Origin of the sequence: Flavobacterium sp. GSA192 (assembly GCF_006386525.1) — a bacterium.
Taxonomy (GTDB): domain Bacteria; phylum Bacteroidota; class Bacteroidia; order Flavobacteriales; family Flavobacteriaceae; genus Flavobacterium; species Flavobacterium commune.
The window spans coordinates 173,014-230,684 of record NZ_VAHC01000005.1 but is presented as its reverse complement, the minus strand read 5'-3'; the positions used below and the strand labels follow the sequence as shown (position 1 = coordinate 230,684).

54 protein-coding genes and 1 other RNA gene (2 of these 55 only partly in view) are annotated in these 57,671 nt (G+C 33.6%); 36 read left to right on the top strand and 19 right to left on the bottom strand.

The window, feature by feature from the left end:
- Both FDM27_RS11955 and FDM27_RS11950 read left to right on the top strand, forming a co-directional pair.
- Positions 1-403 carry the 3' portion of a T9SS C-terminal target domain-containing protein gene (locus FDM27_RS11955; RefSeq protein WP_140486753.1) on the top strand. 593 nt of this gene lie to the left of the window's left edge, so the window shows 403 of its 996 coding nt (coding positions 594-996); the start codon falls outside the window, past its left edge; the stop codon is at positions 401-403.
- Between the two features lie 46 nt (positions 404-449).
- Entirely contained in the window at positions 450-2,312 is a 1,863-nt protein-coding gene (locus FDM27_RS11950; RefSeq protein ID WP_140486751.1) for an ABC-F family ATP-binding cassette domain-containing protein, read from the top strand.
- Positions 2,313-2,382: 70 nt separating this feature from the next.
- Here FDM27_RS11950 and FDM27_RS11945 read toward each other — a convergent pair whose 3' ends face one another.
- Positions 2,383-2,607, bottom strand: a complete 225-nt coding sequence (locus FDM27_RS11945; protein WP_140486749.1) for a CDGSH iron-sulfur domain-containing protein — start codon at positions 2,605-2,607, stop codon at positions 2,383-2,385.
- Between the two features lie 250 nt (positions 2,608-2,857).
- Here FDM27_RS11945 and FDM27_RS11940 point away from each other — a divergent pair, with 250 nt between their 5' ends.
- Positions 2,858-3,484, top strand: a complete 627-nt coding sequence (locus FDM27_RS11940; RefSeq protein WP_071183461.1) for a carbonic anhydrase — start codon at positions 2,858-2,860, stop codon at positions 3,482-3,484.
- Between the two features lie 84 nt (positions 3,485-3,568).
- Here FDM27_RS11940 and katG read toward each other — a convergent pair whose 3' ends face one another.
- Positions 3,569-5,842 (bottom strand): catalase/peroxidase HPI, encoded by a 2,274-nt coding sequence (katG, locus tag FDM27_RS11935; protein ID WP_071183462.1) that lies wholly within the window; start codon positions 5,840-5,842, stop codon positions 3,569-3,571.
- 340 nt (positions 5,843-6,182) lie between these two features.
- On the opposite strand from katG, the gene FDM27_RS11930 reads away from it, so the two are divergent.
- The 6 genes from FDM27_RS11930 (at position 6,183) to FDM27_RS11905 (ending at position 14,620) form a co-directional block, all read left to right on the top strand.
- Positions 6,183-7,961 (top strand): AMP-dependent synthetase/ligase, encoded by a 1,779-nt coding sequence (locus FDM27_RS11930; RefSeq protein ID WP_140486747.1) that lies wholly within the window; start codon positions 6,183-6,185, stop codon positions 7,959-7,961.
- 242 nt (positions 7,962-8,203) lie between these two features.
- A complete protein-coding gene (locus tag FDM27_RS11925; RefSeq protein WP_140486745.1) occupies positions 8,204-8,674 on the top strand; it encodes a MarR family winged helix-turn-helix transcriptional regulator in 471 nt (156 codons plus the stop codon).
- A gap of 38 nt (positions 8,675-8,712) precedes the next feature.
- Positions 8,713-11,103 carry a 3-hydroxyacyl-CoA dehydrogenase/enoyl-CoA hydratase family protein gene (locus tag FDM27_RS11920; protein ID WP_140486743.1) on the top strand — a complete coding sequence of 797 codons (2,391 nt, stop codon included), beginning with the start codon at positions 8,713-8,715 and terminating at the stop codon, positions 11,101-11,103.
- A 38-nt stretch (positions 11,104-11,141) separates the two neighbouring features.
- The gene (locus tag FDM27_RS11915) at positions 11,142-11,498 is read left to right on the top strand and encodes a four helix bundle protein (RefSeq protein ID WP_140486741.1); all 357 of its coding nucleotides are present in this window, start codon (positions 11,142-11,144) and stop codon (positions 11,496-11,498) included.
- A 55-nt stretch (positions 11,499-11,553) separates the two neighbouring features.
- Positions 11,554-12,735, top strand: coding sequence for an acetyl-CoA C-acyltransferase (locus FDM27_RS11910; RefSeq protein ID WP_140486739.1), 1,182 nt, complete (start codon positions 11,554-11,556; stop codon positions 12,733-12,735).
- 79 nt (positions 12,736-12,814) lie between these two features.
- A complete protein-coding gene (locus FDM27_RS11905) occupies positions 12,815-14,620 on the top strand; it encodes an acyl-CoA dehydrogenase family protein (protein ID WP_140486737.1) in 1,806 nt (601 codons plus the stop codon).
- 65 nt (positions 14,621-14,685) lie between these two features.
- Here FDM27_RS11905 and FDM27_RS11900 read toward each other — a convergent pair whose 3' ends face one another.
- A complete protein-coding gene (locus tag FDM27_RS11900) occupies positions 14,686-15,207 on the bottom strand; it encodes a DUF4251 domain-containing protein (RefSeq protein WP_071183468.1) in 522 nt (173 codons plus the stop codon).
- A 159-nt stretch (positions 15,208-15,366) separates the two neighbouring features.
- On the opposite strand from FDM27_RS11900, the gene FDM27_RS11895 reads away from it, so the two are divergent.
- The 3 genes from FDM27_RS11895 (at position 15,367) to FDM27_RS11885 (ending at position 17,811) form a co-directional block, all read left to right on the top strand.
- On the top strand, positions 15,367-15,891 hold the full coding sequence (locus FDM27_RS11895; protein ID WP_140486735.1) for a hypothetical protein: 525 nt from the start codon (positions 15,367-15,369) through the stop codon (positions 15,889-15,891).
- 71 nt (positions 15,892-15,962) lie between these two features.
- Positions 15,963-16,490 (top strand): superoxide dismutase family protein, encoded by a 528-nt coding sequence (locus tag FDM27_RS11890; RefSeq protein WP_140486733.1) that lies wholly within the window; start codon positions 15,963-15,965, stop codon positions 16,488-16,490.
- A gap of 121 nt (positions 16,491-16,611) precedes the next feature.
- Entirely contained in the window at positions 16,612-17,811 is a 1,200-nt protein-coding gene (locus FDM27_RS11885) for an LETM1-related biofilm-associated protein (protein WP_071183471.1), read from the top strand.
- A gap of 29 nt (positions 17,812-17,840) precedes the next feature.
- Here FDM27_RS11885 and can read toward each other — a convergent pair whose 3' ends face one another.
- The 3 genes from can to FDM27_RS11870 form a co-directional block, all read right to left on the bottom strand.
- Positions 17,841-18,476 carry a carbonate dehydratase gene (can, locus tag FDM27_RS11880; RefSeq protein WP_071183472.1) on the bottom strand — a complete coding sequence of 212 codons (636 nt, stop codon included), beginning with the start codon at positions 18,474-18,476 and terminating at the stop codon, positions 17,841-17,843.
- A gap of 63 nt (positions 18,477-18,539) precedes the next feature.
- Positions 18,540-20,177, bottom strand: coding sequence for a SulP family inorganic anion transporter (locus FDM27_RS11875; RefSeq protein ID WP_140486730.1), 1,638 nt, complete (start codon positions 20,175-20,177; stop codon positions 18,540-18,542).
- 75 nt (positions 20,178-20,252) lie between these two features.
- Entirely contained in the window at positions 20,253-20,537 is a 285-nt protein-coding gene (locus tag FDM27_RS11870) for a hypothetical protein (protein WP_071183474.1), read from the bottom strand.
- Between the two features lie 239 nt (positions 20,538-20,776).
- Between FDM27_RS11870 and FDM27_RS11865 the strand changes: the two genes are divergently transcribed.
- Positions 20,777-21,718, top strand: a complete 942-nt coding sequence (locus FDM27_RS11865; protein WP_071183475.1) for a LysR substrate-binding domain-containing protein — start codon at positions 20,777-20,779, stop codon at positions 21,716-21,718.
- Between the two features lie 30 nt (positions 21,719-21,748).
- Here the strand turns inward: FDM27_RS11865 and FDM27_RS11860 are convergent, their stop codons facing one another.
- From FDM27_RS11860 to mnmD, 3 genes are all read right to left on the bottom strand, one after another.
- A complete protein-coding gene (locus FDM27_RS11860) occupies positions 21,749-21,949 on the bottom strand; it encodes a hypothetical protein (protein WP_071183476.1) in 201 nt (66 codons plus the stop codon).
- Between the two features lie 233 nt (positions 21,950-22,182).
- Complete coding sequence (locus FDM27_RS11855) at positions 22,183-22,380, bottom strand: hypothetical protein (RefSeq protein WP_071183477.1); 198 nt, start codon at positions 22,378-22,380, stop codon at positions 22,183-22,185.
- 138 nt (positions 22,381-22,518) lie between these two features.
- On the bottom strand, positions 22,519-23,178 hold the full coding sequence (gene mnmD, locus FDM27_RS11850) for a tRNA (5-methylaminomethyl-2-thiouridine)(34)-methyltransferase MnmD (protein WP_140486728.1): 660 nt from the start codon (positions 23,176-23,178) through the stop codon (positions 22,519-22,521).
- Between the two features lie 298 nt (positions 23,179-23,476).
- Between mnmD and FDM27_RS11845 the strand changes: the two genes are divergently transcribed.
- Positions 23,477-24,544, top strand: a complete 1,068-nt coding sequence (locus FDM27_RS11845; protein WP_071183479.1) for a branched-chain amino acid aminotransferase — start codon at positions 23,477-23,479, stop codon at positions 24,542-24,544.
- Positions 24,545-24,674: 130 nt separating this feature from the next.
- On the opposite strand, the gene FDM27_RS11840 is transcribed toward FDM27_RS11845, so the two are convergent.
- Positions 24,675-25,064, bottom strand: a complete 390-nt coding sequence (locus FDM27_RS11840; RefSeq protein ID WP_140486726.1) for a nucleoside triphosphate pyrophosphohydrolase family protein — start codon at positions 25,062-25,064, stop codon at positions 24,675-24,677.
- Between the two features lie 80 nt (positions 25,065-25,144).
- Between FDM27_RS11840 and FDM27_RS16205 the strand changes: the two genes are divergently transcribed.
- The 11 genes from FDM27_RS16205 to FDM27_RS11785 all read left to right on the top strand — a co-directional run bounded on the left by FDM27_RS16205 (position 25,145) and on the right by FDM27_RS11785 (position 36,122).
- Positions 25,145-25,333 carry a hypothetical protein gene (locus FDM27_RS16205; protein ID WP_071183481.1) on the top strand — a complete coding sequence of 63 codons (189 nt, stop codon included), beginning with the start codon at positions 25,145-25,147 and terminating at the stop codon, positions 25,331-25,333.
- A gap of 258 nt (positions 25,334-25,591) precedes the next feature.
- Positions 25,592-26,704 (top strand): SRPBCC family protein, encoded by a 1,113-nt coding sequence (locus FDM27_RS11830; RefSeq protein WP_071183482.1) that lies wholly within the window; start codon positions 25,592-25,594, stop codon positions 26,702-26,704.
- Positions 26,705-26,765: 61 nt separating this feature from the next.
- On the top strand, positions 26,766-27,308 hold the full coding sequence (locus FDM27_RS11825; RefSeq protein WP_140486724.1) for an RNA polymerase sigma factor: 543 nt from the start codon (positions 26,766-26,768) through the stop codon (positions 27,306-27,308).
- A 33-nt stretch (positions 27,309-27,341) separates the two neighbouring features.
- Positions 27,342-27,761 carry a hypothetical protein gene (locus tag FDM27_RS11820; protein WP_140486722.1) on the top strand — a complete coding sequence of 140 codons (420 nt, stop codon included), beginning with the start codon at positions 27,342-27,344 and terminating at the stop codon, positions 27,759-27,761.
- Positions 27,762-27,780: 19 nt separating this feature from the next.
- Positions 27,781-28,233 (top strand): sensor of ECF-type sigma factor, encoded by a 453-nt coding sequence (locus FDM27_RS11815; RefSeq protein ID WP_140486720.1) that lies wholly within the window; start codon positions 27,781-27,783, stop codon positions 28,231-28,233.
- A 180-nt stretch (positions 28,234-28,413) separates the two neighbouring features.
- On the top strand, positions 28,414-29,811 hold the full coding sequence (locus FDM27_RS11810; RefSeq protein WP_140486718.1) for a hypothetical protein: 1,398 nt from the start codon (positions 28,414-28,416) through the stop codon (positions 29,809-29,811).
- Positions 29,812-29,929: 118 nt separating this feature from the next.
- A complete protein-coding gene (locus tag FDM27_RS11805) occupies positions 29,930-31,906 on the top strand; it encodes a KUP/HAK/KT family potassium transporter (RefSeq protein WP_140486967.1) in 1,977 nt (658 codons plus the stop codon).
- 247 nt (positions 31,907-32,153) lie between these two features.
- On the top strand, positions 32,154-32,828 hold the full coding sequence (locus FDM27_RS11800) for a TIGR02117 family protein (protein ID WP_140486715.1): 675 nt from the start codon (positions 32,154-32,156) through the stop codon (positions 32,826-32,828).
- Positions 32,829-32,935: 107 nt separating this feature from the next.
- Positions 32,936-33,883 (top strand): homocysteine S-methyltransferase family protein, encoded by a 948-nt coding sequence (locus FDM27_RS11795; RefSeq protein ID WP_140486713.1) that lies wholly within the window; start codon positions 32,936-32,938, stop codon positions 33,881-33,883.
- Positions 33,884-34,311: 428 nt separating this feature from the next.
- Positions 34,312-34,725, top strand: coding sequence for a hypothetical protein (locus FDM27_RS11790; protein WP_140486711.1), 414 nt, complete (start codon positions 34,312-34,314; stop codon positions 34,723-34,725).
- 479 nt (positions 34,726-35,204) lie between these two features.
- Positions 35,205-36,122 carry a 6-phosphogluconolactonase gene (locus FDM27_RS11785; RefSeq protein ID WP_140486709.1) on the top strand — a complete coding sequence of 306 codons (918 nt, stop codon included), beginning with the start codon at positions 35,205-35,207 and terminating at the stop codon, positions 36,120-36,122.
- 410 nt (positions 36,123-36,532) lie between these two features.
- Here FDM27_RS11785 and carB read toward each other — a convergent pair whose 3' ends face one another.
- Both carB and rpmH read right to left on the bottom strand, forming a co-directional pair.
- A complete protein-coding gene (gene carB / locus FDM27_RS11780) occupies positions 36,533-39,388 on the bottom strand; it encodes a carbamoyl-phosphate synthase large subunit (RefSeq protein WP_071183490.1) in 2,856 nt (951 codons plus the stop codon).
- Positions 39,389-39,550: 162 nt separating this feature from the next.
- Positions 39,551-39,712: a 50S ribosomal protein L34 gene (rpmH, locus tag FDM27_RS11775; protein ID WP_008464848.1), complete on the bottom strand. Its 162-nt coding sequence runs from the start codon at positions 39,710-39,712 to the stop codon at positions 39,551-39,553.
- 167 nt (positions 39,713-39,879) lie between these two features.
- On the opposite strand from rpmH, the gene FDM27_RS11770 reads away from it, so the two are divergent.
- Positions 39,880-40,395, top strand: a complete 516-nt coding sequence (locus FDM27_RS11770) for a hypothetical protein (RefSeq protein ID WP_071183491.1) — start codon at positions 39,880-39,882, stop codon at positions 40,393-40,395.
- 115 nt (positions 40,396-40,510) lie between these two features.
- Here the strand turns inward: FDM27_RS11770 and FDM27_RS11765 are convergent, their stop codons facing one another.
- Positions 40,511-41,203 carry an alpha/beta hydrolase gene (locus tag FDM27_RS11765; protein ID WP_140486694.1) on the bottom strand — a complete coding sequence of 231 codons (693 nt, stop codon included), beginning with the start codon at positions 41,201-41,203 and terminating at the stop codon, positions 40,511-40,513.
- A 260-nt stretch (positions 41,204-41,463) separates the two neighbouring features.
- Between FDM27_RS11765 and FDM27_RS11760 the strand changes: the two genes are divergently transcribed.
- A complete protein-coding gene (locus FDM27_RS11760; protein WP_255510523.1) occupies positions 41,464-41,766 on the top strand; it encodes a GNAT family N-acetyltransferase in 303 nt (100 codons plus the stop codon).
- A 60-nt stretch (positions 41,767-41,826) separates the two neighbouring features.
- Here FDM27_RS11760 and FDM27_RS11755 read toward each other — a convergent pair whose 3' ends face one another.
- From FDM27_RS11755 to FDM27_RS11745, 3 genes are all read right to left on the bottom strand, one after another.
- Positions 41,827-43,461 (bottom strand): ABC-F family ATP-binding cassette domain-containing protein, encoded by a 1,635-nt coding sequence (locus FDM27_RS11755; protein WP_140486692.1) that lies wholly within the window; start codon positions 43,459-43,461, stop codon positions 41,827-41,829.
- A 192-nt stretch (positions 43,462-43,653) separates the two neighbouring features.
- The gene (locus tag FDM27_RS11750; RefSeq protein WP_140486690.1) at positions 43,654-44,829 is read right to left on the bottom strand and encodes a GlmU family protein; all 1,176 of its coding nucleotides are present in this window, start codon (positions 44,827-44,829) and stop codon (positions 43,654-43,656) included.
- A 126-nt stretch (positions 44,830-44,955) separates the two neighbouring features.
- Positions 44,956-45,207, bottom strand: a complete 252-nt coding sequence (locus tag FDM27_RS11745) for a type B 50S ribosomal protein L31 (protein ID WP_026714974.1) — start codon at positions 45,205-45,207, stop codon at positions 44,956-44,958.
- 236 nt (positions 45,208-45,443) lie between these two features.
- Here FDM27_RS11745 and FDM27_RS11740 point away from each other — a divergent pair, with 236 nt between their 5' ends.
- From FDM27_RS11740 to FDM27_RS11720, 5 genes are all read left to right on the top strand, one after another.
- The gene (locus FDM27_RS11740) at positions 45,444-45,977 is read left to right on the top strand and encodes a DUF4199 domain-containing protein (RefSeq protein ID WP_071183495.1); all 534 of its coding nucleotides are present in this window, start codon (positions 45,444-45,446) and stop codon (positions 45,975-45,977) included.
- A gap of 6 nt (positions 45,978-45,983) precedes the next feature.
- Positions 45,984-46,943: a glycosyltransferase family 2 protein gene (locus FDM27_RS11735; RefSeq protein WP_140486688.1), complete on the top strand. Its 960-nt coding sequence runs from the start codon at positions 45,984-45,986 to the stop codon at positions 46,941-46,943.
- Between the two features lie 52 nt (positions 46,944-46,995).
- Complete coding sequence (locus FDM27_RS11730) at positions 46,996-48,723, top strand: phospho-sugar mutase (protein ID WP_140486686.1); 1,728 nt, start codon at positions 46,996-46,998, stop codon at positions 48,721-48,723.
- A 77-nt stretch (positions 48,724-48,800) separates the two neighbouring features.
- Positions 48,801-50,630, top strand: a complete 1,830-nt coding sequence (locus tag FDM27_RS11725; RefSeq protein WP_140486684.1) for an ABC transporter ATP-binding protein — start codon at positions 48,801-48,803, stop codon at positions 50,628-50,630.
- Between the two features lie 80 nt (positions 50,631-50,710).
- The gene (locus FDM27_RS11720; RefSeq protein ID WP_071183498.1) at positions 50,711-51,412 is read left to right on the top strand and encodes a DUF2971 domain-containing protein; all 702 of its coding nucleotides are present in this window, start codon (positions 50,711-50,713) and stop codon (positions 51,410-51,412) included.
- Positions 51,413-51,418: 6 nt separating this feature from the next.
- Here FDM27_RS11720 and FDM27_RS11715 read toward each other — a convergent pair whose 3' ends face one another.
- From FDM27_RS11715 to FDM27_RS11705, 3 genes are all read right to left on the bottom strand, one after another.
- On the bottom strand, positions 51,419-52,141 hold the full coding sequence (locus FDM27_RS11715) for a hypothetical protein (protein WP_071183499.1): 723 nt from the start codon (positions 52,139-52,141) through the stop codon (positions 51,419-51,421).
- A gap of 116 nt (positions 52,142-52,257) precedes the next feature.
- Positions 52,258-54,726 (bottom strand): TonB-dependent receptor, encoded by a 2,469-nt coding sequence (locus FDM27_RS11710; protein WP_181161668.1) that lies wholly within the window; start codon positions 54,724-54,726, stop codon positions 52,258-52,260.
- Between the two features lie 8 nt (positions 54,727-54,734).
- Positions 54,735-56,429, bottom strand: a complete 1,695-nt coding sequence (locus tag FDM27_RS11705; RefSeq protein WP_140486682.1) for a M23 family metallopeptidase — start codon at positions 56,427-56,429, stop codon at positions 54,735-54,737.
- Positions 56,430-56,606: 177 nt separating this feature from the next.
- On the opposite strand from FDM27_RS11705, the gene FDM27_RS11700 reads away from it, so the two are divergent.
- From FDM27_RS11700 to rny, 4 genes are all read left to right on the top strand, one after another.
- A complete protein-coding gene (locus tag FDM27_RS11700) occupies positions 56,607-56,897 on the top strand; it encodes a hypothetical protein (RefSeq protein ID WP_071183501.1) in 291 nt (96 codons plus the stop codon).
- A gap of 8 nt (positions 56,898-56,905) precedes the next feature.
- On the top strand, positions 56,906-57,193 hold the full coding sequence (locus tag FDM27_RS11695) for a cell division protein ZapA (protein WP_071183502.1): 288 nt from the start codon (positions 56,906-56,908) through the stop codon (positions 57,191-57,193).
- A gap of 56 nt (positions 57,194-57,249) precedes the next feature.
- Positions 57,250-57,356: non-coding RNA, 6S RNA (ssrS, locus tag FDM27_RS11690), on the top strand.
- 52 nt (positions 57,357-57,408) lie between these two features.
- Positions 57,409-57,671, top strand: the beginning of a protein-coding gene (gene rny, locus FDM27_RS11685; protein WP_071183503.1) for a ribonuclease Y. The gene runs 1,300 nt beyond the window's last position; only the first 263 of its 1,563 coding nucleotides appear in the window; the start codon lies at positions 57,409-57,411; its stop codon lies off the right edge, out of view.

Below are 57,671 nucleotides of genomic sequence, written 5' to 3'. Positions count from 1 at the left end.
CAATATTTATGTATTGCCTAAAACTCCTGGAAAACATATTGCTCAATACAAAGAAACTCTCAACGTGAGAGGATTGGTTACTGGCGCAACCTACTTAGAAGATAAAAAACTAATTACACTTTGCGGTTATTCTAAAAAAGGAAAACCCTTTTTGTATCTTTTATATGATTTTAAGGATTCGGATTTTTTATCCGGAAACAAACGAAAAATACTTTTAAAAATCCCCTTTCATCAAATAGAAGGCATCGCTACATTTGATGGTATTCATTATTATCTGACTAACGAGCATTTACAGCTAAAACCAATCCTAAACGTTCCTCAAAAACTGCACGAAATCAATTTAAGTCCATTTTTGAATTCGTTTCTTCAAAATCAAAAGCCGCAGCCTAAAGCAATAAACTAGTAGCAAATCAATGAAATAGTTTACTTTTGCCAAAAAAATTACAACTGTGAATTATTTATCTGTCGAAAATATATCCAAATCTTTTGGAGAAAGAACTCTTTTTGAAAACATTTCTTTTGGAATCAACAAAGACCAAAAAATTGCCTTTATAGCCAAAAACGGCTCTGGAAAAACCACAATCATGAGCATTATCAATGGTTTAGACGAACCTGATACGGGACAAGTGGTTTTAAGAAAAGGAATCAGAATGGCATTTCTATCGCAGGATAATAATTTACAAGACGAGTTAACTATTGAAGAAAGCATTTTTGCCTCAGATAATGAAACCTTAAAAGTAATTGAACAATACGAAAAAGCATTGGAAAATCCGGAAGACGAAGAAGCTTATCAAAAAGCTTTTGACGCTATGGACCAGCACAATGCCTGGGATTTTGAAACCCAATACAAACAAATTTTGTTTAAATTAAAACTGGAAGATTTTAAACTTAAGGTAAAAAATCTTTCCGGAGGACAAAAAAAGCGTCTGTCATTAGCAATTATCTTAATCAATCGCCCTGATTTACTGATTCTAGACGAACCTACCAATCACTTAGATTTAGAAATGATTGAATGGTTAGAATCGTATTTCGCCAAAGAAAATATCACTTTGTTTATGGTTACGCACGACCGTTTTTTCTTAGAACGTGTTTGTAATGAAATTTTAGAATTAGACAACGGTAAATTATACCAGTACAAAGGAAATTACTCTTATTATTTAGAAAAAAAAGAAGAGCGCATTGCTTCTGAAAACGCCAGTATTGATAAAGCCCAAAACTTATTTGTAAAAGAATTAGAATGGATGCGTCGTCAACCAAAAGCGAGAACAACCAAGTCTAAATCGCGTCAGGATGATTTTTACATCATCAAAGAAAAAGCACAAAGTCGCCGTAAGGAAAACAAAGTAGAACTTGAAATCAACATGGAACGCATGGGAAGTAAGATTATCGAGCTTCACAAAATTTCGAAAAAATTTAAAGACCGTGTTATTTTAGACAACTTCAGTTTCGATTTTCAACGTGGCGAACGCATTGGGATTATTGGTAAAAATGGAACCGGAAAATCGACTTTTCTGAATTTATTAACGGGAACTTTACCGCTGGATTCAGGAAGAGTAGTTAAAGGCGATACCATCAAAATAGGATATTACACTCAAAGTGGTATCAATCCTAAAGCCGGACAACGTGTTATTGACATTATCAAAGAATACGGAGAATTTATTCCGTTAGCAAAAGGACGAATCATTTCGGCTTCCCAATTGTTAGAGCGTTTCCTTTTTGACGCTAAAAAACAATATGATTTTGTAGATAAATTAAGTGGTGGCGAATTGAAACGTTTGTATTTATGTACCGTTTTGATTCAGAATCCGAACTTCTTGATTCTCGATGAACCGACGAACGATTTGGATATCGTGACTTTGAATGTATTGGAGAGTTTCCTTTTAGATTACCCTGGTTGTTTATTAGTAGTTTCGCACGACCGTTATTTTATGGATAAAATTGTGGATCACTTATTTATCTTTAGAGGTCAGGGTGTGGTCGAAAATTTCCCCGGTAACTATTCTGATTTCAGAGCTTATGAAGACAGTGCTGATGTAGCCCAAAAAGAAGAAAACAAGGCAGAAAAGAAAGATTGGAAACAAAAAAATCCAACTAATAATCTGTCTTTTAACGAGCAAAAAGAATATCAAAAAATCGAACACGAAATCAAAGATTTAGAAATCGAAAAAACTAAAATCGAACAATTATTCTCAGAAGGGAAAATTGCTGATGCAGACATCGAGAAAAAAGCAAAAGAACTGGAAAACATCATCAATAAGATAGAAACCAAAGAAGAACGATGGTTTGAGCTTTCTGCTAAAATTGAAGGATAAAATTCTTTTCTAGTCTTAAAAACAAAAAAGCTGCATTATGAAATACAGCTTTTTTGTATAATGTAAAATTTTATTTTTTCATTGGTGGCAAATCAAATGCCTTAGGTTCATGTGTAAAATTATTACGGTGCGAACCATCACAAAAAGGTTTGTTAGAAGATAATCCACAACGGCAAAGTCCTAAAGCTGTTCTTCCTTCTAATCCGTAAACGTTTCCATCACAGTCCATAATTTCGAAATCACCTTCAATTTTTATTGAACCATTATTATTGATTATTAATTTTGTCTTACTCATATAGCTTTTTTTTTGAGTTCAAAGATTGCAAAATATATCCTGAAAGCTCAAACTATAATCCTGTTTTTAGAATATAAAAAGCTAATTTATATTGAATATATTTTAATTCAATTATAATTGTTGCTACCTACTACTAAAGACCCAGCTTTTCATACAGCAATATAAAAAGATGGGACTTTTTTGTGAGATTACAAGAGTCTTCTTTTTTTACATTACAATTACACCTTATATTTGAAAAAAAATACAAAACATGGACATCAAACAAATTTTTGAAAACAACAAAAAGTGGATTGCGAAACAACTGCAAGCAGATGAAACTTATTTTGACAAATTAGGTGCCGGACAAGCTCCTGAAATTCTTTATATTGGTTGTTCAGATAGTCGTGTAACCGCCGAAGAAGTAATGGGTTTACAACCGGGTGAGGTTTTTGTTCACCGAAACATTGCTAATATGGTTCCTAATACCGACTTGAACTCAATGTCGGTTATCAATTATGCGGTAAGCCATTTAAAAGTAAATCACATTGTAATTTGTGGCCATTATGGTTGTGGTGGTGTATTGGCAGCAATGCAACAATCTGATTTAGGAATTCTAAACCCTTGGTTGAGAAACATTAGAGATGTGTATCGTATCCACCAACAAGAATTAGACGCTATTACTAACGAATCCGAGAAATACAAAAGATTAGTTGAATTAAATGTACAGGAGCAATGTATTAATGTGATTAAAACAGCCGAAGTTCAAAAAGCAAATAGCGAAAGAAACCTAAAAGTGTATGGTTGGATTTTTGACATTCATTCCGGAAAATTAATCGACTTAGAAATTAATTTTGACGAAATTTTGAAAGATATTACTAAAATTTACAAAATAGCATAAGCACAAACACATTATTAGAAATCAAAAATCCCGCATCGTTTCAAAATAGCGATACGGGATTTTGTCTTTTACAAAAATTAATAACTAAAGTAAATCAAAACGGTCTAAATTCATGACTTTGTTCCAGGCAGCCACAAAATCTTTCACAAATTTATTATGAGCATCAGCACTTGCATATACTTCAGCAATAGCTCTCAACTCAGAGTTAGAACCAAATACTAAATCCACACGAGTTCCAGTCCATTTTGGCTGACCCGTTTTACGGTCTGTTCCAATATAAATTTCTTTACTTTCATCCATTGCTTTCCAGGCTGTTCCCATATCTAATAAATTAACAAAGAAATCTGTTGTTAAATATCCTGGACGATTTGTTAGCACACCATTTTTAGAACCATCAAAATTAGTATCTAAAACTCTCAATCCACCAATTAAAACAGTGAGTTCAGGAGCTGTTAAGGTTAACAATTGTGCTTTATCAATTAATAATTCTTCTGTCGAAACTGCACTTTTGTTTTTTCTGTAATTTCTAAATCCATCAGCAACAGGTTCTAAATACCCTACCGATTCAACATCTGTTTGTTCTTGAGTAGCATCTGTACGACCAGCTGTAAATGGTACCGTTACATTTGTTCCTGCAGCAGCAGCAGCTTTTTCTACAGCCACATTACCCGCTAATACAATTAAATCCGCAATAGATACTTTCTTAGATACATTTGCAGTATTAAATTTACTTTGAATATTTTCTAAAGCCGTTAAAACTTTATTTAGTTGAACCGGATTATTTACTGTCCAATTTTTTTGTGGTTCTAATCGAATGCGAGCACCGTTTGCACCACCACGTTTATCAGAACCTCTAAAAGTAGATGCCGAAGCCCAGGCTGTAGTCACTAATTCTGAAACTGAAAATCCTAATCCGGAAATTTGGGATTTTAAAATCTCTATATCATTAGCATTTATTAATTCATGATCTACTGCTGGAACAGGATCTTGCCATGTAAACACTTCTTGAGGAACATCTGGGCCTAAATATCGCGAAAGAGGCCCCATATCACGGTGTGTTAATTTGAACCAGGCTTTTGCGAAAGCATCCGCAAATTGATCTGGATTTTCGCGAAATCTTTTTGATATTTTTGCGTATTCAGGATCAAACCGTAAAGATAAATCGGTTGTCAGCATCGTTGGTTGATGCATTTTGTTTGGATCGTGTGCATCTGGAGTAATCGCACCAACATTTGTTGCCACCCATTGATGGGCACCAGCAGGACTTTTTGTTAATTCCCAATCGAAATCTAATAAGTATTCGAAATATAAGTTGGTCCATTCTGTTGGTTTACTGGTCCAGGTAACTTCGAGACCTGAACTGATGGTATCCCCACCTTTCCCTGATCCATAACTATTATTCCACCCAAAACCCTGCTCTTCAATTCCCGAAGCTTCAGGTTCTTTACCCACATGTTCTGTAGAAGCTGCTCCGTGAGCTTTACCAAAGGTATGCCCACCGGCAATTAATGCCACCGTTTCCTCATCATTCATTGCCATACGGGCAAAAGTATCTCTAATATCATGAGCTGCTAAAACCGGATCCGGATTTCCGTCTGGTCCTTCTGGATTTACATAAATTAATCCCATTTGAACAGCAGCCAAAGGATTTTCTAAACTACGAGAATGAACTTTTCCATCTGCATCATCATCCGAAGCAACAACCCCATCTCCATCTACTCCATGAGAACCATGTGCATAGCGGATATCTCCACCTAACCAGACTTTTTCAGACCCCCAATATACATCCATATCCGGTTCCCAAACATCAGCACGTCCACCAGCAAAACCCAATGTTTTGAATCCCATAGATTCTAAAGCAACATTTCCGGTAAGGATCATTAAATCAGCCCAGGAAATCTTATTACCATATTTTTGTTTTATTGGCCAAATCAAACGACGTGCCTTATCTAAAGATACATTATCCGGCCATGAATTTAATGGAGCAAAACGCTGCTGTCCTGAACCCGCACCACCACGCCCGTCCTGTACACGATAGGTACCGGCACTATGCCATGCCATACGAATAAAAAATGGCCCATAATGTCCAAAATCTGCTGGCCACCAATCCTGAGAATCAGTCATTAAAGCATGAAGATCTTTTTTCACAGCTTCTAAATCCAATGAATTGAATGCTGCTACATAATCAAATTCTTCATCCATTGGATTAGATTTTGATGAATGCTGACGCAAAATATCAACTTTTAACTGATTAGGCCACCAATTATGGTTTTGTGTTCCCTTACCTGCACTTTGCTTTGGAGCACTTCCTGAAAATGGACATTTACTCGCACCGTTTGAATTGTTTGTGTTTTCCATAATTATTTATTTTTTTATTTTTTAAAAGTTGCAATGCTAATTTAGCGATGATTAATTTATTGAAATATGTTTTTCGATAGATAAAAACTATACACAAATACCCAATAACCATCTCTAAAAAAGAACCCTTAAATTAGTAAAAAATAATACACAAAAATGAACTCCTCAATATCAAATAGTTAAAAACACATAAATAAACTCATCAACTAAAAATTAGTCAATTAAAGAAACTGTTATTTTCAGCATATTAAATTAAACTTAACACATTTATTTTAGACTTTAAACAACAAAACTTCGATTATTTTTTTATATTTTGCATTAGGATTCCAAAACGATAACCATGACCTCAATCACCCGAATTTTTGATTTTCCGTACCATCAACAAGATGAGTTTACTTCAATTCCTGACGCTTTAGCTTCAAAGCAAAACGGTGTGTGGGAAAAGATTTCGACACAAGAATATATTACCAAAGCCAATAGTATTTCCAGAGCACTATTGCGAATGGGGATAAAAAAAGACGATAAAATTGCCATCATTTCTTCTAATAACAGGCCCGAATGGCATATTGTTGATATTGGTGTTTTGCAAACCGGTGCACAAACAGTCCCTATCTATCCTACTATTTCTGAACAGGATTACCAATATATCCTGAATCATAGCGAGGCTAGTTATTGCTTTGTTTCTGACGAAGAACTATTCAAAAAAATAAACTCTGTTAAAAACAAATTACCCCATCTTAAGGAAATTTACAGTTTTAATACTATTGTCAATTGCAAAAATTGGAATGAATTAACAGTACTTGGCGAAGACGAAAGCAATCAAGAGGAAGTAGAAGCTCGAAAAAACAGTATCAAAACCGAAGATTTAGCAACTATTATTTATACTTCGGGTACAACCGGAAATCCTAAAGGAGTGATGCTTTCGCACCAAAATATTGTATCGAATGTTTTAGGCAGTGCTCCCAGAATTCCTTTCAAAGCAGGAGCGAGTCGTGCATTGAGCTTTTTACCTATTTGCCATATTTTCGAAAGAATGGTTTTGTATTTATACCAATATTATGGCGTATCGATCTATTTTGGAGAATCCATAGAAAAAATTGGCGAAAACATTAAAGAAGTACAACCTAACGTAATTACTGCTGTTCCTAGATTAATCGAAAAAGTATATGATAAAATTTATGCTAAAGGAGCCGAACTAAGCGGAATTAAAAGAAAATTATTCTTCTGGGCTATCGATTTAGGATTGCGATACGAACCTTATGGAGCGAATGGATTTTGGTACGAATTCCAACTTAAAATTGCCCGAAAACTCATTTTCAGCAAATGGCAGGAAGGCCTTGGTGGCAGGCTTGAAGTAATGGTTTCAGGTAGTGCCGCTTTACAAACCCGATTATCCCGAATTTTTGCGGCAGCAGGAATTCCTGTTATGGAAGGCTATGGACTAACCGAAACTTCTCCAGTAATTGCCGTAAACGATATGAGAAATTTTGGTTTCCGAATTGGAACTGTTGGAAAAGTAATCGATAATGTAGAAGTAAAAATTGCCGAAGACGGAGAAATTCTTTGCAAAGGTCCTAATGTAATGATGGGCTACTACAAAAACGAAACGCTAACTAACGAAGTTATCACAGATGGTTATTTCCATACAGGAGACATTGGAAATATGGATCAGGATGGTTTCTTAAAAATCACCGACCGTAAAAAAGAAATGTTCAAAACTTCGGGAGGAAAATACATTGCGCCTCAGCTTATTGAAAACACCATGAAACAATCCCGTTTTATAGAACAAATTATGGTTATTGGCGAAGGCCAAAAAATGCCAGGGGCTTTTATCCAACCTAATTTTGACTTTGTATACGACTGGGCAGTGAAAAACAAAATTGATCTTGAAAAAACAAATCAGGCAATTGTTTCTAACGAAAAAGTTATTGCCCGCATCCAACAGGAAGTAGATACCATCAACACTAAATTTGGTCACTGGGAACAAATCAAACGTTTTGAACTCACTCCTAATGTTTGGTCTATTGATGGCGGTGAATTGACTCCAACACTCAAATTAAAACGCAAAAACATACTGGAAAAATATCAGGATTTATACCAAAAGATATATAGTTTTTAGAAAATCCTATTCATTTCTGCAATACATAATAAGAGCTTGTTTCATAAATTCGAAACAAGCTCTTTTTTTAACTTCAATTATTTTTTTAACAAAAAAACAACTGTTTTTTATTATGCACGCATACTATTTTTTATTACATTTGAAACAACAGCTCTGCTAATATCATAATTTTTATTTTAAAATAAAACGATTATGGTAAAAAATAGATTTCCTTTTTAAGAGAAACTTAATAAGCTTGCCACATGAAAAACAAAACAATAGATTACATCTTAAGAGCAACTTGGCAGACCGTTTCCAGAATGTACAATGAAGAAGCTGCTAAATATGGTGCCACAATGGCAACTGGATTTGCATTATTAAGTATCGACAAAGAAAAAGGAACACCATCGACAGCTTTAGGTCCTAAAATGGGAATGGAAGCCACCAGCCTGACGCGCACTTTGAAATCGATGGAAGAAAAAGGATTAATCATTAAAAAGAAAAATCCCAATGACGGTCGGGGTGTATTAATTTACCTGACCGATTATGGTAAAGAAAAAAGAGCCTTATCAAAAAGCACTGTCATTCAGTTTAACGATAGCATCAAAAAACACATCTCTGATGAAAAATGGGATAACTTTATAGAAGTCGCTGAAACCATCAACAGATTAATACAAGAGAAAGAAATATTTAACCAATCTGAAAACGAAATCGCTAAATCGAAAAAAGATTAACAGCATTATCTTCAGATAAAAATAAATAATAACAAAGTATGAAACGCACAATTAAAAAAGTTGCCGTAATTGGTTCAGGAATCATGGGTTCAGGGATTGCTTGTCATTTTGCCAACATTGGTGTCGAAGTATTGCTTTTGGATATTATCCCAAAAGAGCTTACTGAAATTGAAAGTGAAAAAGGACTCACTCTGGAAAGTAAGGCTGTTAGAAATCGAATTGTTAATGAACATTTAGCTAATTCGCTAAAATCAAAACCATCGCCTATTTACAGTCAGAAATTTGCCAGCAGAATCACCACAGGTAACACAACCGATGATATGGCAAAAATCACTTCTGTAGATTGGATTATCGAGGTTGTGGTGGAACGTTTGGACATCAAAAAATTGGTTTTCGAACAAATCGATCAATACAGAACTGCAGGTACTTTAGTGACATCCAATACTTCAGGTATTCCTATTCATTTTATGAGTGAAGGCAGAAGTGAAGATTTTCAGAAACACTTCTGCGGAACTCACTTTTTTAACCCTGCGCGTTACTTAAAATTATTCGAAATTATTCCAGGACCAAAAACTTCAACTGAAGTATTGGATTTTTTGAATAATTACGGAGAAAAATTCCTGGGAAAAACTTCGGTTGTAGCCAAAGACACTCCTGCTTTTATTGGAAATCGCATTGGAGTTTTCGGAATCCAAAGTTTGTTTCATTTGGTCAAAGAAATGAATTTGACTATTGAAGAAGTAGACAAATTAACAGGACCTGTTATTGGACGACCTAAATCAGCTACTTTTAGAACGGTTGATGTGGTAGGTTTAGATACTTTGGTGCATGTTGCCAATGGAATTTATGAAAACTGCCCAAATGATGAAGCTCATAAGTTATTTAAACTCCCAGAATTCATCACTAAAATGGTCGAGAACAAATGGTTTGGAAGTAAAACAGCACAAGGTTTTTACAAAAAAGTAGACAAAGATATTCTTTCATTAGATTTAAATACCTTGGAATATCGCGCTGCCAAAAAAGCTTCGTTTGCCACTTTAGAACTCACAAAAACTATCGAAAAACCTATTGATCGTTTTAAAGTTTTAATAAAAGGTCAAGACAAAGCAGGAGAATTTTACAGAAAAAGCTTCTCTGCCTTATTTGCTTATGTTTCCAATAGAGTTCCTGAAATCTCGGACGAATTATACAAAATTGACGATGCGATGAAAGCGGGTTTTGGCTGGGAAAATGGTCCATTCGAAATTTGGGATGCTATAGGAGTTTTAAAAGGATTCGAACTAATAAAAGCCGAAGGACACACTCCTGCTGCATGGGTAAATGAGATGTTGGCTTCGGGAAACAGTAGTTTTTATACTGTAAAAGAAGGCGCTACTTATTTCTACGATATTACAACAAAATCACAAACTAAAGTTCCCGGACAAGACGCCTTTATCATTCTGAATAATATTCGCGAAAGCAAAAAAGTCTGGAGCAACAGTGGCGCTATCATTGAAGATTTGGGTGACGGAATTTTGAATATTGAATTCAAATCAAAAATGAATACCATTGGCGGTGATGTATTGCAAGCAATCAATAAAGGAATTGATTTAGCCGAAAAAGAATATTCAGGATTAGTTATTGGAAATCAAGCTGCTAATTTTTCAGTGGGTGCCAATATCGGAATGATATTCATGATGGCGGTAGAACAGGAATATGACGAATTGAATATGGCCATCAAAATGTTTCAGGACACCATGATGCGTGTTCGCTACTCTTCTATTCCGGTAGTTGTTGCACCGCACGGAATGACTTTTGGTGGCGGTTGCGAAATGAGCCTTCATGCCGACAAAGTGGTTGCAGCTGCTGAAACTTATATGGGATTGGTGGAATTTGGTGTTGGTGTCATTCCCGGAGGTGGTGGTTCAAAAGAAATGACTTTACGTGCTTCTGATTTGTTTAGAAAAAACGATGTTGAACTCAATACATTACAGGAATATTTCTTGACCATTGCCATGGCAAAAGTATCGACTTCAGGATATGAAGCCTTTGATACCGGTTTATTACAACACGGAAAGGATATTATTGTAGTGAACAAAGACCGTCAAATTGCTGAAGCTAAAAAACACGCACTGTTAATGGCAGAAGCTGGCTATACCCAACCGATTCGTCGAAATGATATTAAAGTATTAGGAAAACAGGCTCTGGGTATGTTCTTAGTGGGAACCGACCAAATGCTTGCTGGAAAATACATCTCAGAACACGATAAAAAAATTGCAAACAAACTGGCTTATGTTATGGCTGGTGGCGATTTATCCGAACCGACATTGGTATCCGAACAGTATCTATTAGATTTAGAAAGAGAAGCTTTTTTGTCTCTTTGTACTGAAAGAAAAACATTGGAACGCATTCAATATATGTTAAAAGCGGGGAAACCATTGAGGAATTAAGATTTGAGTATTAAGTATCAAGACAAAAAAGAATTACCATGCATCAATTTGAAAAATTAAAGATTTGGCAAAAAGCAATAGACATTACTGTAGATGTTTATAAAGTCACTTCAGAATTACCCATTGATGAAAGATTCAACTTAACACATCAAATTAAAAAATGTGCCGTTTCTATTCCTTCAAATATTGCTGAAGGATCAGGAAGAAATTCAAACAATGAATTTGCCCATTTCTTAGGAATTGCAAATGGTTCAACTTACGAATTAATTACTCAATTAATAATTTCAAAACGTCTAGAATTAATAGATGAAGAAAAAGTTTCACCTATAATAAATGAATTAGTAGAAATCAGCAATATGAATTTTGCACTTCAAAAATCTCTAAAAAAACAATAATGACATTGATTGGTAGTCTTAATACTTAATACTACAATCTTAATACTTTTTATCCATGAAAACAGCCTATATAGTAAAAGCATACAGAACAGCAGTTGGAAAAGCCCCAAAAGGTGTATTCCGTTTCAAACGTCCTGATGAATTGGCAGCAGAAACCATTCAGCATATGATGAATGAATTGCCTGATTTCGACAAAAAACGCATTGATGATGTCATGGTAGGAAATGCGATGCCAGAAGCCGAACAAGGATTGAATTTTGGACGATTAATCTCTTTAATGGGATTAGAAATTAATGATGTTCCAGGCGTAACAGTTAATAGATATTGTGCTTCAGGTATAGAAACTATCGGAATGGCAACTGCCCGAATTCAATCAGGAATGGCGGATTGTATTATTGCTGGTGGCGCCGAAAGTATGAGTTTTATTCCAATGGGTGGTTATCGACCAACACCAGATTATGCCGTTGCCAAAGCAGGTCACGAAGATTATTATTGGGGAATGGGACTAACAGCCGAAGCCGTTGCTAAACAATTCAATATCTCCAGAGAAGATCAGGATTTATTTGGTTATCATTCGCATCAAAAAGCATTGAAAGCACAGGCTGAAGGCAAATTTGATAACCAAATTGTTCCTATTACTATCGAACAAACTTTTGTTAATGCTGATGGCAAAAAAGAAACAAAATCTTATGTCGTCAATAAAGACGAAGGACCGAGAGCTGATACTTCGCTAGAGGCATTAGCGAAATTAAAACCCGTTTTTGCCGCTGATGGAAGTGTTACAGCAGGAACTTCATCTCAAATGAGTGATGGGGCTGCCTTTGTTTTAATCATGAGTGAAGAACTCGTTAAAGAATTAAACCTAACACCTATAGCGCGATTGGTAAACTACGCATCAGCTGGAGTAGAACCAAGAATTATGGGAATTGGTCCAGTAAAAGCCATTCCAAAAGCATTAAAACAAGCGGGATTACACTTGAAAGACATTGATTTAATTGAATTAAACGAAGCTTTTGCTTCTCAATCCTTGGCTGTAATTAGAGAATTGGGGCTGAATCCTGATATTGTAAATGTCAACGGAGGTGCCATTGCATTAGGACATCCTCTAGGTTGTACGGGAGCCAAATTATCCGTTCAGTTATTCGACGAAATGAAACGCCGTGGCAATAAATATGGGATGGTAACTATGTGCGTAGGAACAGGACAAGGAGCTGCGGGGATTTACGAAATATTATAGACAAAAGTATTCTTTCTTTCATCCAAATAACAAGATTTAGAATAATCAATAAATTAAAAACATACAAAAAATATAGACTATGGCAGATACAATCGAAAAAAATGTGACTCGTGGTGGTCAGTTTTTAGTTAAAGAAACAAAATGCGAAGACATTTTTATTCCGGAAGATTTCTCTGAAGAACAAAGAATGATGCGCGACATGGTCAAAGAATTTGTTGACAAAGAACTTTGGCCTAACAAAGATCGCTTTGAAAAAAGAGACTTTGCATTTACTGTTGAATGTATGCACAAAGCCGCTGAACTGGGACTTTTGAGCATTTCTGTTCCGGAAGCCTATGGCGGAATGGGAATGGGATTTGTCGATACGGTTTTAGTTTGCGATTACATTTCAGGGGCAACTGGATCCTTTTCAAGTGCTTTTGGGGCGCATACCGGAATTGGAACATTGCCAATCACCTTATACGGAACAGAAGAACAAAAACAAAAATATGTTCCAAAACTGGCTTCCGGTGAGTGGTTTGGCGCTTATTGCCTTACCGAACCCGGAGCTGGAAGTGATGCTAATTCAGGAAAAACAAAGGCTGTTTTATCTGAAGATGGTACACATTACAAAATCACAGGACAAAAAATGTGGATTACCAATGCCGGATTTTGTTCGCTTTTTATTGTTTTTGCCCGAATTGAAGATGATAAAAACATTACCGGTTTCATTGTCGAAAACAATCCTGAAAACGGAATTTCCACCAATGAAGAAGAGCATAAATTAGGAATTCGTGCTTCATCAACAAGACAGGTATTCTTTAACGAAACCAAAGTTCCTGTAGAAAATATGCTTTCTGAAAGAGGAAATGGTTTCAAAATCGCTATGAACGCGCTGAATGTTGGACGTATTAAATTGGCGGCAGCCTGTTTGGATTCACAACGAAGAATCATTACTGGATCTGCTAAATATTCGAATGAAAGAATCCAATTTAATGTTCCTATTTCTAAATTTGGCGCCATTCGATACAAATTAGCCGAAATGGCAACCAGCTGTTATGCCGGTGAAAGCGCTGTCTACAGAGCTGCCAAAAGTATAGAAGAACGAATTTCCATTCGCGAAAGCGAAGGCGCTCCACATCAGGAAGCCGAATTAAAAGGCGTGGAAGAATTTGCCATAGAATGTGCTATTCTAAAAGTAGCCGTTTCTGAAGATATCCAAAATTGTTCTGACGAAGGAATTCAAATATTTGGAGGAATGGGATTCTCAGAAGATACCCCAATGGAAAGTGCCTGGCGTGATGCGAGAATTACCCGAATTTACGAAGGAACCAACGAAATCAACCGAATGCTTTCAGTAGGAATGCTGATTAAAAAGGCCATGAAAGGTCATGTTGATTTATTAGGTCCGGCTTCAAAAGTACAGGAAGACTTAATGGGCATTCCGTCATTTGAAACTCCTGATTATTCTGAATTATTTTCTGAAGAGAAAGAAATGATCAGCAAATTGAAAAAAGCCTTCTTGATGGTAGCCGGTGGTGCTGTCCAAAAATACGGCCCTGATTTAGACGAACACCAACAATTATTGATCGCTTCCGCAGATATTCTAATCGAAATTTACATGGCTGAATCTTGTATTCTGAGAACTGAAAAATTGGCAAAAAAAGAAGGTGAAGCCAATATCAAAGAACAAATTGCGATGGCAAAATTGTATTTATATAAAGCCGTAGATATTGTCACACAAAAAGGAAAAGAAAGCATTATCTCTTTTGCCGAAGGCGATGAACAACGCATGATGTTAATGGGATTGAGACGTTATACCAAATACACTAATATGCCAAACATTGTCGAAATCAGAAGAACTATTAGTGCTAAAATTATTGCCGAAAACAAATATTGTTTTTAGCTAAATCAAGCATAAAAAAACCGTCTCGTTTTCAAAAAACGGACGGTTTTTTTGTCTGACAAACCCTATTTATTCTCTTTCTCAATAGCTGAAATTTCTCCAAAATAAGAAATAGATTCTCTATTATTACTAATAATCGTTAGTGTGCTACTTCCCTGAAAAGAAACAAATAATGTCATATTAAACAAATCTTGCTGTCCTTTTACAGTCACATCTATTTGATAACCTTTCTTTACTTTACTGATTAAAAATCTTTCCGGTTTTCCTTCAAATTTAAGCCCTGTATCACTACCTCCATAACCTAATCCACTAAATCCTCTTCCAAAAAAAGGCATTTCACTTTTAATAAAATCGGGGTTGAATTTGACAAAATTGGGAATAATACTCAAATCAATCATTCTAAAAGTTTGTGAATTCGAATTTCGGGCTACAAATTGAAATTCTTTAGCTTCAATCAATTTTTCTATTGCTGTTTGCTTTTCTAAATTCTTTTCGCTTCTTAATTGTCTTCTCGTTTTTTCCTGAGAAAATCCAATCAAAATATTAAAACAAAGCAAGATCAAAACAGCTATTTTATGTGTTTTCATAATTTTATTTTTTAAATTACAACAAATGAATCCTTGATAAACAACAACTTAAACTGGAATAAAAATAATACAAATGGATTAAATAAAATACTTCAATCAATATAAATGATTATTTGAAATCACAAAAATTGTTCCTATTTTAGATAAAAACAAAGACATATGAAAATATTAGGAATAGGATCCCGAATTGCACATCCACAATACGGAAAAGGAGTAATTACCAATGTTTCATCAACCGCTTATTGGGTCACATTTATAGAAAACGGATTAGAAACAATTCCATTAAATGACACATTTGAAATCATTGAAGCCGCCGAAAACGAAGTTGATACTATAAGTTTCTCTGAAGTAGAAACCACTTTACGTAATCTTCTGAAAAAATGGTCTGATGTTTCCGAAATTGTTCCTATAGGCGACAAATGGAAAGGCGGGAAACTAATTTTAGAACCCGGTCAGGCAGGTTTAGCTTCGAAAGAAATTCCGATTGACACTTTTTTCCATAAAATAGTAATGGTTAGAGACCGTTTACGTGTAATGGAACAAAAAGTAAATTCGAGTAATCTGGAAGAAATAGAAAAAATAGAACTGCAACAATACATCACCAGAATCTACGGTAGTTTAACGTCCTTCAATATTTTATTTAAATCGCCAACCAACCATTTTGTTGGGGAAAAATCAAAATAGAATGTTATTTAACTTTGATTTTCGATGCTTTTTATAGTATTTTTATAGTTTAAATACTATTCTACAAAATCATGAAAAAATTCATTCTTTTTACACTAGCTATTAGTGCAGCTTTTGTTGGGTGTAAACCCCAAAATAAATCGGCTGATACTAAAAAATTAAATATTGCATTCGAAGCTAAAAGCAACAGCAGTGTTGCTGGAACAGCTACTTTTGTTGAAAAAAACGGCAAAGTAACTTTCGAAGCTAAAATATCAGGATTAAAACCCGGAATTCACGCTATTCACATCCATGAAAAATCAGATTGTTCGGCAGCTGATGGAAGTTCGGCGGGAGGACATTGGAATCCAACCTTTAAAAAACATGGAAAATGGGGAGTTGGCGAATATCACAAAGGAGATATTGGAAATTTCACTGCTGATGAAAAAGGAAACGGAAAAATCACTTTGACTACCGACGAATGGTGTATTGGTTGTGGCGATCAAACTAAAGACATATTAGGAAAAGGTTTAATTGTTCATGATGGAACGGATGATTTTACTTCTCAACCAGCAGGAAATGCCGGAGCTAGGGTAGCTTGTTCGGGGATTATAAAATAAAGAATAGTCTTTCAACACCGATTAAAACCATCTTAATTTAACAAAATTAAGATGGTTTTTTCATTTTTAAATAACATCAAAACTAGAAAAAAACATAGCTTTGTAGCATCAAAATAAGAATATGATAAATCCTTCGGCACCTGGCTGGATTGATAAATTTTTTATCAAGCAGGAATTCACGAAACAGCATGTTTTCATGGATACTGATTTATTTTATAAAAAAACCAGAGCTACCGGTTTTATATACGGTCATATTATTTCGTTTGAAACACCTGTATTTGTTGACACCAAAGGCTGGGTTCAAAATGAAATCCCTAAAGTTGCCTTATTAAATACCCTGTATCATATTTACGGATTAACCACTAAGGAAGTAGATTCGAATACTTTTATCAAAAAATGTCTGGATTTCTATGATGATTTGCATCCGCAGGGATTTAATTTGTTCAAAAAAGTTTTGCCTAACGGTGCTCCTTCTTTAAACTTGGAGAGAATCATTGATACCCGAGTTCAAACCAATGTGGACATTATAAATAAAAACTTCTCTCATATTGTAACTAATGCACTGCTTTTTATCGATATTTTAGCTTTTAGACAATATTTGATTAATGGAAAAATCCCGGAGAAATACCTAAAAAAAATTGAAGAAGCAGTAATTAGTGTGGTTACATTGGCACTAAAAATTAAGACTAATAAATCAAATTATGACGATTTATTAATCAAACTCTTTGAAGCTTCAGTACGTTACAGCAAATTTTCTAAAATTAATACCCAAAATATTGACGAGTTAAATTTGGACTACTTCAATTCTGATTTAGAAAAATATTATCTCCTTGATATGGCAGGAATGGCATTATGGAGTGATGGCGAGATTGAAAATGAAGAGATTTATTTTTTACATAAATTAGCCGAAAACATCAAAATACAAGCTGATTTCGTATCTGAAAGTATCCAAAATACGGATCTTTTTATAACTAAATACAAAAAAGAAATTCCTTATTTTAATTATTCAAATCCGGTAAAACATTTTTACGATCAAACCACACAAAGTGTAATCACATTAATTAGTCGTAATAAAAACAGGCTACTCAAAGAAATTATTCAAAGTAAAGAATTAATGATTTTATTAGCTTATTCTACAAGAAGAGATTTAGACGAAAAAGAAAAAAAGAAAGTAAAAAAACAGCTATTGGATATTTGTAAAACGATACCCTCGCTAACTATTTTTTTACTTCCCGGTGGAAGTTTACTGCTTCCAATCCTGATAAAATTTATCCCAAAATTACTCCCTTCTGCTTTTAATGAAAATTTAGATAATGAATAAAAAAATCGCCATTTGAGGCGATTTTTTACTTATAAATTCAATTGATAAACTTCATCCAATTCTTTATTTGAACTAATATTCACTTCTAAATCGGTAACAAAACCGGAATTCAAACCATAAACCCAACCGTGCAGAGTTAAATCCTGACCGTTTTTCCAGGCATTTTGTACAATCGATGTTTTGGCTAAATCAAAAACCTGCTCTTTAGCATTTATTTCTACAAAGGTGTTAAAACGCTCCGTTTCATCTTGAATAGAATCCAAATAAACATTGTGCATACGATACACATCTTTAATATGTCGAATCCAATTATCAATAATCCCGATAGACTGATTTCCCATAGCTGCTTTTATACCTCCACAACCATAATGTCCACAAACAATTACGTGTTTTACTTTTAAAACATTCACAGCATAATCCAAAACACTTAGCATGTTCATATCGGTATGTACAACCATATTAGCAATATTTCGATGTACAAAAACCTCTCCCGGCTTAGCTCCAATAATCTCATTTGCCGGCACACGACTGTCAGAACATCCTATCCACAACAATGGTGGTGTTTGCCCTTTGGCTAAATCTGCAAAATAGTTAGGATCTTTCTCTAATGATTTTACGACCCATTCTTTATTATTATCTAATATTTTTTTATAAAAATCAACCATACTATTTTTAATTTACTCTATTTAACTTTGTTTCAGTAATACTCAGGTTTATTCTTTATTGTTTTAAAAAACTTCTCTTTTAACCATCATTCGTTTTGCTACATCATAATAATGCTCAATTGTTACATGATTTGAAACTTCATCCGTATTCTCTAACTGATAGGCCTTTTTAAAACCTTTCAATTTTACTTTGATATTTTGATCATGAGCTCGTATTTCTTTAAACTCACGAATTAAATCCAAAACATCATGAGCAATATACTCTGTATCATGAGCATTAATAATAACTCTTGAATTTTCAGGAATATCATTTAATGTTTGCTTAATGGCGGCCTTATTTAAAAAAGAAACTTCCTGTGCTAAGTCTATATGAATAATATCTCCGTCTTCGTATTCTTCTTTTTTGAAACTGTATGCTTTTTTTAGATTTCCTTTTAAAACAAAAATCACACTAATAATAATTCCCAGCATTACTCCTTTTAACAAATCAGTCACTACAACAGCAACCATCGTCGCTATAAAAGGAACAAATTGATATTTTCCTTTTTCCCAGAAATGTTTAATTGTAGCCGGTTTGGCTAATCGGTAGCCGACTAAGATTAAAATTGTAGCTAATGTAGCCAATGGAATTTTATTTAAAATTGCGGGAATAATTAAAACGCTCAATAATAAAAATACCCCATGGATTATGGTTGACATTTTTGATTTGGCTCCTGCATTACTATTTGCCGAAGAACGAACCACTACCGATGTCATGGGTAATCCTCCCAAAAGAGAACTTACTATATTTCCTACTCCTTGGGCTTTTAACTCGACATTGGTATTAGTATATCGTTTTTGCTGATCCAATCTGTCGGAAGCCTCAATACACAATAAAGTCTCAACTGATGCCACAATAGCAATTGTTACAGCTACAGTCCAAACATCAGGATTGATAATTTGCGAAAAATTAGGAACTACAATAATTGCCTTAAAATCCTCTAATGATTCAGGTATAGGCAAAGACACTAAATGCTCTTTAGTAATAGCTAATGAACTTCCTGAATTGATAAAAATCTGGTTCAAAGCAATACCAAAAATTACAGCTATTAATGCTCCGGGAACTAGTTTGAATTTCTTTAAAAAAGCCACTTTGTCCCAGGAAATAAGTATTGCCAATGAAAACAAACTTACAATTATTGCTCCTAAATGAAAATGATCGAAAATCTGAAATAATGAAGACAGCGTATTATTTCCATCAACTTGAGCAAAGGATTGATCTCCTTCAAAATCGGCATCATAGCCAAAAGCATGTGGAAGCTGTTTTAGAATAATAATAATTCCAATACCCGCAAGCATTCCTTCAATTACATTAGTTGGAAAATAATTAGATATACTCCCTGCTTTAAGAAAACCTAACGCTAATTGAATAAAACCGGCAATAAAAACAGCTGTCAAGAAAATATCAAAAGCTCCCAAATTAGTTATTGCCGTTAATACAATTGCTGTTAATCCAGCCGCCGGCCCGGTAACACTAATATGAGATTGACTTAAATAGCCAACCACAATTCCTCCTATAACGCCAGCAATAATACCCGAAAATAATGGTGCCCCCGAAGCCATTGCAATACCTAAACACAATGGTAAGGCTACCAAGAAAACCACTAAACCAGATGCAAAATCAGATTTAAGGTTGGCAAAAAGATTGGTTTTTTTTGTCATAATACTAATGAATAAATTATATTAAATTGTACCACAACAAACTGTATGTACAATCCTAATTTTTTTATAAAAGTATTATATCCTATCGGGTGGAGGTGTAACTACAGAGCGTAAAACATTGTCATGTTTAGACAAATTCTCAAAAAGTATTAAACTTCTAAGTCCTGTTTTTTTTACCTTAAAAGTTAGATTAGAAGTTACAATATACACTAAATGTTTTGTCTCTTTTTTTACGTGTTCTTCGTCAGACAAACTATAAAAAACAGCAACATCAGTTGACTTTTCTATCAACTTCACAACGGTAGGAGTTGATAGAAAAGCTATGAATACAAATAAAAATAAAAGTGCTATTGATTTCATATAAACAAAAATAAACCTAAAAAAATATAAATTTTAAAAAAACCAATGTTTTTTTAAAAAAAATTAACAACAACAAACAAAAAACCAACAAAACTAATATAACAATCTTACTTTCAGAGAATTAAACAAACAAAAGACGCAATTCATACTGTTCTGCACTTAAAAAAAACTGATAAAAAAGATTTTTTTACTATCAAACAAATTGATTGTTTTTATATTTGCATCAAAAAATTCTATCCATGACTATTACCCAACTTAAATATGTTTTGGCTGTAGCCGAACACAAAAACTTCACACTGGCTGCCGAAAAATGTTTTGTAACTCAACCTACCCTGAGTATGCAAATTCAAAAAATTGAAGAAGAATTAAATATTCAAATTTTCGACCGAACTAAAAAACCCATCCAACTAACGGATATTGGTCAAAAAATAGTAAATCAGGCAAAAAATATTGTTAACGAAGCTGATAGAATTCAGGATATTGTTGAACAACAAAAAGGCTTCATAGGTGGCGAATTCAGACTGGGCATCATCCCTACTATTATGCCCACTTTATTACCTATGTTTTTAAATAATTTTATCAAAAAACATCCAAAAGTAAAACTCATTATTGAGGAGTTAAATACCGAAGAAATTATTACCAAATTAAATAATGGTCATTTAGACGCAGCCATTGCCGCTACACCGTTGATGGAAGAAAAAATCAAAGAAATTGTACTATACTTTGAACCATTTGTAGCTTATATTCCTGAAAATCATCATAATTTTCAAAAAAAGGAAATTGAAGTCGAAGACTTAAATCTTGATGAAATTCTTTTATTACAGGATGGACATTGTTTTAGAGACGGTATTTTAAATCTTTGCAAAAACAACACAAGAAGCGAAGGAAATCATTTTCAAATAGAAAGCGGAAGTTTTGAAACCTTAATAAAACTTGCCGATGAAGGGTTAGGAACCACACTTTTACCTTATTTACACACTTTAGACTTAAAAGAATCCGACAAAGTAAAACTGCGTCATTTTACAGAACCTAAACCCGCCAGAGAAGTCAGCCTTATTTATCCAAAGAGTGAATTAAAAATCCAAATTATTGAAGCATTAAGAAGCACTATAGCGGGAGTTGTAAAAGGAGCTATCGTTTTCCAAAATGTACAAATTATAAGTCCGCTTCAAAAAAAATAGAGTCAGGTATCCTGACTCTATTTGATGATTTTAGTTTCTCTCTACTACAAAAAGACACTTTTGCAATTCGGGTTTTTCTTTTGTGTAATATAAAAGCCATTTTTGGAGATGTTCAATCTCATGTGGCAATAAATTTCGAACTGCTTTTTTCAGTTCTTTCACAAACAAATCAGGTGCAAAACTAACTCTTTCCAGTATCGATTTCGTATAGTCATATATCATTCTTGGCATATCTAAAAGTTTTAAAAGTTATCTATATTAAAGTATTGTAATTTACAAAAAACGGGCTTTAACTCACAAATCCAAAACAGTTAAAAAACACATAAAAAACGATGAATTACATTTTCTTAAAAATTTAGAAATTTTTAACTTACAAAAACAAAACTACTTTAGTAAGTCTCATAATTTTAGAAAAACAAAGTTTATTTCATAAAAAAAGGAATCATTTCAGATTCCTTTTTTATTCAAATATTTACTATCACTAAAGATGGTTTTAACTCTGGTTTCTCTATTATGAAAGACATCAGCCACTCTTTTAACTGTTCCAACTCATAAGGTAGAAGTGTTTTTACCGCTTTTTCCAGTTCTTTACAAAAGAGTACCGGATCAAAACTAACTCTTTCTAATATCGATTTTGTATAATCAAACATTATTTTGGTCATAATAGATTAACTTTAATGATTAAACATTAATTCAAGGCTTTGTAAAATTAAGAATTAAAAATATACTTTACATCTATTTAACGGTATTTTTAAAAAATTATTATGTTAAATTTCAAAAAGCTGTTTTTTATTCAAAATTTATTTAAAAGCTCTAAACATCTCTCTTTTCCCCGGAGGTCCTTCTAACTTTTCTACTCTGAAACCTACTTCTATCATACTTCGCTTGACTACTCCTCTGGCCGCATAAGTCACTAAAACACCATTTTCTTTAAGGGCATCATACATTTTTTGAAAAATAGCTGTACTCCACAATTCGGGTTGCACCCGATACCCAAAAGCATCAAAATAAATCAAATCAAACTGTGCCACATCATCAATATCCTGAAAAAATTGTTGCCTTTTAGTTAATGAAAAATGATTATCCAAAACTATTTTTTCATTCCAAGCCGATTGGTGCATTTTCTCAAATACCGCTAATTGCTCTCCGGCATCTAATTCATCAACATAATTCATTGCTAAAATTTCCTCAGCAGCAACCGGATAAGCTTCTACTCCCAGATAATCAATAATTTGATTCATTTTTTGAGCTTCTAAGAAACTAATAAACGTATTTAATCCGGTACCAAAACCTATTTCTAAAATAGATAGCTTTTTATTTTTAAATAACGAAAGTCCGTTTTTAATAAAAACATGTTTGGCTTCCTGAATGGCACCGTGTTTGGAATGATAACTTTCATTCCATTCCTCTAAATGAATCGTTGTCGAACCATCTTGAGTTTGTATAATTTCTCTTTTCAATTTTCTTAACTATTTTTTGAATCTGCTTTAAACAGCAACCAAATTTACTCAAAAAGTGCCATACTCAAGTCCAAATTCCTTTGATTTATTGCATATTTGATAGAAATGATTGTCTTTTTTTTAGTTTTTTTTTGAATATACGAAAATCCTATTCAATAGTAACAATTATTAAAATTTTGACAAGTATTTTGTCCTTTTTTATTTAATTTTGCAGGAATCAAAGTTTAGTTCATCATAAAGTGAAATTTTATACTTAAGCTTCATTTATACATTCAAAAAAATAAAAAAACATATTATTATGAGTACAACTCAAGCCAACAAAATTGAAATTATAAAAGCACCTAATACAAAAATTAACGAAGTAGATTTTGACAACTTAACCTTTGGTTCTGTATTCACTGATCATTTATTTGAATGTGATTATAAAAATGGAGAATGGCAAAACCCAACTATTAAACCTTATGCTCCATTCCTGATGGATCCTTCATCGAGAGTTTTTCATTACGGACAAACTATTTTTGAAGGAATGAAAGCCTACAAAGATGATAATGATGCTATTTGGCTTTTTAGACCTGATGAAAACATAAAACGTTTTAACAGTTCAGCCGTTAGAATGGCAATGCCTGAAGTTCCTGAACAATTATTCATGGAAGGTCTTAACCAATTATTGAAATTAGATGAAGCCTGGATTAAAAAAGGTTTAGGAAACACGCTTTACATCCGTCCTTTTATGATTGCGACTGGTTTTGGTGTTGTTGCTAATCCTTCTGACGAATATAAATTCATGATTATCTTATCTCCTGCAAAAGCTTATTATTCAGGAGAAGTTAAGGTACTTATTGCTGAGCACTACAGTAGAGCAGCTAATGGTGGTATTGGTGCTGCAAAAACCGGTGGTAACTACGCAGGACAATTCTATCCTACTACTTTAGCCAATCAGGAAGGTTACCAACAAGTTATCTGGACTGATGACGCAACGCATACCAAACTGGAAGAAGCCGGAACAATGAATGTGTTTTTTAGAATCAACGATACTTTGATTACTGCTCCTACAAGCGAAAGAATCTTAGACGGAGTTACCAGAAAAAGCCTTATTGACATGGCAAAAAGAGAAGGAATCAACATTGAAGTTCGTTCAATTCTTGTTGACGAATTAATTGAAGGAGTTAAAAATGGTAGCTTAAAAGAAATTTTCGGTGCAGGAACAGCTGCTGTAGTAAGCCCTATAAAAGGATTTGCATACAAAGACGAATATTTTGAATTACCTAAAATAGAAAATTCTATCGCATTGCAATTGAAAGAGAAATTAACAAACATCCAACACAAATTAGCTGAAGATACTTTTGGCTGGACTGTAAAAATATAATTTCATACATTTTGAATATAGAAAAAGGCGATTTTCAAATTCGAAAATCGCCTTTTTTATTATATAGTGTTTAGATTAATTTTAAACCTAAATTTTCCTTTTCCACGTCCCCAAAGCGTGAAAAATCCACTTAAAAATCACTCAATATTTTAGAGAAATCGGGTTTAAAATAATTAGGACCTTTCATTACTTTTCCGTCTTCACGATAAATAGGTTTTCCATCCTCTCCCAGCTTACTCATATTACTTCTTTGAATTTCATCAAAAACAGCTTCTATTTTGTCCTGAAGTCCATGTTCAATAATTGTTCCGCACAAAATATACATCATGTCTCCCAAAGCATCTGCAATTTCAACTAAATCATTGTTTTTAACCGCTTCCAGATATTCTTCGTTTTCTTCTTTCATCAAATGGTAACGAAGCGTATTTTTTGTTTCCCCTAAATCGGCAATAGGATTTTCACTGTGTCCTATTCCAAATGCTGTATGAAATTCTTTTACCGAATCGATTTGCTTTTGCATAATTATTATTGATTAAATGAAACGCAAATTAGTAACTAATCCTAAACATTTGACTATTTTTGCAATAAATTTTTTAAATTATGTTTAGCCAAGGTCAATTAGTATTTGCGGTCTGTTTTTTAATAGCTTTTATTATTGTTATGATTTTTTCTTATCGAAAAGACATCAAAACACACAAAGTATTTTACAAAGGAAATTATAAAATCTTAATTGGTTTCTTTATTTTCATTGGAATTTTATTTCTGATAAAAATATTCTTCAAACATTAATCGAATCATTTCACATCAGGAATCTTAAACTTCACTAAGAACAACAAAAAACACAACATACACAAAAACAACAAGTTATCCAAAAAACTACACTTCTCGGCTGTATTTTTTCTTATTCAAGCTTAAAGTTCAATTAGGAAAAATTCAACAATTCTTTTCATTTTTAGCAGCTAAAGACCTTTTTTTATAATTTTTACGCTCATAGCTTCGGATATTGATAAAATTTCTAACTTTACAACAGAAAATAATCAATTTATTATGAGAATTTTAAAATATATCTTTCTTCTGTTTTTACTTAGTTTAGTCGCATCATCTATATTCGTTGCTACACAAAAAGGGGATTTCCTTGTAGAAAGAAGTAAGATTATTAATTCTCCTAAAACATCCGTTTATAATTATGTTAATGATTATAGAAACTGGAGTGATTTTGGTTCATGGACATCCGAAGATCCGGAAATAAAAATAAACTACCCACAAAATACTATTGGCAAGGGAGCTTCTTTTAACTGGGAAGGAAAAGACGGTGTTGGAGAAATGCGTACTATCAGAGTACTAGAAAATGACAGCATCGTACAAAGCATGAAATTTGAAGGGACTCATTCGACTGTTTACTGGAATTTTAAAGATACTATTGGTGGTACAAAAGTAACCTGGAAAACCAAAGGAAAAATGAGCTTTTTCTTTAAAATTTATTCTGCTTTAAATGGTGGTGCAGATAAAATTATCGGGACTATTTACGAAAAAAGTTTGGCTAATCTTGACAAAGCACTAGATTACGAAATCAATACTTTTTCGACTGTTAACAACGGTGTGGTTAAAAAACCAATTATGAACTATATTGGACAAACTTTTACCAGTGAACTAGTCAAAATAAACAAAAACTTCAAAATTGTAATTCCTAAGCTGACTACTTTTTGCGAAAAAAATAATATTGTTATCAACGGAAAACCTTTTATCCTTTACCACACTTATGATACAGCAAAAGGGCTTGCTAAAATTACAATTGGTATAAGTATTAAAGACGCTATATTTTTAAGTGCAGGAAGTGATATTGTAGCTGGAAAACTGGATGCATTTGAAGCTGCTAAAACCAGTTTAACAGGAGACTATTCGCACTTAAAAACAGCTTATGCTAAAACAGAAAATTATCTGAATCAGAATAAATTAACTCCAAATCCTGTTTTTTCACATTTAGAAATTTATGCTTCGGGGAAAAACGAAATCAAAAACCCATCCAAATGGCTTACTGAAGTTTATATCCCTATTGTACCAAAAGTAATTCCTCCGGTGCAAACTTACAAGCCAGCTGAAACAAACGAAATTCCTCCGGTAGAATCTCACCCAAAACCGGAAGAAGAATCTGAATTTTAAAAAATCTTTTTTTACTAATTAAACCTTATGGTAACTTATTGTATCTAACCCAATAAAAAACTTGCTGGACGAAAAGGAATTCATACAACAATTGTTAAACCCGAAAACGCAAAATGATGCTTTTCAAAAATTGTTGCATACCTATCAAAAACCTTTGTATAATCATATTCGAAACATCGTTTTAGATCATGATGATGCCGCCGACGTTTTACAAAACACTTTTATCAAAGTTTTTCAAAATCTTAAAAACTTTAAAGGCGAAAGCAAATTATTTTCCTGGATGTACCGCATTGCTACTAATGAAGCTTTGACTTTTTTAAATCAAAAAGCCAAAAAAAGCGGAATTTCGTCCGAAACATTACAAAACAAGGCAATCGACAATCTTAAAGCAGATGTCTATTTTGATGGAAACGACATCCAGATTGCGTTGCACAAAGCCATTGCAACACTTCCAGAAAAACAACAATTAGTATTTAAAATGAAATATTTTGAAGAATTAAAATACGAAGAAATCTCAGAGATTCTGGGGACATCAGTGGGCGCGCTAAAAGCCTCTTACCACCATGCAGTAAAAAAAATCGAAGCACTTTTAACCACAAATTAAACCTTTTCAATTTAATTTAGTCAAATAGCTATCATGAAAGAATTCAAATTAAATACCAACCCTAAAATCGAGTCAGGATTCAAAGCACCGGATGATTTTTTCGAAAATTTCTCGGCAAATCTACTCGAACAATTGCCTAAAAACGAACCCAAAACCATCTCGCTGTTTCAAAGAAAGAAAACAATTATTATGATGGTTGCCGCTGTTTTTGTTTTAGCTTTAGCAATACCAACACTTATAAATAATGCGAGCCGTTCCAATGAAATTGATACGGTAACTTTAGAAAATTACTTAAGTTATCAGTCTAATGTAAATCAATATGATTTAATTAACGAACTGGACGAAGAAGATATTAACAACATTAACACCACTACAAATATTGTTTTAGAAGACAATACTATTGAGGAAATCTTAATAAACAACAACAATTTAGAACATTATATTATTGAATAATACTATAAAAATGCAGAAGATGAGTTTCAAAAAAATTTTACCACTACTATTATTATTTTCTTTAAGCTTCTATGCTCAGGAAAATTTCAACGATAAAAAGGAACAAATTAAATCCTTAAAAGTTGCTTTTTTAACTACTGAACTCAATCTGAGTTCTCAGGAGTCAGAAAAATTCTGGCCTCTTTACAATGCTTATGACAACAAACAATTTGAAATAAGACATCAAAAAATGAAAACCTATAAGCATAAATTCAGTGATGATGCACTCAGCAAAATGAGTGAAAAAGATGCTGCTTTGCTGCTTTCGCAAATGGAAGCCACCGACGAGGAATTATTTTTATTGCGAAAAAAATTCAGCAAGAGTCTAAGAGCTATTTTACCGGCAACAAAAATCATTAAATTAAAAAAAGCCGAAGACGATTTTAATCGAAAATTACTCCAACAATACGGAGACAGATCAAAAAGAAGATAAAACATTAAAAAATACAGCAAAAGCCGTCTTGTTTAAAAAAAAACGAGACGGCTTTTTCATTGATACTATAAGCTTAATTTATGCGTTATTATAGCGCATCTTTCAAATACAAAAGCACTTCAAATTAATTGGCACAGTAATTGGATATTGCAAATTATCAAATGTAAAAATACAGTCGCCATGAAAAATAAAATAATATTCTTAAGCCTTATAGCTTCTTTTTTTAGCATACAAACAGAAGCTCAAAGAAGCTCAGTAAACGCAATGAGTAACGAAATTAGCGACAACCTCGATTTAAGAGCGGTTGCATCTATTTTTGGAGACTCCAGAAATCTGGAAGATTTTGAAAGACGTTTAAACGACCCTGAACTACAAATTTCTAATTTAGACTTAAATAATGATAATGAAGTCGATTACTTGCGTGTAATAGAATCAGTAGAATACAATACCCACGTAGTAATTATTCAATCGGTTTTAGATCGCGATGTTTATCAGGACGTAGCAACAATCGATATTGAAAGAAACAACAATAGTGTACAAGTACAATTTATTGGTAACGAATATATGTATGGACCTAATTACATTTACGAACCCGTTTATTATACTACACCATTAATTTATGCTTCTTTCTGGGCTAGTAATTATCGTCCTTATGTATCTAACTGGTATTGGAATTACTATCCGTCATACTACTATTCCTGGAGACCCTATCCTATATATAGATACAGAAACAATATTAATTTATGTGTAAATTTTAACAACTATTACAATTATGTAAGCTATAGAAGAAGTAATATTGCCATTTCTCTTTACAACACCAGACGTTCCTATGCTTATGAAAGACGTTATCCAAACTATGCTTTTTCAAGAAGATACAGCAATTATACTAATCGTTACGAATTAGATCAAAGAAGAGGTTCCAGATATAGTAACAACTATTCAAATAGCAGGAATTCAACCGGAAGACAATACAATGCTCCGCAAAGAAGAGAAACATCAAGAGATTATACTCAAAACAGAACTAACAGCAGTACAGCCAGACAAAACACAACAAGAGACTATAATGATAACCGATTAGCCGCTTCCAGACAAAACAACAACTCTAGAAATTACAATAGTAATAACAATAGCAATTATTCGAGAGAGAATAAAGTGCAAACTGAACCTAATAGAACATACAATAGTAATAGTAATAGTAATAGTAATAGTAATTATTCGAGAGGAAATAAAGCACAAACAGAATCGAATAAAACATACAATAACAATAGTAATAACAATTATTCTAGAGGAAACTCAGCTCAAGGCGGATCTGGCAGAACATACAATCAAAACAACTCAGAAAATTCAAGACAAAACGCATCATCACAGCAAAATCCGTCAACAAGATCGTATGCTCCCAGACAAGAAAGCAGCTCACAAAGAGCAGCACAAAGTACAAGAGATAACAGTCAAAGCAGAGGGACATATTCAAGACCAAGCACTCCGGCTGCTGCCCCACAAAGAGCTGAATCTGGCAGAAGCAGAGGTTCTAATCAGGAAAACAACAATTCTTCCAGAAATAACAACCGAAGAATCTAACAAAATAAACTGCTATTATTAAAACACGATCAATTGGTCGTGTTTTTTTGTTTTTTAAAATAAATAAGTTTTGATTTACTTAAAAATGAGTAAATTTGATGCCTTTACCAAATTATTCATGAGCGCACACAGAACTTTACACAGCAAATTAACGCTAGGAGGCTTATTAATTACATTAGGAATTATATACGGTGATATTGGTACTTCTCCACTATACGTAATGAAAGCTATTTTAGGAACTCACACCATCAATGCCGATGAAGTTCTGGGAGGAATATCAGCTGTATTTTGGACATTAACTTTGCAAACTACCATCAAATACGTTATCATTACTTTAAATGCTGACAACCATGGTGAAGGTGGAATTTTTGCCCTGTATGCCTTAGTAAAAAAAACCAAAATCAGATGGCTCATTGTACCCGCCATCATTGGAGGTAGCGCCTTGTTAGCCGACGGAATTATAACTCCTCCCGTTTCGGTTTCTTCTGCAGTAGAAGGTATTAGAACCTATTACCCTGAAATAAACACGGTACCCATTGTTATCGGAATCTTATTTGTTCTTTTTACCATTCAACAATTCGGAACCAAACTCGTTGGTAAATTCTTTGCTCCAATGATGCTTATCTGGTTTAGTATGCTTGGTATATTAGGTATTATTCAAATAGCTAAACATCCCGAAGTATTCAAAGCCTTCAACCCATACTACGCTTATCATTTATTGACAATTCATCCCGATGGATTTTTTGTACTTGGATTTGTCTTTTTATGTACCACAGGAGCCGAAGCACTATATTCAGACATGGGACATTGCGGAAGAAAAAACATCCGTATCAGTTGGCTCTTTGTTAAATCAACCTTGGTCTTAAACTATTTTGGACAAGGAGCTTACCTTATTACTAACGAAGGAGAAACATTACAAAGTTTAGGCGGAAAAAACGGAAATCCTTTCTATTTGATAATGGACGATTGGTTTCAGCCTTTCGGAATTGTAATTGCAACAACAGCGGCAGTTATTGCTTCACAGGCTTTAATTAGTGGTTCGTTCACCTTAATAAACGAGGCCATGCGACTTAATTTTTGGCCAAAGGTAAAAATCAATTACCCAACCGAATTACAGGGACAATTGTATATTCCGTCCATCAACTGGTTGTTATTCTTAGGTTGCGTTGGAATCGTTCTGCATTTTGAAGAATCCAGCAATATGGAGCATGCTTATGGTTTAGCCATTATTTTATGTATGATCATGACCACCATTTTACTCAATTTTTATTTGATAATGAAAAGAGTAAAATTATACTTTATGGTGCCATTAATTACCATTTACCTATTAATCGAATTAAGCTTTTTAGCCGCTAATATCACTAAATTTGCCGATGGAGGTTATGTAACCTTAATTATTGCAATTGTTTTAATTTCGATAATGTCAATTTGGTTTACAGCCAAAAAAATTACTAAAAGCTACACTAAAATTGTCAAAGTTCAAGATTATATAAAAGTATTGAGCGAGTTAAGCGTAGACATGAGTATTCCTAAATATGCCACCCATTTAGTTTATATGACTAATGCCGGAAGAGTTGATGAAATAGAAGAAAAAGTAATGTACTCTATCCTTCAAAAAAGACCTAAAAGAGCCGATATCTATTGGTTTGTACACGTAAATATCCTGACCGAACCTTATAAAACGGAGTATAGAGTGACCGAAATACTTAAAGACGATATGTATCGTGTTGACTTTAATTTAGGATTTAGAGAACCTACAAAAATCAACCTGATGTTTAAAGAAGTTATTAAAGACATGGTTAAAAATGGCGAAGTAGATATTAGAAGCCGTTATGAATCACTGAACAAGAACAACATTATTGGCGACTTTAAATTTGTGCTTTCAGAGAAATTTTTATCGAATGATAACGATATAAAATGGCACGAAAACATCATCATGAATTCGTACTTCCTAATCAAGAAATTAAGTTTATCCGAAGAAAGTGCCTTTGGATTGGATAGCAGTTCGGTGAAAATAGAAAAATTCCCAATGATACTTCACACTCCGGAAAATATGGACTTAACTCGTTTAGAACCGAGAGAAATACAACTTTAGAATCAATAAAAGCTCCAATTTTGGAGCTTTTATTATATAACAATCCGTTACTGTACCAATTTTGAAAATGACACGGATGACACAGATTTAAACTGATAAAAACAAATTTTCATATAATAATCAGCAAAAATCTGTTCAATCAGTCCCGATAGCTATCGGGATTGTGACCTGTTTTTTTATTTAGTCCGCTTAGCGGACAGTCATAATTATTTAATTAAATTTGGTTAAATTTCAATCAAAAATTAACTTGAAAAATACATTTAAAATTCTTTTAAAATTAGTTTTATTCCTTTTGGGACTTATTTTACTGTACGTAATCGTAGCCTACCTCCTTTCGAAAATTACAATTGAAAAAGAAGCGGATACAAAACCGGAAGTTGAAATTTTCATCCTGACAAATGGTGTACATACCGATATTGTAATGCCTACAACAAGCGAGCAAATGGATTGGAGCCAACAAATTCAATTTAAAAACACCCAAGCGGCTGATTCCACTTACAACTATATTGCGATGGGCTGGGGAGACAAAGGTTTTTATTTAGAAACTCCCGAATGGTCTGACCTAAAAGCTTCGGTTGCACTTAAGGCAGTATCAGGATTAAGCACCACTGCTATTCATGCGACTTATTACAAACAAATGAAATTAGGCAACGACTGCAAATCAATGCGCATTAGTAAAGAACAATACCAACGCCTGATTACTTATATTACCAATAGTTTTCAAAAAGATGCTTCGGGTAATTTTATTCCAATAATAACCGATGCTAATTATGGTAAAACCGATGCTTTTTATGAAGCAAACGGAAGTTATAGCATCTTTAAAACCTGTAACAGTTGGACTAATAGCGCACTAAAAGCCTGTGGTCAAAAATGCTGTTTGTGGACAGCAACCGATTCCGGAATTTTTTCGAAATACAAGTAAAACTAAAATATAAAAAAACCAGATTCGGTAAATTTCCAACTTTGCAGCTGTGAGTATCGGTTTTTAACCACTGTATCACCAAAACGTTAATGCAAAAAATTAAGACCATGATAGATAGCAAACAACTACCACATAAAACTTCAGATTTATTTTTAACTGATGGAGGCTTGGAAACAACGCTAATTTTCTTAAAAGGCTTAAAACTTCCTTCCTTTGCTGCTTTTGATTTATTAAAGGACGAACAAGGATACAATGTATTGAAGGACTACTACAAAAGCTATTTAAATATTGCGGAGAAAATGGAAATGAATTTCATTTTAGAAAGTCCTACCTGGCGTGCCAATCCCGACTGGATAGAAACCATAGGTTATTCAAAGTCATCAATTTCAGAAATTAACAACAAAGCAATCCTGCTTATGGTTGACTTAAAAAATGAATTTAAAAACAAGATTAACAATATCCTCATTAGTGGATGTATTGGACCGCGAGGAGATGGATACAAATCTGAAAACAAAATGACAGCAGAAGAAGCTCAAAAATACCATTCAACTCAAATAGACATTCTTAGTCAAACAGCTGTTGATGTTATTTCTGCCATTACAATGAATTATGTTGAAGAAGCGATTGGCATAACGCTTGCAGCAAATGCGAACAAGCTCCCTACTGTAATTTCTTTTACCGTTGAAACCGACGGCAAACTTCCTAGCGGAATGGACTTAAAAGAAGCCATTAAACAAGTTGACAATAGTACATTGAATCCGCCAATATATTATATGATTAACTGTGCTCATCCTACACATTTTTTTCATGAGCTTCAAAAAGGCAACAAAGAGTGGACTTCCAGAATTAAGGGCATTAGAGCAAACGCCTCCTGTAAAAGTCATTCAGAATTGGATGAAGCTACCGAGCTAGATAGAGGAAATCCTCAAGAGTTAGGCATGGAGCATAAAAAATTAAAAAAGAGCTTTAAGCATTTGAATGTATTTGGGGGCTGTTGTGGAACTGATGAAGAACATATTAAGGCAATTGCAATTCAAATCAAACAAGCCGATTAATTAGCATAACACACTCCTCCAAAGGAGGGATGGTTTAAACACAAAGTTACAATCCCTTAACTTAATGGCATTACCCGAAACTTGGGGACAGACTGACAAAAGTATTGACTCTAAAAGATATCGAAAATCCTTTTTGTAGTGTAAACAAACATTTCAAAAAGGATTTTTTATTTTAAATAAATAGCGGAATTCACATTAATATTTTTACTTCGGAAGGCTTATTTTTCTGGGCGAAGCACAAAAAACGCATAAATGATCAAAAAGAATAAAGTTGTGGTTTGTAAGATTAAATTTCTATATTTGAAAAAAGAATAAAACGAAATAAAACTTCGCCAATCTACCCGATTTTGGATTTATATATGAAGGTTTGTTTCGTATATTTTTGAGTTGGGTGAGATTTTAAAGAAGAAAAACGAAAAAAAATACTTATGATTTTTTATAAAAATGTTATTTTAATATTTATTTTATTTTCTCTAACTCTAACATCTTGCGAAAGATACTATGCTTCATCTATTATAAACAATTCAAAAAACCAAATCACTGTTAATGTAAAAATTGATAATGATGCTGTTGATAAAAGACGTAAAGAGTATTTAGAAAAAGGTTATTTATTTGACAAAGAAAATCCCAATGATTATACATTCAGAATTAATCCCTCCAAATCATATGAATTTGCAGGACAAATGCATACTAGACCTGATTTTTGGGATATCAAAGAAATAGAAATTTATTCAGGAGATACATTAATTCTAAAATGTAGAAAAGATCAAATGCAAAAACTTTTTTCAACAGAAAGTCCACGAGATAGTATTCCAGACCATTTTGATTTGGTGATTAATTAGAATTGGTTTGACAGAGTTAAGCCGTTAACACCGAAATGCTTTCCGTGCCCACAACAGTGAGCAAATAATCAATAAAAACTGGACAAAATAATATACTTTGTCGAGTTAGTGGCAAAGATGCTTCCTTCGTCAGCAGGACAAGTTTGTAGGTAAAACTACTTTAAAACGTTCTTTTACACAAACCAAAACCGCCCAGTTTGTCTTTCCGACGAAGGAGGAATCTCCGCAATACTTTTCCGCACAGATGCGAAGATTTATAACTTTTAAAACAGCAATGAGTAGCTTTGTCTAGTTAGTGGCAAAGATGCTTCCTCCGTCAGCAGCACAAGTTTGTGGATAGTTGGAGTGTTAAAAAATTAATTACAACCAACTCCGCAAAGTTTCTAACTTTGCGGCTGTGAACTTAATTCATTAACAATAATCATTATAAAAGTCCATGCATACTTTATAGTAAAAAAATCAGAATAAACAATAATACAATGACAATCAACTCAAAATTTACGCGATACGAAGACAACAATAATGTATGGTTGTCTCAGAAGAGCGAACAAGAATTTAATTTTACTGATTATGGTGTTAACCCCACTGTTCTTAGTAGTGAGGCCGAAGTGGGTCAGGCAATGCTAAATGAACTTTACAGCACTGCAAAATCAAAAGAAGGTGATATTAATATTGCGCTTCTTGGCGGTAGAGGTGCTCAGGAATTGCATCGTTTGCTGGGAGAACTGGCTAAGTCATCACAACAGGACGATCTACTTGCCAGACTCAATGTTTTCACCCAGGATGCCCTTGCGCCTTTGAGCATGGATAATAGTTTTAGTTTTGTCAGGGATTTTGAACGTATTTTAGGGGATGCTTTTTTCAAAAAAATAAAAAGCTTTACCCCAATGCGAACAGATACCAAAGATATAGAGTCGGCACTCGTAGAATATTTGACAAAATTGGAAGAATTAGGTGGTTTGGATATCTTTTTTATTGGTCATGGCCCGGAAGAAAATCAAGCATCACATCTTGCTTATATTAAACCTTTCTCTGGAGCACAAAGCCATCATATTGCAGGGATAATCCCAATATCCAGTACTATTTTAGAGCACCATATTAGCAAATTTAAAGCTGGTGGAAGCCTTGTAAATGAAAGTGATGAAAAAGAATGTAGATCTGCTGAGTATATTCTCACCTTAGGCCCAGCTGCGATATTACAAGCCAAAAAGATTGTTCAATCCGTAGTCGATGCCGATTCTGCTCCTTCTAAAATTAAAACTTACGCAAATGTGCTTAATACCCAGCTGAGTTCCAATAAAGAAGAAGCAGTACTTCAATTAAATACCAATCCGGGATTATGGATAAGGCTACATCCTAATACTAAATCTTTTGTATTGCCTAATTTAGGTTTGTAATAGAGAAGATTTTAAAACACTTCATTCCTATAGTTATCGGAATGAAGCAATGACACACCAGGCGGTTTAAGTCATTGCGAGCGATAGCGACGCAATCACACTAAAACATTCCTTGTAACACGGATTTGTAATTTTACCGAGTTACTTTATGAGATTCCTCATTCTTCGGAATGACAAAACTGGCTGGGGTTTTCATTATGAAAAACAATCATACTATCTAGCCCTGATGGCAGCGGTATCTCCCGATTTAGAAAAACAAGGCATTTTTTGCCGTAGTTTTTGTTATCGGGAATATAGCGAACAGCAGGAACTTAGTTTCTTAAATAGATTGAATGTCTGCTCCAAAAATTTAAAACAAAAAAATAGGCTGTCTTTGTGGGACAGCCTATTTCTATATTTAGAATCTGAGATTATTTACTCAAATACATTTTTCTTCTAGAATACAATTCGTAGAATTGATCGTCTTTTAAGTCATCAATAAACAAGATGCTTTCTCCTGTTGATTTCATCTCAGGTCCTAAAGCTTTGTTTACGTTAGGGAATTTACTGAAAGAGAATACCGGTTGTTTGATGGCAAATCCGTTTAATTGTGGATTAAAATCAAAATCAGTTACTTTACTGTGTCCTAACATTACCTTAGTTGCATAGTTTACATAAGGCTCTCCGTAAGCTTTTGCAATAAATGGAACGGTACGAGACGCTCTTGGATTAGCTTCGATGATGTAAACCGTATCATCTTTGATAGCAAACTGGATATTGATTAAACCAACTGTTTTCAAAGCTACAGCAATTTTTTGTGTGTGATCTTTGATTTGTTGCATCACAAACTCTCCTAAGTTAAAAGGAGGCAAGGTTGCATTAGAATCTCCGGAGTGAACTCCACAAGGCTCGATATGCTCCATAATTCCGATGATGTAAACATTTCCATCAGCGTCACAAATAGCATCTGCTTCTGCTTCGATAGCTCCATCTAAATAGTGGTCTAAAAGTAATTTGTTCCCCGGAATTGTTTTTAGCAAGTTAACAACGTGCTCTTCTAATTCTTGTTTGTTGATTACAATTTTCATTCCCTGACCACCCAATACATAAGAAGGACGAATCAATAATGGGAAATCCAATTGGTCTGCTAAAGCCGAAGCTTCGTCAGCTGTTTCAGCAATTCCGAATTTAGGGAAAGGAATCTTCAAGTCGGTCAATAAGTCAGAGAAACGTCCTCTGTCTTCAGCTAAATCCAGTGCATCAAAACTAGTTCCGATGATTTTCACACCGTATTTAGACAATTTCTCAGCTAATTTCAAAGCTGTTTGACCTCCCAACTGAACGATAACACCTTCCGGTTTTTCGTGTTGGATAATGTCGTAAATATGTTCCCAGAATACTGGTTCAAAGTATAATTTATCAGCTGTATCAAAGTCAGTCGAAACCGTTTCAGGGTTACAGTTAATCATGATAGTTTCGTAACCACATTCTTTAGAAGCCAAAACTCCGTGTACACAAGAGTAATCAAACTCAATGCCTTGTCCGATACGGTTTGGTCCTGAACCTAAAACAATGATTTTCTTTTTATCAGTTACTACACTTTCATTATCTACATAACGAGTTCCGTCTGCTTTTTCAATCTCAGCTTCAAAAGTTGAATAATAGTATGGTGTTTTTGCTTTAAACTCAGCCGCACAGGTATCAACCAGTTTGAATACACGGCTAATGTTCATGGTCATACGTAAAGCGTGAACTTCGCTTTCCATACATCCCATCATGTGCGCAATTTGTCTGTCGGCAAAACCTTTTTGTTTCGCTTCAAGCAACAATTCTTTTGGCAAAGTTGCAACTGTATATTTAGCAATTTCTTTCTCAAGTGTATGTAATTCTTCGTATTGTTTCAAGAACCACATATCGATTTTAGTAATTTCGTGGATACGGCTCAACGGAATTCCCATTGCGATAGCATCATAAATTACAAAAACACGATCCCAACTTGCATAAGTTAGTTTTTCAATGATTTGTTCGTAATTAGTATATCCTTTTCCGTCAGCTCCTAAACCATTTCTTTTGATTTCCAATGATTGAGTGGCTTTGTGTAAAGCTTCCTGGAACGAACGTCCAATACCCATTACCTCACCTACTGATTTCATTTGAAGTCCTAAAGTTCTGTCAGAACCTTCAAATTTATCAAAGTTCCAACGTGGTATTTTTACAATTACATAATCCAATGTTGGCTCGAATAAAGCCGAAGTAGATTTTGTAATTTGGTTTTGTAACTCGTCTAAGTTATACCCTAAAGCTAATTTAGATGCAATTTTTGCAATTGGATAACCTGTTGCTTTAGAAGCTAAAGCTGATGAACGAGATACACGAGGGTTGATTTCGATAGCTACGATATCTTCTTTTTCGTCAGGAGAAACCGCAAACTGTACATTACATCCTCCGGCAAAATTTCCAATACTACGCATCATCAGGATAGCGTAATCACGTAATTTTTGGAAAGTAGTATCCGACAATGTCATCGCTGGCGCTACTGTAATCGAATCACCAGTATGAATTCCCATTGGATCCATATTTTCGATAGAACAGATAATTACAACATTATCATTCTTATCTCTTAAAAGTTCTAATTCATATTCTTTCCATCCCATCAAAGCTTTGTCAATCAAAACTTCGTGAATTGGCGATGCTTCAAGTCCTGCAGTCAACAATCTATCAAAGTCTTCTGGCTTGTAAACGATAGAAGCTCCTGTTCCTCCAAGCGTAAACGAAGGACGGATTACTAATGGAAAACCAAATTCCTGAGCAATTTCTTTTCCTCTTAAATAAGAAGTACAAATTTCAGCAGGAGCTGTAGGTACACCTATTTTCTTTAAAAGGTCTTTAAACTGATCTCTGTCTTCAGTAATATTAATGGCATTAACATCAACCCCAATCAATCTTACCCCAAAATCATCCCAAATTCCTTTTTCCTGAGCCTCTAAACACAAGTTAAGAGCTGTTTGTCCTCCCATTGTAGGCAATACAGCATCAATTTGCGGATGCTCTTTCAGGATTTCAATGATCGATTTTGTAGTTAAAGGCTTCAAATAAATATGATCCGCCATAGAAGGGTCGGTCATAATTGTAGCAGGGTTCGAATTAATAAGGATAACCTCAATTCCTTCTTCACGAATAGAACGTGCTGATTGTGATCCTGCGTAATCAAATTCGCAAGCTTGACCAATAACGATAGGACCTGAACCTATAATTAAAACTGATTTTATTGAAGTGTCTTTTGGCATTATGATGTAATTATTGTTTTTTCAAGTTTTTTATTTCTCAATACTATCCGTTTAAAATGACGCAACTCACTATAAATCTTAAGTTTGAGTTTTATTTTCGACAAGGTATAAAAAAGGGCGGTACTAAAAAAAGTAACGCCCTTATTTATGTTTATACAAACATTATTTTTTGTGTCTAGGCTCGCTAGAAACAGTTAATTTATGTCTTCCTTTAGCTCTTCTACGCGCAAGAACTTTTCTTCCATTAGCAGAAGCCATTCTGTCCATAAATCCGTGTTTATTTCTTCTTTTTCTTTTCGATGGTTGAAACGTTCTTTTGCTCATTGCTTTGTATCTTTAAAACTTATTTATATGTATCTTTTTATTTTCAAATAGTGGTTATTCCAAAACCGAGTGCAAATATACAAAGACTTTTTTTTCTGGCAAGAAGTTTTATAAAAATATTTTTAATTCCTTTTACTATATTTGCAAACACAAATTATATACCCATCATGTTAAACAAGAATATCAAACTTATTATTGCCGGACTTATCGTAATTACTAGTATTTGGCAATTCACAGAGAATAATATCGGAAACGGAATCTTCTTACTATTACTAACTGCAATCCCGGTTTTTCTTTATTATAGAAACGAATTCATCTTACTGGCTTTCTTAAAACTAAGAAAACAAGATTTTGAAGGTGCTCAAAAATGGCTTTCTCATATTAAAAATCCTGAATCGGCATTAATAAGAAAGCAACAAGGATACTTCAACTATCTTCACGGAATTATGCTTTCGCAAACAAATATCAATCAGTCTGAAAAATATTTCAAGAAAGCTATCGAACTAGGATTGTCTATGGATATGGATTTGGCTGTAGCCAAATTAAATCTTGCAGGAATCGCCTTGTCTCGCCGCAGAAAATTAGAAGCAACTAATTTGATTAGCGAAGTTAAAAAGCTGGACAAACAAAATATGTTGAAAGATCAAATCAACATGATGAAAGAACAAATGAAGAAAATCTAATTTTTTCTGAAACAACAATATCAAAATCCCAAATTCTAAGAGTTTGGGATTTTTTTTTTACAAAGAAGGAAGCAATCTGATTAAAATTTCTCTCTAAAAACTGAAATTTGGAATTTTATCCCGAAACTTCAGGATTGGAATTTTTAAAACTACTCCCTAAAATAATATCAGATAAGTGAGTATTAAACCAACGGTATTTGGTAAAAATCATCACATGAGTCCCTCCTTCTACAACAATACATTTCTCTATATTCTTAATAGGAAACATCCAGTCTTTATCACCATGAATGTGAATCACGCGCTCATCAGCCACTGTACAGTTCCAAAGCACTACTTTTTCAATCGCCCATTCTAAATAATTCACATCCCGAACCGACAAAAAAGTATCGTACAATTGCATTCTGTGCGAGAATTTTTTCCCACATACCATTTGCGCTAACTTACCCAACTTTAATATCAGCCTAATGGGTATTAACTTATAAATCAAAGTTGATTTAGCCAATTTTATTCGTTTTGGAAATTCAAACTTCGATTTCACGCTCGAAATAACAATTATTTTTTTAGCCCGAATGTATTTTGCCATTTCCTGCACCACAATTCCGCCAAAAGAAACTCCTATCAAAACAGGATTTTCTTCTTTTATTTTTAACGCCATTCGCTTTGCATAATCTTCCAATATTTCATTGCATTCAGGAATTTCCCATTCTAAATAAAAAACCTCAAACAGCGTTTCATCCAGTTTAATTTTTTCAAAAATCAAAGGATTTGCCGCTAATCCAGGCATGAAATACACAGGAATTTTACTCATAATTGGGTTTTAAATCTCAATTTATAAAACAACTAATTTAAAGTTTTTTACAGAGCCCGCCTAATACGAAAACACTCTTTTATCATAACGACACAAAATGAAAACACAAAACACTCTGTTTTGATTTTCAAATACTTAACTTTGCATTTCCATTTTTCATCTAAAAAATCACAATACAAATGGTTCGTTTATAAAAATTGAGTATTCACAAAAATACTCAATCTCAACCTTATTAGTCTTAATTCAAAAAAAACAAAATTATGGAACCAATTACAACAATAGAAATTAAAGACAACGCTTTTGCCAGACAATTTGAAACCACAACCGCCGAAGGACTCATAACCGTAGAATATTCTTTTCAGGAACGAAAAATATTTTTGACAAAAATAAACAGCCCTGAAGAATTTAAAAACGAAGAATTTATCGACAACCTAATCAAAACCATCTTAGACAATGCCATCGAACAACGATTAAAAGTTGTCCCTACCTACCCCAGAATAGTACAATTTTTCAAAAAGAATCCTTCTTACAAAGAATTACTTCCTCCCGGAATACGAATTTAAGTCCATAAAAAAAAGGCACAAGAATCAACTTATGCCTTTCTAAATTTATTTAGAAAAAAATTATTTTTCAATTTCTTTCATGCTATCCATTTTCTTATGTGCTAAGAAACCGGAAATATCTTCAAAATGCTCTACTACTCTTTTGTTTCCAAATTCAAAAACCTTAGTTGCTAATCCGTCAAGGAAATCACGGTCGTGAGAAACCAGAATCAGAGTTCCGTCAAAATCACGTAACGCATCTTTAATGATATCTTTGGTTTTCATATCCAGGTGATTCGAAGGCTCATCCAGAATTAATAAATTCACCGGTTCCAACAATAATTTAATCATTGCCAAACGCGTTTTTTCTCCTCCTGAAAGCACTTTTACTTTTTTAGTAATATCATCCCCCTGAAACATAAATGCTCCTAAAATATTCTTGATTTGCGTACGGATATCACCCACAGCAATAGCATCAATAGTTTCAAAAATAGTAGCATTTTCATCTAATAATGACGCTTGATTTTGAGCAAAATACCCAATTTGAGCATTATGCCCTATTTCTAAACTTCCGCCATCAATACCTATTTCTTTCATGATGGCTTTAATCATAGTCGATTTTCCTTCACCATTTTTACCTACAAAAGCTACTTTTTGCCCTCTTTCAATAACAATATTGGCATCTTTAAACACCACATGATCGCCGTAAGACTTAGATAAATCCTTAACAACAACAGGATATTGACCTGAACGGGCTGCCGGAGGAAATTTCAATCGCAAAGCCGAAGTATCTACTTCGTCCACCTGAACAATCTCTAACTTTTCTAACATTCTAACACGAGACTGAACCGCATCAGTTTTAGAGAAAGTTCCTTTAAAACGCTCGATAAAAGCACGGTTATCTGCAATCAGTTTTTGTTGCTCATCGTATGCTTTTTGTTGGTGAATTCTGCGGTCTTTACGTAATTCTAAATAATGAGAATATTTAGCCTTATAATCGTAAATTCTTCCCATCGTTACTTCAATAGTACGATTAGTAATATTATCAACAAAAGCTCTATCGTGAGAAATCACCACCACCGCCTTAGCCGAATTAATCAGGAAATCCTCTAACCACTGAATACTTTCAATATCCATGTGATTCGTTGGCTCATCCAGTAAAATCAAATCCGGTTTGCGCAATAAAATTTTAGCCAATTCAATTCGCATTCTCCATCCCCCTGAAAACTCAGATGTTTGACGTGAAAAATCCTCACTAACAAACCCCAATCCTTTCAGGATTTTTTCTACTTCAGCTTCGTAATTAATCTCTTCGATAGCATAAAATTTCTCACTTAAGTCAGAAACTCTTTCGATTAATTTCATGTACTCATCGCTTTCGTAATCAGTACGAACAGTCAATTGCTCATTGATTTCATCAATTTCAGCTTTCATACTAAAAACTTCCGAAAAAGCTTTTGAAGCTTCTTCCATCACCGTAGCCCCGTCTGTAGTCAACAAATGCTGCGGCAAATAAGCCACAACCGCATCTTTAGGAGCCGAAATACTTCCCGTTGAAGGCTTGCTGTTTCCTGCAATAATTTTCAACAAAGTTGATTTTCCCGCACCATTTTTACCCATAAGGGCAATTTTATCGTTCTCATTGATAGCAAAAGAAACATCACTAAAAAGAGTCGTTCCGCCAAACTGCACGGATATGTCGTTAATTGTAATCATTATTTAAAGTTAGAGGTTAGAAGTCAGAAGCAAGAAGTTCCAAAATTCTAAAAAAATTAAAAATGCAAAGATAGCTTAATTAAACAATTAGACAATTGTTAATTTTCCTTCCAAAACTAAAAAACCGCAAATTCGCCAATTTAAAAAATCTGCGAATCTACGGTTAAATTATTTTCAAATTTTATTATAAAACTATTCTTTTCGCCACTTTTTAGTTTCTTCAAAAACATGCTCTAAAATAGCCGCTTCTTTTTCGTCAAATTCAATATTTCTTCTTCCCATTACCAATTTAGCCGTTTCAAACGCCTTCTTAGTTATATAAGTAGAAAATCCTGCAGCTCCTCCCCATGAAAAACTAGGAACAAAATTGCGAGGAAATCCGCTTCCAAAAATATTAGAACTCACTCCTACCACAGTTCCGGTATTAAACATAGTATTGATTCCACATTTACTGTGATCCCCCATCATCAAGCCGCAAAACTGCAATCCTGTTTTAGCAAAACCTTCGGTTTCATAGCTCCACAATTTCACCTCTTCATAATTGTTTTTCAGGTTCGAATTATTACTATCAGCACCAATATTACACCATTCGCCTAAAACCGAATTCCCTAAAAAGCCTTCATGTCCTTTATTTGAATAAGCAAACAGAACTGAATTATTAATCTCTCCTCCAATTTTAGAATAAGTTCCAACTGTTGTAGCACCATAAACCTTAGCCCCCATTTTAACAACAGCACCTTCACACAAAGCAAAAGGGCCACGAATTAAAGAACCTTCCATTATCAAAGTATCTTTTCCTATATAAATAGGACCTGTTGAAGCATTTAATGTTACAAATTCCAATTGTGCTCCTTCTTCAATAAAGATATTTTCCGGCGCAATTACATTCACACTTTTAGGAATAGGCTGCGATTTTCGATCTTCGGTTAAAAACTCAAAATCTTCCCGAATGGCAGCGTCATTTTTAGAGAAAATATCCCAAGTAGCATTCAGCGTCAAACAATCATCGTTGAATTCGATAATTTCATAATTATCAAAATCGACTTCATCCTGACTGTCATTAGTATAAAAAGCAATTACTTCCTCACCTTTAAAAATAGCCTGATTGGATTCTAAATTCGAAACCATTTCCGCCAGAACTGCATTTGGAAGAAAGGAAGCATTAATCATCACATTTTCTTCTAATTCCACCATCGGATATTTAGCAGACAAATATTCCTCAGTCAAAGTAGTAATGGTTGAACCCAAATATTTTTCCCATTTTTGACGAATTGTTAAAATCCCAATCAAAATATCCGCTACCGGACGGGTAAAAGTAAATGGCAATAAAGCATTACGAACCGGTCCGTCAAAAAGTATATAATTCATACGATGTCAAATTTATTAATTGAGTTTTTTCTTAAAACCCGAGCCAAAGTTACAAAGTTTTCAAAAAGATAAAAATAAAAAAGCCTCCCAAAAGGAAGGCTTGATTTATTTAAAAACAAATTAAAATTATTTAATGTGTTTAGCATATTTAGTTTTGAATTTATCAATACGTCCTGCAGTATCGATAAGTTTAGATTTACCTGTGTAAAAAGGGTGAGAAGTTCTAGAAATCTCCATTTTTACAACTGGATATTCTACACCTTCGTGTACGATTGTTTCTTTTGTTTCTGCTGTAGATTTAGTGATAAAAACGTCGTCATTAGACATGTCTTTAAAAGCAACTAATCTGTAATTTTCTGGGTGTACACCTTTTTTCATCTTGAATCTTTTTTATTTGTTTGGTTATAACTCATTTTGAAGCTTTCCTTTTAACAGAAAAGGTATAAATCAATTATAACTTTTTATTTATATTATTTTGAGGATGCAAAAATACAATTATTTTTCAATAAACAAATCTTTATTTCTTTTTTTTATATAAATAGCTAAAAGCAGTTTTTTACTCTTCAATATAGAGGGAATTACTATATTTGTTGCTTAATTGAAAGCATCGGACAATGATTCATGAAACTATCAAAAAAAACGGGATTACTTTTGGAATTATCACCGGTTTAACCTCCGTTTTAATTACCACTTTAATCTATTCTATCGATTTAAATTTATTCACATCACCGTGGATTGGTTTTTCCAATTTAGCATTGTATTTAATCATTGCCATTGGATTATTGGTCAAAACTAAAAAAGAATTTCAAGGTATTTTTACCTTCAAAGACGCATTTACTACTTATTTTATCTCGGCTTTAATCGGAATTGCAATTTCAGTTGTTTTCAATATTATACTATTTAATATTTTTGATCCTGCTGCCAAAGATACCGTCAAAGAACTAACTATTAAATACATGATTGCTGCCATGGAAAAGTTCAATGCCCCGGCAGAAGGAATCAACAAAGCAATTGCTGATTTAAAAGAAAACGACCAATTTTCGGTTTCAGGACTCTTAAAAGGTTCTTTATCTAATATTGTTTTCTGCACCATTTTTGGTTTAATTTTGGCTGCTTTCTTTAAAAGCAAACCCTCATCACAAGAATAAAAATCGATGAATTTATCTATATTAATACCACTTCTCAACGAAGAAGAATCACTTCAAGAACTTTATACCTGGATTATTAAAGTAATGCAGGAAAACCGTTATTCTTATGAAATTATATTTCTTGACGACGGAAGTTCTGACAAATCCTGGTCTATTATCCAGGGATTTGCTACCGAAAACACTCATGTAAAAGGCATTCGATTCATGAAGAATTTCGGTAAATCGCAGGCTTTACATGCCGGTTTTGCAAAAGCTCAAGGCGATGTTATCATCACCATGGATGCCGACCTACAGGATAGTCCCGATGAAATCCCGGGATTATACGAAATGATTACCCAACAAAATTTTGACTTGGTTTCAGGATGGAAAAAAAAGCGTTACGACTCGGTTGTGGCTAAAAATCTTCCTTCTAAATTATTTAACTGGGCTGCCCGAAAAACCTCGGGAGTAGAATTAAATGATTTTAACTGCGGATTAAAAGCGTATCGAAATGTGGTAGTAAAAAACATCGAAGTTTCTGGCGAAATGCACCGATACATTCCTGTTTTGGCAAAAAATGCCGGATTTGGAAAAATTGGCGAAAAAGTGGTCCAACATCAGGCTCGAAAATACGGTGAAACTAAATTTGGTATGGAACGTTTCATCAACGGTTTCCTGGATTTAATCACCATTTGGTTCCTATCACGTTTTGGAAAAAGACCTATGCACTTATTCGGAGCCATTGGTTCTTTAATGTTTATTATTGGTTTTTTACTGGCGGGATATATTGGTTTTTCTAAATTGTACCACATGTACAACAACATGCGTTACAGTTTAGTGACAAACAACCCTTGGTTTTACATTGCATTGACCACAATGATATTAGGAACACAATTATTTTTAGCTGGATTTTTAGGCGAAATTATTTTACGCACTAAAAACAATGAAGAACGCTACAAAATATCAAATGAGATTAATTTCTTATAAATAAAAAACTAAAAACGACCAACTAAAAACTAAAACTGTAAAACGCAAGAAAATGGAAAGTAAACAACATATTTTAGATGCAGTTAATGAGTGGCAAAGTCCAACATTTGATGCCGCAACTCAAGAAGAACTTAAAAAATTAATCGCAAATTCACCAAAAGAACTTGAAGAGAGTTTCTATAAAAATTTAGAATTTGGAACTGGAGGAATGCGCGGTATTATGGGTGTTGGAAACAACCGAATCAATAAATACACGCTTGGAAAAAGCACTCAGGGACTTTCAAATTATTTGAAATCTGTTTTTCCAAACCAAGCTATTAAAGCCGTTATTGCTTTCGACTGTCGTCATAACAGTAAATCATTAGCAAAAGTTGTTGCTGATGTTTTCTCGGCCAATGGAATTCAGGTTTACCTTTTTTCAGATCTGAGACCTACACCAGAATTGTCTTTTGCATTGAGACATTTAGGTTGCCAATGCGGAATTGTTTTGACTGCTTCACATAACCCTCCTGAATACAACGGATACAAAGTATATTGGCAAGACGGAGGACAAATTGTTCCGCCGGAAGACGAAGCGATTATCAATGCTATTGAATCATTAAATTATAACGAAATCAAATTTGATGCAAATGAAGATTTGATTGAATATATTGACGAAGAAGTTGACCAGGCCTTTATAAAATCAACTATTGAAAACGCTAGTTTCAATACTCCTGCTGAAGCAAAAGACAATCTAAACATTGTTTTTACTTCACTTCACGGGACTTCTATTACTGTAATGCCTGAAACTTTTGTACAAGCTGGTTACAAAAACGTACATATTGTTGAAGAACAAGCTATTCCTAATGGTGATTTCCCTACCGTAAAATCTCCAAATCCTGAAGAACCGGAAGCTTTAACTTTAGCATTGGCTCTTGCCGATAAAACAAATGCCGATATTGTTATTGGTACGGACCCTGATTGTGATCGTTTAGGGATTGCTGTTCGTAATAACGAAGGCGAAATGACCTTATTGAACGGAAATCAAACGATGATTTTAATGACTGCATTTTTACTGGAAAAATGGAAAAAAGCAGGCAAAATAAACGGAAAACAATTTGTAGGCTCTACTATTGTTTCTACTCCTATGATTATGGAATTGGCTTCGGCTTATGGAGTTAATTTCAAAGTAGGTTTAACCGGTTTCAAATGGATTGCCAAAATGATTAAAGATTTCCCTGAACTACAATTCATTGGTGGTGGAGAAGAAAGTTTTGGCTACATGGTGGGCGATGCGGTTCGTGATAAAGATGCCGTTGCTGCAACCTTATTAATTTGCGAAGTGGCAGCACAAGCAAAAGCTAACGGAAGCACGGTTTACAAAGAATTACTAAAACTATACGTTGACCACGGATTTTTCAAAGAGTACCTCGTTTCATTAACTAAAAAAGGAATGGAAGGCTTACAGGAAATCAACCAAATGATGATTGACCTGAGAGAAAATCCATTGAAAGAAATCAACGGACAACGTGTTGTTATGGTCGAAGATTATCAATCATCTATTGCCAAAAATTTATTGGACGGAGAAGAATCAATTATGGATATGCCAAAATCTAATGTGTTGATTTATTATACTGAAGACGGTTCTAAAATTTGTGCAAGACCTAGTGGAACTGAACCAAAAATCAAATTCTACATCAGCGTAAATACTGAATTGGATGCCGTAGAAAACTTCAATGAAGTAGAAAACATCTTAGACGAAAAAATAAAAAACATCATTGCAGCAATGCAATTGAAATAAATACAATTCGATAATTTTCCAATTAGACCCGATATGTTTTCAATAACTATCGGGTTTTAATGGTAAAAAACTACATAATGGATCAAAATTTAAAAAAAATTATTCCTTTTGCAAAAAAGTACAAAATACATATTGTGTGGAACATTATTCACAATACTTTATATGCACTTTTTGGAACAATAGGAATGGTTATGATTTTTCCTGTACTAAAAGTACTTTTTGATAACGGAGAAAAAATAACCAAATTACCTCAATATCAGGGATTATCTGAAATAGATACCTATTTGAATCATATTCTTTTTTATTATGTAAACCATTATTCAGAATTATATGGTCCTAATTACGCACTACTACTAACGGTATCTTTAGTAGTTATTACCTTTTTATTTAAAAATTTATTTGGGTATTTAGGACTTCAACATTTAACCAAATTAAAAACAGGAGTTCTTAGAGATTTACGTGAAAAAATGTTCAGGAAAATTGTGTCTTTACCTATTCCCTACTATTCTGAAAAAAGAAAAGGAGATGTAATGGCACGAATGCTAGGCGACATCAACGAAGTACAAAACTCCTTTTTCATGGTATTGGAACTAATTGTAAAAGAACCTTTGACCATCATATTCTCTTTGGTCGCAATGATAAACATTAGCTGGAAACTAACTTTGTTTGTCTTATTTTTCATTCCAGTTTCGGGATATATTATTTCTAAAATCGGAAAATCTTTAAAAGGAAAATCAGTAAAAGCGCAACAAGAAAACGGTTATCTGATTTCAATTGTCGAAGAAACATTATCGGGATTAAAAGTGGTAAAAGGATACAATGCTGAAAGTTTCTTTACCCAAACTTTTAATAATTCCATCAATCGATTATACCAAATAACTAATAGTATTGGAAAGAAGAACAATTTAGCTTCGCCAATGTCTGAATTTCTAGGGATAATTGTAATTTCTATTTTACTTTTTTACGGTGGAAATTTAGTTTTAGTCGATAAATCACTGGACGGTTCTTTATTTATTGCCTATATTGGATTAGCATACAACATTTTAACACCGGCTAAAGCCATTTCTAAAGCGTCTTATCAAGTCAAAAATGGTTTAGCAGCTGCCGAACGTGTTTTTGAAGTATTAGAAGTCGAAAATACAATTAAAGACAAACCTAACGCTATTACATTAGATGGATTTCATGATGCAATCATCCTGAAAGACATTACGTTTGCCTATGAAGATGAAGCCGTATTAAAAAACTTCAGCCTCACTATACCTAAAGGAAAAACCGTTGCCTTAGTGGGACAATCCGGAAGTGGAAAAAGTACTATTGCTAATCTATTAACACGCTTTTACGATGTTAAAAATGGTGAAATACAAATAGACGGTCACAACATTAAAGACGTTACTATGAATTCCTTGCGCAGCTTAACCGGATTAGTAACCCAGGACAGCATAATGTTCAATGGCTCTATCAAAGAGAATATCAAATTTGGAAAACAGGAAGCAACTGATGAAGACGTTATTGAAGCTTTAAAAATTGCCAATGCTTATGAATTTGTAAAAGACTTACCTAAAGGAATTGACACCAATGTTGGCGATAGCGGAAACAAACTTTCAGGAGGACAAAAACAACGTCTGTCTATCGCGCGTGCTGTATTAAAAAACCCACCCATTATGATTCTGGACGAAGCAACATCTGCTTTGGATACTGAAAGCGAAAAACTAGTGCAAGTAGCTCTGGAAAACATGATGCAAAACCGAACTTCGATTGTAATTGCGCACCGTCTTTCAACCATTCAAAAAGCAGATACGATTGTGGTAATGCAAAAAGGAAAGATAGTAGAACAAGGCTCACATGAAGAATTAATTGCATTAAATGGTACTTATAACAAATTAGTTTCCATGCAATCATTCGAATAAATAATCGAAATTTAATACCGCTTTATTTTAGATTCAAAAAACGAATAATACCTTTATACAACCATTTTAAATCTAAAAAAATGTATCATAATAATCCAAATATCAAACTTCCTGAAGATACCGAAACTATAGTTTGGAAATATCTGGATTTATCAAAGTTTTTAGATTTATTGCTTTCGCAAAAGTTATTCATGTCCCGTTCGGACAAATTTGAAGATCAATACGAAGGCACTTTTAGCGAACCTACTTACGAAGAAATCAAGAAATTAGCCATTGACAATCCTGATTTCATCAATTATTACAAAACACATCGGGAAAAAGTAGCCATTAGCAGCTGGCACATTAACGAATACGAATCTTTTGCCATGTGGCAAATTTTCACCCAAAACAGTGAAGGTCTTGCCATTCAATCCACCATTGGCAGATTGCAAAAAGCCTTGCATCCTGAGAATAATTTTAAACAATATATAGGCGAAGTAAATTATATCGATTACAAGAAAGAATACATTCCTTTTGATGATTTATTCTTTCCTTTTCTGTTTAAACGAAAAAGTTTTCAGTACGAACGCGAAGTACGCATCATTACTGATGTTACAGATGGTAAAATAAAACTGAATGATGGTCTAAAAATCAATGTAGATATCAATCAGTTAATTGAGAAAATCTACATTCACCCTAAATCCGAAAACTGGTACAAAAACCTGGTAATCCAGTTAGTAAAAGAATTAGGATTTGATTTTACAATTGAAAAATCAGATTTAGAAAGCGATATTTTGATTTAAAAACTACTAAATAGGTTCGTAATTTACAACTTCCCAATCTTTAGCCAATAAATTAATGTAGCCGTATTGTACTACATCATTTTTATCAAATTGCCCGTTTTTGTTGGTGTCTTCCACCGTTCTAAAATACAAACGATTTTTAGATTCGATTAAATTCCAATCGATTAACTCCTGAAAATCAGCCGAAATTTTAGTAAAATTTTCTCCACTGATATCACTCAAATACAAAGATTTAATGTCGCTTGTATCTAATTTTCCATCCTTATTAGTATCCACATCATACATGGTATATACTAAAATTTGCTTGTTGGTTTTATCGGCAATCGCTTTTAAATACGTAACTGTCAAAATCAAAGCAGGCTTATCAGTTAATGATTTTATCGAATCAGAATCTATTTTTTGAAACTTTAAATTTTGCAAATAACCCGTAATTTCATCGTCACCCAAATTAGAAACTGTAAAACTCAAATCGATCACACTGGAAGAACCATACTTAACTTTTGTCCCTTTCTCATAGACTCTTAAATCGCCAACAGGATGAATCAAATAATTTGTTCCTTCCATCTGAATTGGTAAATCAGCAATAGCAATCTGAGTCGAATCTATTTTAGTCATCGACTTATCGTTGTTAGTAGAATTATAAATCACTTTGGGTTTTTCTACTTCTTTTTTACAACTCACCAAAAGTAAGATGGCTATATTTATCAAGACTATAGGTAGTGCTTTCATACGAATGTGATATTAAAATATTTTCAAATGTAATGATTTTTAAAAATGCTTTTGAATTTTAAACTTAATTTATGACATAATCCTACAACAATAAAACTCCCGAAACAATTGCTTTATTACAATTTAGCATTCAATTTCAAATTGAACATTCTTGTAGTCATATAATTAGGTACCGCATATTCATTTTTCGAATAAACATCACGCACCCAGGTATTAGTAATTGCGTTTTGATTATTAAACAAATTGAATATTTCCAAACCAATAGACAATTCTTTAAAATTGCCTAACCAATGCTTCTTTTTTGTGTTTCCATCAGTTAAAACTTTTGAAAAACCAATATCAGCCCTACGATAATCATTCAACCGATTTTGATAAACATAAGGATCAGCATAAGAAGGGGAACCTCCGGGCAATCCCGTATTGTAAACCAAATTCAAATACACTTTCATACTGGGAATACTAGGCATATAATCTTGAAACAAAACAGCAAATTTCAGTCTTTGATCTGTTGGTCGGGCAATATAACCTTTGTTATTGGTATTTTCTTCTGTTTTAAGATAGCCAAAACTAAACCATGATTCAGTTCCGGGAACAAATTCCCCATTTAATCTCAAATCCAATCCCTGTGCATAAGCTTTGGCATCATTATTTGCAGCATAACGTATTCTGACATTGTCAATTGTATAAGTATTAACATCGTTGAGTGATTTATAATACAACTCCGAAACCAATTTAAAAGGGCGTTGCCACATTTTAAAATCATATTCATTTCCAAGAACCAGCTGAACCGATTGTTGCGATTTTACATTAGGCTGAACCGATCCACCGGCATCCCTGAGTTCTCTGTAAAAAGGCGGCTGATAATAATAACCACCGGAAATTCTAAAAATCATATCCTTTTCCCAATTGGGTTTTAAAGCCAATTGCACTCTGGGACTAAAAACCGTTTGTGAATTTGTCGAAGAATCAGCGTTTGTTCCTGTGATTCCCCAATTTTGCATTCGAACACCTGCCGTGTACCAAAGTTGTGCGTTTTCCAGATTAGTTTTGGCACTCCATTGTGCATAAGCCGAAAACCGATTGATGGTATTAAAATTAACAGCAAACACACTTTGATACGGAACCAACGGGCCTGTAAAAGAAGTATAAGGTTCGTATTTGGGGGCAAAATTGATAATTGGCGGATGAATCGAAAATCCTGCCGAATCAATTACTTCCCACTCCACTACCCTGTCCCGAATAGATTCTCTGGTATATTTCACACCAAATTCAAAATTGCTGTTTTTCCAATCATATCCCCCTTTTACTTCGGCATTTACAATCATGGCATCCAAATCATTTCGTGCATGATTTAACTGTGTTCCAATTCCGCTGGTATAAGAAACATCATTATATGTTTCACTTCCAATAGTTACATCATTTTCTCCTAAACGATATTGTGCCAAAATATCAAAATATTCCTGTTCCAAAGTATGATAAACCGAACCAATAAACTTCAACTTCAACTTATCAGAAGCTTGAAAAGTCGTTTTCAAAGCTCCAAAATAGGTGTCGTATTTATCTTTTTCCTGTCCTTCATAAAACACTGTCAACACCATGGGCTGATCTATGGTTCCAAATCTTGTTTTTCTTATCAAAGGCTGATAATTGTATTTATTCTGAGAAATATTCCCCAGAAAACTCCATTGCCATTTTGCGGAAGCATTAAAATTAACATTGGTTTGAACATCCACAAAAGAAGGTGTATAATTCGTTTGCGTTTCCTGACTTTTCACCAAAAGGCTATTGTTTCGATAACGAACTCCTGTAACAGCAGTCCATTTTTTATTTTTAGATATGGCATCAACAGCAAGGCTTCCGCCAAGAAAACTCGATTCAAAAGCAGCTGCAAACTGAGTTGGATTCCGATAAGTAATATCCAAAACCGAAGCTAATTTATCGCCATACTTAGCCTGAAATCCTCCTGCCGAAAAATTGACATTTTGAACCAAATCAGTATTCGTAAAACTCAAACCTTCCTGTTGCCCGGAACGAATTAAAAAAGGACGATAAACTTCTATTTCGTTAACATAAACCAAGTTCTCATCATAATTTCCACCTCTAACCGAATATTGCGTACTCAATTCATTGTTTGAATTCACTCCGGCTAACGTTTTCAATACATTTTCGATTCCGGCATTAGCTCCTGGCAACTTCTTGATTACATCAGGTGCGATTGTTGTAATTCCCTGAATTTGACTTTTCTTATCTTTTGTAATGATGATTTCGCCTATTTCTTCTTCGTGTTCATTCATTACCAAATTCAATTCGTAATCTTCCGAATTTTTCAACAATAAAGCAATAGTCGTTTTTTTAAACGTCAGATGACTAAAAACAAGATTGATTGTTTTATTTACAGGAACTTTAATGGTATAAAAACCTTTTGCATTAGATTGGGTCGAATGCCCTAAAAACGAAATATTGACATTACTTACAGGCTTATTTTGGGCATCAAGCAAAGTTCCCTTTACTCTGGCCAATTGCGCCAAAGAAGAAAAACTAATACAAAAGAATACCAAAACAAAAGCTAGTTTATCGTTCAAAATACTCACTTTTATTTTTGACTTCTAAAAAAACGGCTTTCAAATGTAGTTGCATTCCCTACTTGGTCGGTTACTACAACTTTTAAATCATTAGCTCCTTCGGCAACAATCCCGTCACTAAAATTATGAGTGATTTTTCTGGTTTTTGCATCGTATTCAAATAAAATCCAATTGCCATTCAAATAACCATTGTATGATTTTATACCCGAACCTGAATCTCTAATAAAAAGTTGAATCGATTTTTCGGCACTCAGCCAACGTCCTTCAATGGGCTTTGCAATTGTAATTACAGGCGGAGTAGTATCCATTGCTAAAGTATATTTACCCAAAGAGCGCACTTTAGTGCTATAAAGATTTCCTTTGAAAAATGTAGTATTATAACCTAAACTCCCACCGGAACTCAAACTGGCTATATACACTTTGCTCTTCTGTTCCTCAGTATATTTATCACTCTCTATAGCGATTTCAAAACTGGAATGAACCGGCACGCTATCATCATGAAGCGTTAAAAAATTACCGTTTACAGCAAAATTCATTGCAAAATCTTCATAAAAAGTTCCCGCCGGAAAACTGGCCGTCATATTCTCTTTAGAGAAAATATTGTCCTTTTTGGATTTAACAAAATAATTAGAAGCAATAACTTCTTGCCCAATAACCGGAACAGATGAATCAAAAGCAATCGGAATATTCACGACTGTGGTGTTTCCAAAAAAGTCAGCAACTTCAATTCGATACACTAAATTCAAATTAGGAATAACATTTACAATCCCATTGTCAGCATCCTTTTTTATGATACTCAAATTAAAAGGAGAACTCATAAACAATTTTTGAACTCTTTGATATGTTTTTTTATAACGCGAATAATCAATCAAAGCATTTATGTATCGCATTTCGTCAAAGGAATAGGTGTCAAACTGATAACCAAAAGCGGCTTTTCCATTCAAATAAGACTGAACTTTATAAACTCCGTTTTTGTTAAAAGAAACATTATCATAATCATCAGCGGTAATTCCAAAACCAATTTTCCCATTAGCCAAAACCTTTGTGGCTAAATACGTTCCGTCCTTTTGCAAATTTAAATTCAATAACAATGGACGCTTGGATTGATTAGCCGTAGCTCCTTCTAACGGATAAACATAAACCGCGGAAATTATTGGTTTTTTGATGTCTTTGAAATTTTTATCAAACCCAAACAACATTGGATTAATAATTTTTTCGGTTTGAGTATCCCTGAATTCAAAATGTAAATGCGGTCCTTCAGAAGAACCTGTATTTCCTGATAAACCGATAATTTCACCCTTTTTAACTACTAATTCGTTAGCTTTTGGAAACATTTCAATTTCAAAATTTTGTTCCTTATAATGAGTGCTTTTAATATATTCGGCTATTGCTCCGGTAGCTTTTTGCAAATGACAATACACCGTAGTATAACCATTAGGATGATTAACATAAATAGCTTTTCCGTTTCCAAAAGGAGAAATTTTAATACGGGAAACATAACCATCAGCCACCGCCAGCACATTTAAACCTTCTTTTTGTAAAGTTTTAAAATCAAAACCGGCATGAAAATGATTGGGTCTTAATTCTCCAAAATTCCCCGATAATTGCATCGGAATCTCTAATGGAGACTGAAAATAATCTTTTGGATAAGTAGTTTGAGCTATAACTGCCCTAGAAATCAGTAGAAAAAAAAGGAAAAATCTCATGCGAATCATTTTTGCTAAGATAAAAAAACTAATTCGGAATGCTTTATAAAAAAAGTATTTTTGTAACCATTTACTACACAACATTTTGATTATTTTATAATAAAAAAAACAATAAAATATTGCAATAATAAAAACTAATACTAAATTTGTAATATTAAGTAATGAATAGGATTTATAATGAGTGTAATTGCAGAAATAATTGATACTCTTGAAAATAAAGTTGAAAAGCTTATTCTAAAATTAAAAAATTTAGAACGAAACAATCAGGATTTAACTATCGAATTAAATAAATCTGCTCAAATCATACAAAAACAATCTCAGGAGATTGAAGCGTTAAAGGCACAGTATGAAACACTTAAAATGGCCAATTCATTATTAGGTAGTGACGAAAACAAAAGAGATACAAAGCTTAAAATAAATTCATTAATTCGTGAAATTGATTACTGCATAGCACAGTTATCAGATTAGTATAAACAATGGACGAAAAGCTTAAAATTAAAATATCAATTGCAGACAGAGTCTATCCGTTAACGGTAGATCCCTCACAGGAAGAAGGTCTTAGAAGTGCTTCTAAAAAAATTGATAATATGATTAAGCAATTCGAAGAAAATTATGCCGTTCGCGATAAACAGGACGTTTTAGCCATGTGTGCTTTGCAATTTGCATCGCAGGTAGAGCAAAAACAGATTGACAATGCTATCAATGGAGATGAAACTATTGATAGAATTCAGAAAATTAATGCTATTTTAGACGAAAATCTTTAAAAAACAACGTTCTTTAACAACTAAGATACTGCCTACATTAGTTAATTATTTGGTAAACTCAACACTAACAATTTAGAATGAGCAAATCATCGTTACTATAGCAAGCCAATTCAGTTTGGAAGCTTGAACAGCGAGTTAGCTCAAAACTTGTCTTCACGAGTTTATACAAACAACTTAATGTAGGCTTTTTTTTATATATTAATTTTTAAACAAACATGGACATATTAACGATTATCATTTCGGGAATTATAGGTATTGCAATAGGATTTGGCATTGCCAAAATCATAGAAAAAAGCAACATCTCTAATCTAATTAAAAACGCTAAAAAAGAAGCTGCTTCTATTTTGAAAGACGCTAACTTTGAAGCTGAAAACATAAAAAAAGACAAAATTCTTCAGGCAAAAGAGAAGTTTATCGAATTAAAATCAGAGCACGAACAAGTGATTTTGGCTCGTGACAAAAAAGTAGCAGAAGTAGA

What these genes read in the sequence shown, in the direction of transcription:
- FDM27_RS11760 (WP_255510523.1), top strand. Translation starts at nt 41,464, where the DNA reads ATGGAACCAATTACAACAATAGAAATTAAAGACAACGCTTTTGCCAGA.
- FDM27_RS11815 (WP_140486720.1), top strand. Translation starts at nt 27,781, where the DNA reads ATGAGTTTCAAAAAAATTTTACCACTACTATTATTATTTTCTTTAAGC.
- FDM27_RS11890 (WP_140486733.1), top strand. Translation starts at nt 15,963, where the DNA reads ATGAAAAAATTCATTCTTTTTACACTAGCTATTAGTGCAGCTTTTGTT.
- FDM27_RS16205 (WP_071183481.1), top strand. Translation starts at nt 25,145, where the DNA reads ATGTTTAGCCAAGGTCAATTAGTATTTGCGGTCTGTTTTTTAATAGCT.
- FDM27_RS11735 (WP_140486688.1), top strand. Translation starts at nt 45,984, where the DNA reads ATGAATTTATCTATATTAATACCACTTCTCAACGAAGAAGAATCACTT.
- FDM27_RS11840 (WP_140486726.1), bottom strand. Translation starts at nt 25,064, where the DNA reads ATGCAAAAGCAAATCGATTCGGTAAAAGAATTTCATACAGCATTTGGA.
- FDM27_RS11860 (WP_071183476.1), bottom strand. Translation starts at nt 21,949, where the DNA reads ATGCCAAGAATGATATATGACTATACGAAATCGATACTGGAAAGAGTT.
- FDM27_RS11785 (WP_140486709.1), top strand. Translation starts at nt 35,205, where the DNA reads ATGACAATCAACTCAAAATTTACGCGATACGAAGACAACAATAATGTA.
- FDM27_RS11910 (WP_140486739.1), top strand. Translation starts at nt 11,554, where the DNA reads ATGAAAACAGCCTATATAGTAAAAGCATACAGAACAGCAGTTGGAAAA.
- FDM27_RS11715 (WP_071183499.1), bottom strand. Translation starts at nt 52,141, where the DNA reads ATGAAAGCACTACCTATAGTCTTGATAAATATAGCCATCTTACTTTTG.
- FDM27_RS11820 (WP_140486722.1), top strand. Translation starts at nt 27,342, where the DNA reads ATGAAAGAATTCAAATTAAATACCAACCCTAAAATCGAGTCAGGATTC.
- FDM27_RS11765 (WP_140486694.1), bottom strand. Translation starts at nt 41,203, where the DNA reads ATGAGTAAAATTCCTGTGTATTTCATGCCTGGATTAGCGGCAAATCCT.
- carB (WP_071183490.1), bottom strand. Translation starts at nt 39,388, where the DNA reads ATGCCAAAAGACACTTCAATAAAATCAGTTTTAATTATAGGTTCAGGT.
- FDM27_RS11875 (WP_140486730.1), bottom strand. Translation starts at nt 20,177, where the DNA reads ATGACAAAAAAAACCAATCTTTTTGCCAACCTTAAATCTGATTTTGCA.
- katG (WP_071183462.1), bottom strand. Translation starts at nt 5,842, where the DNA reads ATGGAAAACACAAACAATTCAAACGGTGCGAGTAAATGTCCATTTTCA.
- FDM27_RS11885 (WP_071183471.1), top strand. Translation starts at nt 16,612, where the DNA reads ATGATAAATCCTTCGGCACCTGGCTGGATTGATAAATTTTTTATCAAG.
- FDM27_RS11730 (WP_140486686.1), top strand. Translation starts at nt 46,996, where the DNA reads ATGGAAAGTAAACAACATATTTTAGATGCAGTTAATGAGTGGCAAAGT.
- FDM27_RS11915 (WP_140486741.1), top strand. Translation starts at nt 11,142, where the DNA reads ATGCATCAATTTGAAAAATTAAAGATTTGGCAAAAAGCAATAGACATT.
- FDM27_RS11855 (WP_071183477.1), bottom strand. Translation starts at nt 22,380, where the DNA reads ATGACCAAAATAATGTTTGATTATACAAAATCGATATTAGAAAGAGTT.
- FDM27_RS11740 (WP_071183495.1), top strand. Translation starts at nt 45,444, where the DNA reads ATGATTCATGAAACTATCAAAAAAAACGGGATTACTTTTGGAATTATC.
- FDM27_RS11865 (WP_071183475.1), top strand. Translation starts at nt 20,777, where the DNA reads ATGACTATTACCCAACTTAAATATGTTTTGGCTGTAGCCGAACACAAA.
- FDM27_RS11830 (WP_071183482.1), top strand. Translation starts at nt 25,592, where the DNA reads ATGAGAATTTTAAAATATATCTTTCTTCTGTTTTTACTTAGTTTAGTC.
- FDM27_RS11805 (WP_140486967.1), top strand. Translation starts at nt 29,930, where the DNA reads ATGAGCGCACACAGAACTTTACACAGCAAATTAACGCTAGGAGGCTTA.
- FDM27_RS11870 (WP_071183474.1), bottom strand. Translation starts at nt 20,537, where the DNA reads ATGAAATCAATAGCACTTTTATTTTTATTTGTATTCATAGCTTTTCTA.
- can (WP_071183472.1), bottom strand. Translation starts at nt 18,476, where the DNA reads ATGGTTGATTTTTATAAAAAAATATTAGATAATAATAAAGAATGGGTC.
- FDM27_RS11725 (WP_140486684.1), top strand. Translation starts at nt 48,801, where the DNA reads ATGGATCAAAATTTAAAAAAAATTATTCCTTTTGCAAAAAAGTACAAA.
- FDM27_RS11745 (WP_026714974.1), bottom strand. Translation starts at nt 45,207, where the DNA reads ATGAAAAAAGGTGTACACCCAGAAAATTACAGATTAGTTGCTTTTAAA.
- FDM27_RS11795 (WP_140486713.1), top strand. Translation starts at nt 32,936, where the DNA reads ATGATAGATAGCAAACAACTACCACATAAAACTTCAGATTTATTTTTA.
- FDM27_RS11770 (WP_071183491.1), top strand. Translation starts at nt 39,880, where the DNA reads ATGTTAAACAAGAATATCAAACTTATTATTGCCGGACTTATCGTAATT.
- FDM27_RS11755 (WP_140486692.1), bottom strand. Translation starts at nt 43,461, where the DNA reads ATGATTACAATTAACGACATATCCGTGCAGTTTGGCGGAACGACTCTT.
- FDM27_RS11925 (WP_140486745.1), top strand. Translation starts at nt 8,204, where the DNA reads ATGAAAAACAAAACAATAGATTACATCTTAAGAGCAACTTGGCAGACC.
- FDM27_RS11700 (WP_071183501.1), top strand. Translation starts at nt 56,607, where the DNA reads ATGAGTGTAATTGCAGAAATAATTGATACTCTTGAAAATAAAGTTGAA.
- FDM27_RS11945 (WP_140486749.1), bottom strand. Translation starts at nt 2,607, where the DNA reads ATGAGTAAGACAAAATTAATAATCAATAATAATGGTTCAATAAAAATT.
- FDM27_RS11695 (WP_071183502.1), top strand. Translation starts at nt 56,906, where the DNA reads ATGGACGAAAAGCTTAAAATTAAAATATCAATTGCAGACAGAGTCTAT.
- FDM27_RS11845 (WP_071183479.1), top strand. Translation starts at nt 23,477, where the DNA reads ATGAGTACAACTCAAGCCAACAAAATTGAAATTATAAAAGCACCTAAT.
- FDM27_RS11895 (WP_140486735.1), top strand. Translation starts at nt 15,367, where the DNA reads ATGAAAATATTAGGAATAGGATCCCGAATTGCACATCCACAATACGGA.
- FDM27_RS11940 (WP_071183461.1), top strand. Translation starts at nt 2,858, where the DNA reads ATGGACATCAAACAAATTTTTGAAAACAACAAAAAGTGGATTGCGAAA.
- FDM27_RS11705 (WP_140486682.1), bottom strand. Translation starts at nt 56,429, where the DNA reads ATGAGATTTTTCCTTTTTTTTCTACTGATTTCTAGGGCAGTTATAGCT.
- FDM27_RS11920 (WP_140486743.1), top strand. Translation starts at nt 8,713, where the DNA reads ATGAAACGCACAATTAAAAAAGTTGCCGTAATTGGTTCAGGAATCATG.
- FDM27_RS11790 (WP_140486711.1), top strand. Translation starts at nt 34,312, where the DNA reads ATGATTTTTTATAAAAATGTTATTTTAATATTTATTTTATTTTCTCTA.
- FDM27_RS11930 (WP_140486747.1), top strand. Translation starts at nt 6,183, where the DNA reads ATGACCTCAATCACCCGAATTTTTGATTTTCCGTACCATCAACAAGAT.
- FDM27_RS11900 (WP_071183468.1), bottom strand. Translation starts at nt 15,207, where the DNA reads ATGAAAACACATAAAATAGCTGTTTTGATCTTGCTTTGTTTTAATATT.
- FDM27_RS11905 (WP_140486737.1), top strand. Translation starts at nt 12,815, where the DNA reads ATGGCAGATACAATCGAAAAAAATGTGACTCGTGGTGGTCAGTTTTTA.
- FDM27_RS11720 (WP_071183498.1), top strand. Translation starts at nt 50,711, where the DNA reads ATGTATCATAATAATCCAAATATCAAACTTCCTGAAGATACCGAAACT.
- rpmH (WP_008464848.1), bottom strand. Translation starts at nt 39,712, where the DNA reads ATGAGCAAAAGAACGTTTCAACCATCGAAAAGAAAAAGAAGAAATAAA.
- FDM27_RS11810 (WP_140486718.1), top strand. Translation starts at nt 28,414, where the DNA reads ATGAAAAATAAAATAATATTCTTAAGCCTTATAGCTTCTTTTTTTAGC.
- FDM27_RS11750 (WP_140486690.1), bottom strand. Translation starts at nt 44,829, where the DNA reads ATGAATTATATACTTTTTGACGGACCGGTTCGTAATGCTTTATTGCCA.